Source organism: Aminiphilus circumscriptus DSM 16581 (assembly GCF_000526375.1).
GTDB classification, from domain to species: domain Bacteria; phylum Synergistota; class Synergistia; order Synergistales; family Aminiphilaceae; genus Aminiphilus; species Aminiphilus circumscriptus.
The window spans coordinates 113,281-170,951 of sequence record NZ_JAFY01000007.1 but is presented as its reverse complement, the minus strand read 5'-3'; the positions used below and the strand labels follow the sequence as shown (position 1 = coordinate 170,951).

Sequence of the window (57,671 nt, the reverse complement as noted above, 5' to 3'; positions counted from 1 at the left end):
TTTTCAGACCCGCTTGCTCCAAGAGGCCATTCCAGTCATCGCGGAAGATCCGCCGTTCTTTCCCGCAATGCCCCCCGGGAAAGAAGCTCTTCCGTCAGATCGACCAGGCGCACGGCGGCACCGTGTTCCCCCGGGACATCACAGCGCCCTTCCAGGGCGCGCAGTTCCTCTCTGATCGCCCCGAGGCGCGCCCGGTCCTCCAGGAGTGACGCCGCGACCTCTCCAAGACGTTCCGGCGTCACCGCTCCGACGAACTCCGGAAGGATCTCTCTGCCGGCGAGACGGTTCGGCCAGGAGAGACGAGGCAAGGCTGTCGCCAGTCGCGAAAGAGCGTGTCTCCGGAGCATCTTCCCCACGAGAGGCATACGTCCGAGCAATCCCGCAACCCCCGCGAGAGGAACTACGGAGAAAAACTCCTCCGGAACGACCACAAGCGCCGGCGTTCCTGTATGGAGGAGCTCCATTGTGTTGGTCCCCGGCTGTGTAAGGGCGAGATGCGCCCCAGGAAGCACAGCCCCTGCGCCTTCGGCGACGGGAGAGAGTCCTTCGTTCTCCCAAGCCGTGAATTCCTCCGCCTCCGCGAAAGGCGAGAGGAGCGTCACCACATCCAGCGGCCCGGCACGTCTTTCCAGATGTTCCACGGTTCTTCGGAGAAACGCCCTGGCGGCGTTCCGAATGGCGGGACGACTCCCCGGAAAAAGGACGATCCGGAAGGCACCCTTCCTCCTCCAGGGAGAAACGTTCCCCTGCTTCTCATCCAGCCGAAGTGCATCCTTCACAAGATCTCCCACGAGATGCGGAGAAATTCCCGCCCGATGGAACGCCGGCAGCATCTCCGCAAAGGCCGTGGAGACCAGCGCACGATCTCGCATGCCCTTCTTGGGGGCATAGGAGTACGTCACCAGAGGAACGCGAAAGCGCTTCGCCAGTGAACGCCCCATCCAGAGATCTCCTCCCATCTGGTACAGAACCTCCGGAGGAGGGACTCCCTCGGAGACGGCGGTGCGCTCTTCTCTGGCGAGCAGCGTGGCAAGGGCTCCTCCGGGGCCGACGACATGGAGACCGGAAAAGCTCCCCAGCGCGGCGCGCTCCCTTCCCGAGGAGAACTGGCAGGGAAGCAGGCGAACCGCCACGTGCACCTTCCGTCGCTGCAGCTCGACGAGGAGCGGTCTCGCCCATCCCCAGAGTTCTCCCGGGCCGTTTACGAGGAGAAGCGCGCTGCGGAACATGCGCGGCGATCCTCCAGCATCGTCCTGGCCCAGAAGCGTGCCACACCGGGAGATCCCAGGGCGGCACGGCCCCGCTCCAGCAGCGAATTCACGGTCCTCCGCACGTCCGCCCTGGAGTTCCACTGATCGAGCACCTCGAGAATTCTTTTGGAGCGTACTTCGTCCTGAAGCAATTCGGGATAGACCGCCCTTCCGCAGAGGAGATTCGGCACGGCCACAAAGGGAGTACGGACGCACGTACGGTACACCAGGTTCGAAATCCAGGACCCCCTGTAGAGGACCACCATGAAACGCCGCTGCAGTAACGCCTCCACCGCAACAGTCCCACAGGCGCCCACCGCCGCGTCCGCCTCGGCCAACAACGCCCGGGCGCTTTCCCGGGAAGGATCTCCGGGCACGGCGGACGAGTCGGACGCGAGCCGGAACACCGCGGGCTCTCCCTCCCGGGAAAGCGTGCCGGACAAGCCGATGTTCCGGCAGGCGTCGGCGAGACGACGGCGAACCACTCCCGAAAGAGCCGGTGCCACGGAGACGAGGGGTTCCGCACCCTTTATCCGAAGTCCTTCCGCCACCTGGAGCAGCACGGGGAGAAGACGTTCCACCTCGCTCTTTCTGCTCCCCGGAAGCAGCACCACCTTTCGCAGAGGCGCGGAGGCCCGCCGGGAGGTCCACTTTTCGTCGAGGAGGGGATGGCCGAGAAAGGAACTGCGCACACCCTGGGCGTTCAGAAAAGCGTTCTCGAAGGCGAAGAGGGGAAAACAGCGGTGCACGTAGCGCCGGAGCAGTCCCGTCCGACCCCGTCGCCACGCCCAGACCGTCGGGGGCGCAATGTAGTGAACGTGTCCCCTGTATCCTTTTTCCGAAAGGCGCTTCGCCAGGGGAAGATGGAAATCCGGGCTGTCCACGAGAACCACCACTGCGGGGCGCTCCCGGAGAATGGTCTTGACGAGGATGTCCCTCAACCGCAACAGCCGTGGAACGGCACGAATCGCCTCGGAAATGCCCAGAACGTGCAATGCTCCGTAGTCGGCGCAGGCAACTCCTCCGGCACGGCGACTCTCGGGACCGAGCATACCCCAAAAGGGTCCCTCACATCCCTCTTCGGCAAACCCCCGGATGCAGGCCGCGGCCAGAAGGTCTCCCGAGGCTTCGCCACAACTCAGGAAAACGGACACGCCACATTCTCCGAAGGCAAGGGATCGTGACGGATTCCAATCACAGCAACTCCTTCTTCACGAGCTATCTCGACAAAGGATTCCCGTTCGAGAATGATGGTGCGCTCCGCCTCGATGGCGAGACAGCCGAGCCCCGCCCTCGCCATGGTTCGCAACGTCCGTACGCCCACTGTGGGAAGATCGTACCGCTCGTCCTGGTCGGGGCGCATCATTTTCACCACTGTTCCTCCCCGGCAGAGGCTTCCCGCACGAAGCAGCGTCGCGTCCGTCCCTTCCATGGCCTCCACGGCGACCACCGCCCCCATGGAGGTGACCAGGGTCTGCCCGAAGGAAAGGGGAACGATCCGGGCCGCCACTTTCCTGCCGTACTCCGCATCGGTCGTCTCCCGAGAAGTGGGCGCCCTTCCCGCCACATGTCCCTCGGGAGCGAGAAGATCCCTGATGAGATGCCGATAGCTGACGACGGCGATACTCTGCCGCTCCAGGTGAGCCACCACGGCGGCGAGAAGGGTGTGGTCATCCCTGACGGAGAGCGTTTCGAGAAGGGCTTTCGTCGCCCTGTCCATCATGGCGGATTTGTACATGACGGTCTTGGGCACGGCCCCGGCGAGCATGACCTGCCGGACGCCGCGCCGAAGCATGTCCTCCAGGACATCCGCAAGAGCGATCTTGCTGACGGGAACGATGTCGAGGGCATATTTCGACAGTGCTCCCACCTGTTCCCGCAGAGAATAGACCACAGGCGGGCACTCCTCTTCCGTGAGCCGCCGGGCGATCTCCACGGGAAGAAGCCCTTCTCCGGCAATCATGGCGACAACCTGATCCATGTCACACCTCTCCGTCATCGATTCGCCCGGGCGGCGAGCAGTCCTCCCAGAAAGAGGAAGAGGACATTCGGAATCCAGGCGCCAAGCGCCACGGGGAGATGCCCCGCCTGGGCGAACGCCCTGGAAAAGGACATGACCACATAAAAGGCGAAGGCCACGAGAATGCTCATCCCCACGCCGACGCTCGTACCGCTTCGGTGAGGGCGTACCCCCAGAGCGGCACCGACGATGGCGAGCACGACGCATGCCCAGGGAAAGGCAAGACGCATGTGAAAGGAAACCCAAAAAGGACGGACATCGCCTCCCTGGGCCGTGACGATGCGGAGCTGTTCCAGGATCTCCGTGAGTCCCATGTTGTCGGGATCCCTGCTGCTCCGCTCCATCTCCTCCGGAGAGAGACGGAGCGGGACGATCTGTCGCTCGAAGGTGAGAAGCAACGCCACGGAACCGCTTGGAGCGACCTCGAAGATCTTTCCGTCCTCGAGAACCCAGACACCATCCTGCCAAAATCCCTTTTCGGCAGAGAGAATCCGCTCGAGTCGTCCCTTGCCGAACTCCTGGACGAGAACCTGTTCCATCGTCCCGGCCCGAGGTTTCAGCTTCGTGATGTACACCACACGCTTCAATTCCCCCGCTTCCTCCTCCCGGAGAAAGATCCGCTCCTTGACGAGCGAGGGACGCTGCTGCAGCACCTCGAAGCGCATGAGATGCTCTCCCGCGAGGTTGCTCAACGGCACCAGTGTCTCGTTGAAAAGCTGCGTTCCCAGCGCCACCAGAACGGCGGCGAAGGATACCGGTCGGAGGATGCGCTGGAAGGAGACCCCCGCCGCCTTCAGGGCCACGAGTTCGCTCGATGCGGAGAGCCGCCCGAAGGTAAGCAGCGTGGCCAGGAGGGACGCAAGCGGAATGACCACCACCACCACCGAGGGAAGCCTGTAGAGAAACAGCCGCACCACCACCCACAGAGAGACACCCCTCTCGATGATGAGGTCCGCGATTTCGAAGAGCACACCCCCGGCGACAAAGAGAACGGTAAAGATGAGGATGCCGAAAACGAAGGCACTCTGCATCTCCGAAACGACATAACGATCCAGAATCCGCCGTCTTCCCCAGCGCAGGATGTTCACCGTTCCTCCGTTTCCTCCAGGGTGAAGCCGCAGCGGATTCCATCCGAGGAATCCGCTGCGGCCTTCTCCCTTGCATTCAAAAAAAGGACATGCTCCGCCGCCTCTCGCACCGCCCCGAATCCACCCGCCGCACTCGTGACAAAACGGACGTTCCGCTTGACCTCGGGACGGGCATTCGCCACGGCGATACCCAAACCGGACCAGCGAAGACAGGGGATGTCGTTCACATCGTCTCCAACGAACGCCACTTCTTCAGGCACAAGGCCCAGCTCGTCCGCGATCCGGCACAGGACGGGGAGCTTCTCCAGGACTCCGTTGACGCACCGCTCCACGCCGAGATCGGCGGCGCGCTGGGCCGTCGCGGCGGAATGGCGACCGCTGAGGAAGGCGATCTCCACACCGGCGGTCCGGAGCCGCACAATACCCATGCCGTCCTGAATGTCGAAGCGCTTCCACTCGTTGCCGCACCCGTCCATCCAGACCCCGCCGTCGGTGAGCGTTCCGTCCACGTCGAGGGCAAAGAGCCTAATCATCGAGATTTCTTTCTCCCGCGCCGGAATGGCGCCCCAAAGAGGTCCAAGACGTGAGCCCTCGCTTGGAGGCGGCGACGAAGGCGGCAAGCTCCTCCACGAAGGGATCCCCCGCGGCCTTCTCCGCCAGAAGAGCACAGGCTTTGCGGAAGGGGAGACCCGATTGATACAGCTCCTTGTACAGGGAGAGAAGATGTCCTCTCGCGGCGGCATCGAAACCGTTCCGCCGCAGCCCGACCTTGTTGAGTCCGAAGAGGCGCGCCGGACGACCGTCGGCCATGGTGAAGGGAGGAACGTCCTTGACGATCTTGGAAAGACCGCCGATCATGCAGAACCGCCCGATGTGGACGAACTGGTGCACTCCCGCCATGCCGCCGAGCACGGCACGATCCCCCACGGTGACATATCCCGCAAGCCCTACCTTGTTCGCGAGCACCACGTCGTTTCCGACCCTGGCGTTGTGCCCCACGTGAGATCCTTCCATGAGGTAGGCCCGGTCTCCCACGACGGTACAGTTGCCCTCTCCCGTGGCACGATGCACCGTCACGTTCTCGCGGAACACCACACCGGATCCGATGCGGACCCAGGTTTCCTCGCCCTTGAAACCGAAGTCCTGAGGTTCGCCGCCGAGCGCCACACGCTCCTCCAGGTGACACCCTTCGCCGATTTCCACGAAGTTCCGAATCCGGACAAACGCGTTCAGAACCGTTCCCGCACCGATGCGAACCTTACCGTCCACAATGCAGTAGGGACCCACAGACACGTTTTCCCCGAGTTCGGCCTCTGCCGATACGATCGCCGTCGGATGCACGGAGACACTCATTCGTCACCCTGCCCCTTCTGCTGGAGGCTTCTGGAAAGCACGAACCCCAACACGGCCTCGGCCACGGGAGCACCGTTCACCCTTGCGACGGTGGAGACCTTGCCGAGCCGTCCTCTCACCTTGACGATCTTCGCCTCGGTGATCAATTGATCTCCGGGACAGACGGGTCTACGGAATTTCGCCTCGTCAACGCTGGTGAGATAGGCCACGAGAGCATCCGCTCCGGGAAGGTTTCTCACGAGCATGGAGGCGACCTGTCCCATGGCTTCCAGCAAAAGGACTCCCGGCACGACGGGCTCGCCGGGGAAATGCCCCTGGAAAAAAAGCTCGTTCATGGTGAAATTCTTCAGCCCGACAACATGGTTTTCGTCGCATTCCAAAATACGGTCCACCAGCAGGAAAGGATAGCGATGGGGAAGGCGTTGCATGATCTCTCCGATATCCACGGTCTTCGACCTCCCGACAACACAAGACTGGCTCTCCTCACGCTCCCGATATCACGAGCGGAGCAAACCCTCCGTTTTCTTTATCCCCCGACGTGAGCCGTTGCGGCCAGACGGCGCAGGCGGCGTACGAATTCGAGATGCAGGGCGTGACCCGCCCGAAGGGCCACGACATGCGCATGGAGAGGCATTCCAAGCAAAAGAAGATCTCCCAAAAGATCGACGACCTTGTGGCGCACGTATTCGTCGGGAAAACGCAATCCCTCGGGATTGAGGAGCCCCTCATCCCCCACCACCACAGCGTTCTCCAGGGATCCTCCTTTGGCGAGTCCCCGGGAGCGCAGTCCCTCCACCTCCGACAGGAGCGCGAAGGTCCTCGCCCCGGCCACTTCCGCAAGAAACGATTCGGCGTCGCCGAGCGTGAAGGAAAAGGTACTGGTTCCCACGAGAGGATGAGCATAGTCGAGCACATAGGTAATCCTCGCCGTTGCCGCGGGAGATGCCGCGATGAGGCGATCCCCCTTCGACTCCGTCACGACGATGGGTGCGAAAAGACGCAAGCAGGCTCTTTCGGAACTGCCGAAACCCGCCGGAGACATCTCTCGCGCCTCGTAAAGCATCTCGGCGAAAGGAAGGGCGCTTCCGTCGAGAACGGGGATCTCCCCACCATCCACGTCCATGTCGATGTCTCCGATGCCGAGACCGGCCACCGCCGCAAAAAGATGTTCCACCGTGCACACCTGAAAGGGCGGTTCACCAGGAAAAACGACGCGGCTTCCCCGACCGTCACCGCTGGGGATTCCCTGTTCCAGAGGGAAAAAACGCCCTCCGGAACCAATGCGAAGCCCCTTCCCTCCGTTCGGCACGATCCGAACCCGAACGGATTCTCCGGAATGGAGCCCCGTTCCGGAAAATTCCACGGCATGGCGCAGAGATCCTCCGAAACTCACGAGACATCGCCTCCGGACTTCTCCGTGCCCTTGGAATCCGAGAACGAGACCCCGGCCCAACCTTCCCGGGCGGACAGGGCCTGTATCTGTTCCGATGTGGCCTTGACTTCCCTCTCCAGGGCACGCAGGCGTTCCATCATTTCAGGAAGATGTCTCAGAACACTTTGCGTTCGCAGTTCACTTTTATGTTCCCAGGCGGGAAATCCCGAGACGAGCGCTCCTGCGGCAACATCCTTGGTCGCTCCTGCATTGGCTGCGAGGATGGCTTTCTCTCCCACTCGAACGTGTTCTGCCACGCCGCTTCGGGCGGCCAGAATCACTCCATCGCCAAGAACCGCGCTTCCAGCAACTCCTGTGAAGGCCACGAGAATGCAATTTTTCCCCACCGAGACATTGTGCCCCACATGGACGTGATCGTCCATTTTAGTTCCAGATCCAACGACGGTGTTTCCAAGAGTACCCCGATCCACGGTGGAACAGGCCCCGATCTCCACGTCGTCGCCAATTTCCACAGAACCCACCTGGGGAATTTTAATCTGCTCCCCCTGCTCGTTCTGGATGAAACCGAAACCGTCCGCTCCCAGAACGACCCCCGAATGGAGCCTGCAGTTCTTTCCGACGCGAACTTCGCGACAGATCGAAACAAGAGGGGCGACTCGCGTGCCATCGCCGATCACCGCACTCTCCCCCACGTAATCCTGTGCCTCGAGCACGACATGTTCCCCGATACGTGCTCCGGACTCCACCACGCAACAGGGACCGACGAAAGCCGTGGGAGCGACGCTTGCCGCAGAGTGCACCACCGCTGTGGGATGCACGCCGGGATGCCGATGTACGACTGGGAAAAAGCAGGGAACTAGGGTAATCATGGCCCGACGGGGATCCGTCACCTCGATGCCGCTCCGCGTCGTGCCCGAAGAGGAAAGCCATCCCTTGGAAACAAGAACGGGCGTGTCCTCGGGGAGCCCTTCGAGAAACTCCCGACGCCACACCACGGCAAGATGCCCCTCCCGAGGTTCCTGGGGAGTGCAGAGCCCACGAACGGAAAGCATGCCATTCCCCCATACAGTCCCATCAACGCGTTCCGCCAATTCCCCAAGCGTGTACGCGGCGCACCGCGCTGGAGGGCTACAGGTTTCCCACTGCACGAAGGCTCACCTCGTCTTTGTCGCGTTCGTCGTAATGAAGCTCAAGGGAGAGATGTTCCGTGAGCCGCCACCCCAATCCACCGTTGTTTCCATAGTCCTCGCTCCATCGCCACCAGAGGTAGGGACGACCCGGCTTCGCTCCGTCCACCCAGAGCCGCCACCACAAGGTCTCTCCGGGGTAAGCCATCTCAGCCCCAAGCCACGCCTCGCCCCAGGGAGACCAGCGGATTCCCCAACGGCTTTCCACCGCAAAATCGTTCAGCGCGGCGACCCACTCTCCATACAGCTCGACTTCCCAACCGGACCAGGGCTGCGCCTTTCTTCCGAGATGGAGACCGATCTCACCGTAACGGTCGTCTGTTCCCGCATATGCCGCCGCCCAGGCGGAAATGGTGTATTTTCGGCTCTCAACGCGAACGTCGAGAGGCGCGAGCGTTTCGGGAACAAAGGTCACCTCCACTCTCGCCCGGGAATTCCGCACGGTATTTCTTTCGGAGAGAACGCGTCCGGCCCATGCCTCCACCTCTTCGCGATGGCGCTTTACCCACGGAACGGGCAGGCCCGCAAGGGGTGAAAGATCCGCCAATAACCCCTCGTGGAGATCTTTCCGCAACATGAGCGGCAACGTCGTCGAACGAAGCCGTGGAACGAGCGCGAGCACTAACGGAGGACGAGGAACGAGCTGGATCTGAAGCTGTGCACCGCGCTCACGCAGGCGGACGAGAGGAACGGCGTCCCATCCCGGCAACGCCTCCCGGGCAAGGTCCCGGACAAATTCCCGAAAGGCCTCGTCCCCCCAGGAAAGCGCCTCAAGAGGAATCCCTTCCAAAGCGCTTTCAATGGCTGGAACAAAAGCGGCCGTGTCCTTCTCGAGCCATTCCGCGGGAGGTGGCGGAAGATTTCCGTAGGTGAGAACCACGCTCCAGGGGAAAGGGGCCCCCGCCGCCCGAAATACGAACCGAGCCTCGTCTCCACGAACACTGACGCTCTGGACGATGTACCCCTGCAACAGACGGGAGGCGACAAGGGAGAGGACTCTCTCCTTCTCCTCCCCGTCTACCTGACGAGGGGCCACTTCGTCCCACACTGCCGAAAGACTCCGGAGGGCAACCCGTTCCAGCCATTCCGGAAATCCCTCCACGATCACATCGCAGAAGGCGGGCTTTCCGGACAAGGCGAACAACAGAAGGGCCGCGAGCCCAATCGCAGCCGCAGCCCTTCTGTTGTTCGCCGCGAAGGAATCGTTCGAGGCTCCCGAGAAAGAAACGACGCTCATCGGCACCGTCGTCCCGGAACGACCTAAAAAAGTTCTCCGAATCCGAAATGTGTTTGTGTCTCCTCCGGTCCTTCGGCGATGTCGAGACGTATGTTTCCCAAGGGAGTTCGAACACGAACACCCACTCCCCATGCATCCTTCAGATCGGAAAAACTGAAACTCTTGTCGTCCTTCCAGGCATTCCCCGTATCGTAGAAAACCGCGAGGGCAAAGGCCTTTTCCATGGGAATCCGCAGTTCGAGATTCGCCAAAAACATCTCCGATCCCTCGAGTTCGTCGTCATCAAAACCTCGCAGAGTATTGGCCCCTCCGAGAAAATACTGTTCCGCCCAAGGAATCTCCCCGGAGGAAAATCCAGCCCGGACACGAGCCGCAAAGATCACCGGATTGTCCTCCGTGATGGCGCCGAAGGTGTCGATATACTTCTCGAAACCCTTCACGGGTGTGTAGTACTTGCCTTCGATCCAATATTTGGTGTAGCTGAAATCGCCGCCGAGCGCCTCCATGGAGTGCTCCACGTTGAGGGACTCGATGTCTCCCTTGGGATAGGACAGGTAGGAATCGACGTTGTTCCGCTGAAGCGTTCCCGTGATGGAGAAGTTCTTCCCCGCGAGGAGATGCCCCCGGATGTAGTCCGTGTCATCGAAATCTCCGGAGATGACGAGGATCTCGTTCTCGTGCCAATCCGCCGTGACATACCAGCTCAACTTGGAATCACGGGCGAACTTCTTGCCCGTTCCGAAGTAGATTCCCTGCTTCTCCTGGTCGTAGCGCACCTTGAAGGAACCGTCATCGTTGAACCGATCCTGATCGATCCATTTGCGCTTGTAGATGCCCGCACGCCAGGCGTAGTGGGACTCGTCCATGTAAGGCTCCTCGTAGCTGAGCCAGTACTGCTCCCGGTCTCCCGTCTCGAAACCCACCGAGGCCCGGTGCCCCAATCCCTGCCAGTTGTTGTCCTCGTAGCCGAGACCTCCGCTCCAGCCGCTCTGGGAGCCGTGGCCGATGGAGAAGGTGACCCGTCCGGTCTTCTGCTCTTCCACGGTGAGAACGAGCGTCACCTCGTCAGGCGTTTCCGAGGGCTCGAAGCCGACGTTCACATCCTCGAAGTAGCCCATCCCCTGAAGTTTGTTGAGGGAATGCCGGAGTATCGTGGAGTTGAAGAGATCACCTTTTTTCAGCTTGATCTCCCGTTCGATGACGTAGGTCTTGGTCCTCTTGTTGCCCTGGATGATGATATCCCCCACGCGCGGCTCAAGGATGCGGACCTTGATGATTCCATCCTCGATCTGGACATCCTCTACCCGTACGAGAACATAACCGTCCTTCTGGTATTTTTCCCGGATGCGTTGCAGGTCATTCTGGAAGAAAACCCGGTTGAAGATGGTTCCCGGAGCGGTGAAGACGACACTAAGAAGCTGCTCCGACGAATAGACCGTGTTCCCCGAGAAACGGATGTCCTTCACCATGGGATTTTCCCTGACCACGTACACCACCAGAACACCATCGGCCTGAGGAACGAGTCGAACGTCCACCACGGCGAAAAAGCCCAATCCATAGATGGCCTCCACGTCCTTCCGGAGCTGCTCGCGATCCAGCGGTTCGCCGATCCTGGTACTCACCGTGGCAAGAATATGCTGGGAAACCACCTGTTGATTTCCCTCGACGGAAAGGCCCGTAACGATAGGCTCCGCCGCCCACACCGCGCAAACCTTCAAAAGCAGCAGCACTGCCAACAGAAAGACGCAAGGCGTTCTTCGTCGCACCCGAAATCCACTCCCCCCAGAAAAATTCCCTTATTTATTCCGAACGACGGAGCACGCCTTCGAAAAACTCCTCACAGATCCCGATCTCAAGGCATCGACACCTCTCCGTCCTCTTCCACCACCGGCACCGCCGTCTCTCGAAGTGCCCGTTCCCCTTTCTGCACCAGAGCCATGACTTCTTCCAGAGGAACGGTCCCTCTCTTTTCCTTCTCCTCGGCGCGCTCTCGCACGGCAAGAGGCTCGGACGGCAGAAAAACCGGCGTCGTCTTCCGACGGGCCGAAGAGGGCTGCTCCACCTCTTGCGGCACCACGGAACTCACCGTCTCCGCACGAAGAGGCACATCGGTCTCGTTCGAGCTTCCGCTCCGCTCCGCCCACTCGCTCAGGGAAGAACGCATTGCCCGAAGAAGTTCTCTTTCGTCGGGCGTTACAAATTCCAGCACCGTCGCGGAATGCCCTGCAACGGAATACGCGGAAAGTCCAGAATCCTCCGTGGAAAGGGGAAGGGCCGCACACAGAAGCAACACACCCCCCACCAGGGCAACCCGAAAGGGGAACACCCACCCCCGCCGAGAAACACGCACTCTTCCCACAGACGCTTCCTCGGCGCGCTCCCATAAATCGCTTCTGACCGTCTCGAGTTCCGCCCTGGCACATTCGATCTCCAACAGCGCTTCGGGCCATTTCTTGAGTTTGCACGCGAGAGCGCACCGCTCGATCCATTTGGAAATCCGGCGCACGTTTCGTTCCATGGCCACCACTCTCTCGTTCGTTCAGGGAAGTCAGGAAGTATATCCTGCTCTGAGTTTATCCCCTGCGAGAGTCCGTTTGTGGTTCGTCAATACCCAGAAGGACGCGCAATTTCGCCATCGCTTTTCGTTGGATCCTGTAAATGTGACTCACGTCCACTCCCTGATCCCTGGCATAGGTCCGCGCCTTTTCCCCCTCCACGAGAAGCGCCTGCACCACTTCGGCTTCGCGCCCCCGAAGCTGTGCCAATCCCTCCTCCAGGGAAATCGCCCAATCCAGTCGATCCTGGTCCGCTTCCTCGACCTGGACATGTTCGTCCTCGTCTACCGGGATCGGTGCTCTGGCCTCCACCCGCTGCAGGAAGTTCACCATTTTCCCCCGAATGCGGTAGTACGCGAAGGTGGCAAAACGAAAGCCTCTTTCGGGCTCGAAACGGTCCACCGCATCAATCAACGCCAGCATGCCCTCTTGGATCATATCCGGGAAAGACGCCCTGGACACGTGAAATTTTTTCGCCAACCAGAATACCAACGAGCGATAGGTGAGAATCAAACGTTCCCGTGCCTCGTCGTTCCCCGACTTTGCAAGGGCCCACAATCGAGCTTCCTCGTCACGGGGGAGCCGAAGCACCGCCTCGTCGGGGATTGCGCCATCTCTCCGATACACTTCGTCGTCCATTCCGTCACTTCCTTCTCGAAGCGCCGAAAAACAGCGTCGTCTCCCGGAGATTGTAGCAGGAGAACGCGCGAAGCGCCATCAGTCATTCCGGAATGGGGAGGAGGATCTCATCCCCGGTCCGCACGTGCAGCGCATCGTTCAGGAAGCCGAGCATCACGTGGTCTCCCCACACATCGAGACCGACCAGACCGCAGTTGTCGAGACGCATGCGCCAGGCAAAGGACGATGGAAGCTTGAGGAGCGCGGTGACGGCAGCCCTGATGCTTCCTCCGTGACAGACAAAACAGATGCGGGAAAAGGGGCTCTCCAAAAACTCATGCATCACGTCACCGACTCGCCGCAAAACATCCTCAAAGGGTTCTCCACCGGGAGGAACCACTCCGACGGGATCGTCCCTCCACTGACGATAGAGCGAGCCATAGAGTTCCCGCACCTCAAAGACGGACAACCCCTCCCACTCGCCGAAATGAATTTCCGCAAGTCCATCCCGGACCAGAAGCGTCACGTTGTCCCCACACGCCTCCTGAAGAAGGCGCGCCGTCGTCAGCGCTCTGTCGAGAGGACTCGCGACGATTACTTCCGGCTTCCAGGCAGCGATCCGGCGCGCCAGGCGACGTGCCTGTTCCCTCCCTGTCTCGTTGAGCGGGATGTCGCTTCTTCCCTGATAACGAAACGAATTGTTCCATTCCGTCTCCCCGTGACGGGCGAAAAGCAGTCGTTTCTGGCGCGATTCGGTCATGGCGTCAAATCCTTTCCCTCACGTCGTGTTACGTCCTCCAGGCCGGGAGTGCGCCGGCGAAGCATTGCCGCGAGCGCGCACGCCCCATTGTGGCGACACACCCTTTCCCCTAGATCCGACCGTAGGCAGAGGGGCTTCAAAAAGGCCTTCCGCGCAAGAGCGAATCCAGCAATGGACACCGACTCCGTCAACACGAAAACCCCTCCGGAAAGGAGGGGTTTCTTCATGTGCTCACGATACACCGCCACACATCTGCCAGAATTCTCCGGTATCTTCCGCCGCAATGAACGACCTGAAAATGGAGCCGGCGGGCGGACTCGAACCGCCGACCTGCGCATTACGAGTGCGCTGCTCTACCTACTGAGCTACACCGGCGAATGGCGGTCCCAACGGGATTCGAACCCGTGTCGCAGCCTTGAAAGGGCTGTGTCCTAGGCCACTAGACGATGGGACCTCTCCTGGTGAGTCGTGTGGGAGTCGAACCCACGACACCCGGATTAAAAGTCCGGTGCTCTACCTGCTGAGCTAACGACTCGCGATACACGGCGGGGAGCATCATACACGGGATTCGGAAAAGTGTCAAGAGATCAGGTATTGCAAGCTTTTCCGGGGAAAAGAAGCACTTCACCGCCAACCGACATCCGCGGTTTACTCTACAAGCTGGTCCGATGCTCAAAACTCGGCGGTTTCCGTCTTCGGGAACATTGACATTTCAAGGAGGCGAGACCTTGAAAACTGCAAGCATCGCGCACATTTCACAAAGAGCCCCGGCAACGTGGCAAGAGGCAAAAGATGAAGTCCGACAGGCTGTCGGAGGGCGCACTTTTCGCCTCTCCGGGAAAAGGAGGGAATCGGGAAGACTTACGGAAGCTCTGAATAAAGGCCTTTCCTTTCCCTTGACTCGGGTCGCATCAGCCTCTGCGAGGCGCCCTGCGGGGCTGACGCAGCCTTATTCAGAGATTCCTTACGACGGTTCTTCGCCTCGAAAAAGCAGGAATTGTCTGTGCCTTGGCTTCTGGAACTGCTTCTGACGGAAAAGCGGCTCAACGGCATTTCTCCTCGGACGATCAGCGACTATACGCATGTCCTTTCGCACGTCCACCTACTCCGGGACATCGCCAAATCTAGAAAACAACCACCCGAGCGGCGTATCCGGCGGCTCTCGAGACTTCGACGAGAATGCCCCAGAGCAGATCCCCCTCGCTGTGCACGTAGGCGGGCTGCCTCCACCGTTCCAGGAGCGTCTCGAGCACAAGAAGTCCCGCAGCAAAAACCGGCGCCCGTCCGGGATCCATCCCGATCATGGCCCGTCGCTCTTCCTGGCTCATGTTCGCGTAGTGTTTCCGCAGGGCAACGACATCCCCAAAGGGAACACGATGACCGTGAAGCATTTTCGGAGCATAGGCGGCAACGGGGATCTTCCGGAGAATCATGCACAGCGTGGAGGAGGTCCCGCCGATGCCTGCCGGACAGGAAATCCTTGAGAAACCAGAGATGGAATCAAGAATATCGAGAGCACTCCACACGTGAGCCTTCATTCGAGAGTGATTCTCCCCGAATTGATTGGTGAGGCGCACCACACCGAGAGGAAGGGAAAGTGCCTTCCGGGAATCGGCGATCTCCAGACTTCCACCTCCAAGGTCGAACACGAGTGAGGCATCCGGGAAAGCGGTCTTCGCCCCGAGAAAACTGTACCGTCCTTCTTCCGCACCTGAGAGGATGCGCAGCGGTACGTCGAAGCTGTCTTCGAGCCGCTCCCGAATTTCTCCCGCATTGGTGGCGGCACGCAATCCTTCGGTGGCAAAGAAAAAACGCCGCGACCTGGAAACGTCCATTGCATCGAGACGTTTTTTCAGCGTTCGAACCTCCCGGAGCGTCCGTTCGAGCACCTCCGGAGAAACAACCGCCTTCTCGCCCCGAAGTCCTTCGGCAAGACGGGTAATGTGTGTGCTGGAGTCCACACGGACCATACGCTCGTGGCGCACATCGACGACGAGGGACCGGACGGAATTGGATCCCACATCCACTGCGGCGAAGCGTTCCATATCATCCATAATGTTTTTCACCCAGGCAGGAGAAACGAGCGGGGAAGAGGCAGCTCACGGGGGAAAAACGCTCGCGGAGCCACGCCTCTCCCGGATGCTCACCGAGACCGAGCCACGAAGCCACCTGGAGATGCAGGCATTTCACCGTTGGAGCGCTTCCCAGGCGCGTTCCGCCTACGCCCCCTTTCCGGAGAGAAGCCAAGGCAGCACGTCTATGGATCGAGGCAAAACGGCGCGCCCCTTCGGAAAGGAACGCCAATCGAATCAGGGAGGAACGGAGATGGTAGGCAACCCACCGGGGATACCGTCTGCGGAGAAAAGCCTCAAGGGCGGGGACACCCTGGCGTGATTCCTCCCGGGAACAGCGATCGCGCAAAGAGGGACAGGTAAGCCAGAAGGTTGTGGGAAAGGGAGCGGCACCCCGAAAAGGAAGACAGAGCGCCACCAGAGGCGCCCCCCAGGCGCAGCGCCGCGAGAGTGCGAACACCGTCTCGACATTGAAACGACGGTCCTGCATCTGCCTTCGCAAACACTCCACATCCCCGGGAAGAAGCCTTTCGAAAAAAAGAGGGGGGCAACCGCCCCCCACTCTCAAAAACCCGCCTCCGGTTACTGCCAGTGATGGACTCATTTTTTCCCAACCCGTTTCTTGGTACCTTTCGGGTTTTTCATCTTGCTGTTGAGATCTGCGATTTTTTCGTCGCTCTGCTTGAGGAACTGAGAAAGGCGTTTCTCGAAATCCTCCGTCTTGGGCTGTGGGCGAGCCTCTTTCGGCTGCATCGCCTTGAGGGAGAGATCGATACGCCCCCGCTCGTCGATCTTGATAACCTTGGCCCGAATGTTCTGCCCAAGTTCCAGAACATCCTCCACTTTCTTCACAAAGCCGTGGGAGAGTTCCGAAATATGAATCATCGCCTTCTGTCCCGTTCCCAGTCTGACGAAAGCGCCATAGGGAGCGATGTGCTCCACGGCGCCCGCCACTTCATCGCCTACGTTCACAGCGACGACATCGGTGCTCTTTTCCTCTGCCATGCGCGTTCCTGCCCCTCCGTATCCTCGATTGAGAATGTCACAAACTCTTCCGGCTTCCCCAGGCGCGAAGCCACCATATACGAATTCTTCGTATCGCCACCTATCTCAGGATATCGAAGAACCACCCCCAGAGTTCTCCCGGCGAGAGACAGGAAGCCACACCCAGGATACGGATGGCGGCCCTGAAAGGCGCCGTACAAGAAGAAGGTGAAATGGCTGTTCCGCGTTCGTCCTCGGGTTCATCCAGACACAGAGGCACCCCGATCCTTTGTCGAGGGCACTCCGCACTACACCTTCCTTGATTATAGGCGTAAACAGGGCAAGCACGCTAGCGCCCTCGAAGACGGGCTTCTCTCGAAAAAACGCGAGTTGGTTCGCTCTGTAGTGGGGAATCGAACCGAGTAAAGCATCGCCGTTCCGGGTTGAAACAGTCAGACCGGTCATAGGCACGATCCGAACGTCGGCATTGAGGGCCGAAAATGGAATCGCCCTGATTTCTGGCCGTCCAGAAAAAACGACTCCGTGCGGAGTCTTGACAGCCTTGTTTCTCCAGCGAAAACACTGGGAGATCACGACCCTGTCGGCGGGAATTCCACCCCGCAACGCAGGCATCCTCAAGATGTTTCGGATCTCCGGAGAGCGCCCCGAAGAGACAGGGAAGCGGCGCACGGCAATCCGTCCCATGAAAAGGCGTTTCAGCGTTTCGAGAAGATACCCTCTCTCTCCCTGGTTCACGCGTCTTCCTGTCCTTCTCCAACGATCTGAAGGGCCTTTCTCATCCGGGAGAAAGGTTCCAGAGGATCCATCGTCTCCGTGATCTGCTGGAGAGTCAACGCCATATCCTGTATCCTCGCCCCATCCTCCTTGAGCAGCTCCACCCGAAGAGGCGCGGCAAGCGGTGACGCCTGCACGAGAAAAACTGATCCCTCTCCCTGGGGAAGCACCTCACCCACATGATCCAGAGGCGCGTGGGGGCTTTCCTGGAGAACGAGAACGGGTGAGGAAACTCTGCTGCGGAAAGAGCGCAACAGCTCCCGGTCACGACAGAACCACAGGGCCGGACGAAGCTCCACTGCACCGAGGAGGCTTCCAAGGATCACTTCCTCTTTGAGATAGACGTCGAGAGCACCTCCGTACAGTACTTTCTCCACTCGAGAAGGGGAAATGGGATCCGTGTAGCGGAAATCCCTCGGAATGCCTCGGTGGTCGGTAAGCAGCACGGCACCGCGGAAACTACCGCCATCCTCTTCGACAAGCACATATCCCAGAACGACATCCACGGGCTTCGCCACAAGCACATCCCCTTTCGATTTCCCGGTGCCTCGATCCGTCGTCAAGACCTCATGCGTAGAAGTCGAGACCGTCCCGCCCTCCTCGAGGCGTCTCCTCCTCTTCTGCTCCACTCCGGGAATTTCGGGGATTTCCGCCCTTTTTTCCGGATCCCCCACCGCTCCGTCCTTCCTTGCGGGACTTCACTTTGTCATCCGTACCGCTTTCGTCGCTCTCCATCACCTGGTTATCCCTGGCCTCGGCTTCGGAGACGATCTCCGCTTTCTGCTGGTTCTGCAAGGGCGCAGACCCGGGATCTTTGGCGCTTTGCGCCTGTTGTTCCGTCTTCCAGATGGACGACACCGCATCGAGAGGTCGAATCATCCGGTCTTCACCCCCTACCTTTCGTCACGTCAGTTGTAGGGGCGCGCCTTCACCTCTCCGTCAATGAAGGAGAAGGCGATGAACTGCATGGTCTCCCGTACCAGATAGGTCAATCCCCGGATTGTCACGGAAACACCGGGATAAACGATTTTATGTACAAGGACACGCCCTTCCGCCTTGGTCTTGTCCATCTGGGATTCCAGGGCGGCCAGTTTTTCCTTGGCGATCTTGAATTGGGCCTGGAGTTGAAACTGAGCTCTCGTAAGCTTCAGAAGGATCTGTCGCTTCGCGTCATCCAGCTTGCCCAGGGATTCGACCTTCTTGAGATAGGACACGTTGGAAAGGATCTCCTGGAGTTTGGCATCCAATTCCTTCACGCTTCCCTGAAGAAGCGTTCTCTCCTCAAGCATTTCCGGGGGAAGCCCCACCACGACTTCCGTTCGGGTCCCCATCTCGCTGCCGAGGATTTCACATCGTACTTCCTGCCCCGCCTGGATCTTGCCGCCTACGATGAGCCCCTTCTTGCCTCCCATGACATCCACGACACCCCGGGCTCCCACATCGCTGTGCATGATGGCCTCATTCACGCTGATGTCCTGAGCGCTGCGAATCCAGCTCTGATCGATATATCCGGCTTCGATATTCCCCTTCGCCTGAATCTTGCCACGGTTCATGCCCCGCACACCGCCCCGGATGGTGATGTTTCCCTCGGCGGTGAGAAAGGCTCCTTCCACAACGCCGCCCACGACAATATTGCCTCCCGCGGTCACCTCGAATCCTTCCCGAACGGTGCCCTTCACGTATACATCTCCGACAAATTGAATGTTCCCCGTGCTGTAATCCACATCACCGTGAACCTCAAAAACAGGAAGCACGGTGAACTTGTTGTCCCGTATCGTCACATGTCCGTCGATTCCAGCAAAAAGATGCAGGCCGTCCTCGGAAAGATACGTGTTCGTCCCCGAAGGGATGTTCTTGTCCTTCACTTGGCGGGCCTTGATGAGTTTCCCCAGAACACTCTGCCCGTCCTTCTGGGGGACGGGAGAAATCTTCTCGAGAAGCTCCTGCCCCTTCACCACGTTGACCACCGTGCCAAGTTCCTTCATGTCCACCCGATTGTCGTCGATCTCTTTGGGCTTCGCACCGTGCAGCTCCACCTTGTAGACGAACTCCGCATCCTTTCCCTCCACCGGCGCGGTACCCGTGGCGACTTCGGTCCACTTGCCGTCGATTCTGGAGGAAACGAGGCGTTGCAAAACATCTTCCCTGATTCCGTGAACGACGCCGTACTCCTTGAGCGTCGCCTTCAGCTCCTCCACCGTAGGCCAAGGCTTGCCCAGAGGCGGAAGGATTCTGATCTCCGCCGTGAGGGCATCTTCGGAGATGCGCACTCCCACTTGTGCCGCCTTGTCCAGTTCCGGGCGCCGGTCGGCAATGCGGACCGGTTCACCGGATTTTTCATTCACGGCGCGCAAAATTGCATCGCCGTCGTACTCCTCGATCTCCCTGGAACGAATGAACGCGATCACGTCCGCAAGCGCAACTTCCGCCGACGGTTCAATCAGAAGGTACACTCCGTCGGAAGCCATTTTCAATCGATATGGACGTGTTTCCACGTTCATCCCTCCTCAGAATGTCGCGAGAATGCCGCGAAGATACGCCAGCGCCTTGCCGTGAAGCTGGGAAACCCTGGACTCCGTCACCCCCAGAACAGCCCCGATCTCCTTGAGAGTCAAACCATCCCCATAATACAACGACAGAAGCAGACGCTCCCGTTCGGGAAGTTTTTCCAGGGCACCCACCACCATTTGGAGTTCGTCCGCCTGTTCCAGCAATGTCTGTGCGGACAAGGAGTCATCGGGAAGAGAGGCTCCTCTTTCCACATCACCATCCTCCATGGGAACGACTTCGTCAAGGGAGACCACATAACTCCTGCTCGCCACATCCAGGAGTTCCCTGTACGCCGCATCATCCATGCCAAGTTCTCTCATGAGAAGACGATCCTCCGCACGACCATGCGCCTGGAGAAGTTTTTCCGTCGCCCTTTCGAGCTTCTGGAGCTTTTCGCGTCCCGTCCTGGAGATCCAGTCGTATTTCCGCAGTTCGTCCAGAATGGCGCCGCGAATTCTCGGAACGGCAAAGGTTTGGAAAGAAAATCCTCTCGACAGATCGAATCGGTCGATGGCGTCGAGAAGCCCAAGGATTCCGAAACTGTAGATATCCTCGTAGTCAAGCCCTGGCGGCGGCGTCACCGCCATGCGTCCCGCGACAAAACGCACCAAGGGAAGATATCTTGCGACGATGGCCTCCCGCAAGGAAGGTGTCGGCGTCTCCCTGTATTCTTTCCAAAGATGCGCGTCAGTCCGCTGTTGTTCCTGTGTCATGAAAAAAGCCACCTATTCCAGGAAGAAAAACCAATACACGCCGAAGAGCAGAAGAAGCACCGCGGCGATGAAGAGTCCCACTTGGATGAAGAGCTTTAACGAGAGGATGGAACGACGAAAGACATTGTACTTCGAACTGTGAAGACGTATGCGATACGTGGGGGAGAGTTTCATGGCTCCCACGATTCCCTCGGAGATGCTCAGACGAACCGAGATGTCTCCCGTGGGAAGAGGACGTACTTCCTCCACGGCGAACGCAGGAACGAGACCACTCCGGGAGATGAGGCGCCCGATGAAACGCCCCAATCCCTGGGCCTGTTCGAAAGAGACTTCCACCACATCTCCGACGCGAAGCGCCGAGACGGGCTTGCCTCGCACCGGATCGAGAACGGGAGCACAGAAGATCTTGATCTCTTCAATGCCGGATCGGCTTTCTTTGGGTGGTGAACTCTCCTTCGGTTCCTCTTTCCGTTCTTCCTGTTTTTTTCCCAGAGAAGACATGTCGAGGCGAAGCCGATTGAAACGCTCCATGTGAACGTCCACGATGAATTCCATCCGAAACTGGTCGCTCAAGGATTCTTTCAGCCTCGTGACAAAGGTCGCCATGGCATCGGAGGACTGAAAGAGAACGTTCATCGCCGTAGGAGTGAGAAGTGGCTCGAGAATGGACTGGATCTTGCGGTACATCAGGCGATCAGGAAATGCGGAAATGCCGGTGAGGGCCGCCCGGACCGACTCCCAACTCGCCCTGGCGGTAAATCCCTGAGGAAGTTCATAGGTTCCCACCCAGACGACGCTGTCCACAAGCGTTCCCGAATGCCCGTCCGCGACGATGCAAAAACCGCCGTTCACCTCGCCACGACGCCTCGCCTCGAAACGCCCCTTGACGGCGAGGTAGGCTGGCGCGAGGGACTTGAGCATCTCCCTCGCCTTGTCCGGATCTTTGTCCAATGTGGCCGCAGTCGCCTGGACGTCCTCGGGAGAACAGTGCAGCAGACGCGCCAGTTCCTCGAAAGAGATGCTTCCTCCTTCCCGGGCGTTCGAACCCGGGGCGACCATAGGGCTCTCTGCGGGGAAAGCGCCCTCTGCCTCCGTATCAACCGGTGAAAATGCGGCAGCGGCAGCTGCGTCTTCGCTGTTGTGGGCGGGCGTGATGTTTCTTTCCGCATCGACCATACCACGGGTCCTCCTGGCTATCGCCTCGAATCGTCGATTTCATTCAGATTTCTTTCGTGCCGGTGCCGAGAACCTTGACGGTCAATGTCCATTGAGGTACCGCGAACTCGATGCTGCGTCCCTTGTTTCCTCCAGTGTCCTCGGCAATGAGAGGGATCCTGTGCTGTTCAAGGCATTTTTTCGTTGCCTCAATGTTTCGCGCACCCACGGCAAGAAGTCCCGATTCCTTTCCTGGAACGGAGAACATCTGAGCCCCTCCGGCGATCTTCGCCTGAAGATTCGTCGGGAGAGCGCCGAGGGAAAGCAATTCCTGCAGCAGTTTCGGGACCGCCGTATCGGCGAACTTGCCCGGCTTCGGAACGCTTTTACTCTCCCTGCTGTCGGGAAGCATGATGTGCGCCATTCCCGCCACCTTGTTCTTCGAGTCGAAGATGACGAGACCGATGCAGGATCCAAGTCCCAACGTCACGAGCACAGAGGGATGTTTGACGGCGACAAGGTCCGCCATACCGACGTGAATGGTCTGAGCCATTCTCAATACACCCCCAGCTTCTCCAGGAGCACGGCGAGCGCTCCCGGATCCGGCACCATGATGACGTTACCTCGGATTTCCTGCTGCACATCCATCACTTGAAGCGTCGTCTTCACGATGACGGCAGTCTCTCCCATGACACCGAAGATGGAAGCCACCACATCCATGATGGCCCCGAGCATGTCGTGCGCCACCGAAGGCACCGAGGCCGGAAGGACGTAGCCGGTCATCATGGAAATGGCGTTCAGAAAAGCACCGAGAATGATATTTCCTACCTCGGAGAGGGCGCTGTCCCGCATCTGTATCTGCACGTCAGGATCCATGCCGCTGATGTCCATGGAGAGCAACAGGTCCGCAAGTCCCTGTGCTTCCGCCTCTTCCATGACGAAGATCAGATTGCAGGAGAAATCCCCCTCCGCCCGGATGAGTATCGCACAGACCTGGGATTCCGGAGACCCGTACCGGAAGGGAATATCGTAAATCGACACGAGGTCCGCCACGGGTACCTCCATGTCCACCGTTCTCCCCAGGAGCTGGGAAAGCGCGGTGGCGGCGTTCCCCGCTCCGATGTTCCCCACCTCCCGAATCGCGTCGAGCTGCAGTGTGGAGAGTTCGAGTTCTTCCCACTCCATGGGGATTCTCCCGCTCAACGACCGTGCAGGGATGCCACGTCGAGGATGAGAGCCACGTTGCCGTCGCCCAGGATCGTCGCTCCGGCCATTCCCCGTACCTTTGCCAGGAGCTTTCCGAGGGGCTTGATGACGATTTCCTGCTGCCCCACGAGTTCGTCCACGATGAAACCGATCCGGGTCCGCCCAGACCGGACCACCACCACGGGATGTTCCTCGATGGCCTCGCGGTTCACTTCCGTTCCGAGGATACCCGCGAGATCCTTCAGTGAAAGGATCTCACCCCGCACGTTGGTCACGGGAGTTCCGTGCACGTACTTGATGTCGTCCTTGTTCACCAGAAGCGTCTCCTCCACGTTTTCCAGGGAGATGGCGTAGGTTTCGTTCCCGACGCGGATCAACAGGGCGAGAACGATGGCCAGAGTAAGAGGAAGGCGGATGAGAACCCTCGTTCCCTCTCCGACCTTGCTCTCGATCTGGAACTGCCCCCCAAGGGACTCCACCTTGCTCTTCACCGCATCCATGCCGACACCGCGACCGGAAAGGTCCGTCACTTCCTCGGCGGTGCTGAAACCCGGCAGAAGCACGAGGCGGATAAGCTCCTCGTCGGTCATGCTCTGGGCTTCGTCGCGGTTGATGATTCCTTTTTCGAGGGCCTTGGCGCGGATCTTCGCCGGGTCGATACCCTTCCCGTCGTCACGGACCTCAATGATGACTCCGTTGCCTTCCTGATAAGCGGCGATGTAGATTTCGCCCTCCCGAGGCTTACCCATGCGCTTCCGGTCCTCGGGACGCTCAATGCCGTGGTCCAAACAGTTTCGGATGAGGTGCACCATGGGATCGCCGATCTCGTCAATAACCGTCCGGTCGAGTTCGGTCTCCTTGCCTTCTATGGTGAGACGCACTTCCTTGCCCATGTTTTTTGACAGATCCCGCACGAGCCGGGGAAAGCGATCGAAGACGAAGGAAACGGGGACCATGCGCAGTTTGGTCACCAGTTCCTGAATCTCCCCGGAAATGCGCCCCAATTGCGAAAGCGGTTCCTCGAAGGCCTTGAGTTTCGCCTCCATGGCCAGGCGCTCGATGCGGGCACGACCGATGACAAGCTCCCCCACCAGGTTCATGAGCTTGTCGAGACGTCCGATATCCACCCGAACAGTTCTCCCCGTCCTCTTCACCGCCTCCGTCGCCTGAGCCCTCGCCGTTTCCGCCACGGGATCGCGCTCTTCCGGCCCGCCCTCCGCATCCTCGCTCCGCACCGGCTCCAGGAGGTTTCGAGAATCCGACGCGGTTTCCAACGCCTGGTGCCCTTCCAGCCTGGTCATCTCCACCGTCCTCACCTCGCTGATGTTCGAGAGGGCCTGCTGCACTTTGTCAGGAAGTTCATGCGTGGCCATGCAGAGAATGAACGCCTCGTCGAAAGCCTCCTTCTCCAACTCCTCCACGGGAGGAACCGTTCTGATGATCTCGCCGAGTTCACCGGCCCGGGAGACAACCATGTAAGCCCTGGCCGCCTTGAGCATGCACGAGGGATCCAGTGCAACCCGGATTTCGAAAACATCCATTCCCTGCTCCTTGGCCTCGAGAATCCATTCCCGCTCCTGGTCGCTCATAACGGCACGCTTCTCCTCTTCCCTTCCCCGTGCGGCTTTCCCGCTTGCTTGTGCAGCGGAAATCCTGGCGTGAAGAGCCTTGGGAAGAGATTCGCCCTCGGGGGTGTGGTCGTCACCTCCTCCACGAATGGCCTCCACCATGGCGGTGAGGGCGTCCAGACATTTGAAGAGGATGGAAATATCCTCGTCGCGCAGCGCGAATTGCCCCTTCCGGACCAAATCGAGCATGTCCTCCATGGCATGCGTCAGATGAGCCATGACCTCGAACCCCATGGTGGAGGACATGCCCTTGAGCGTATGCGCGATCCGGAATATCTCGTTCACACACCCATCGTCGCTGCGTGATTTTTCCAGCGAAAGAAGAAGGTCGTTGAGATTCTGGAGATTCTCCGTCGATTCGTCGAGAAAGGCCCCCAGATACTGACTCATGTCCATGTTCGTCATCGCCATCGTCCTCCACCCGGAAAGAATTTGCGGATCATTCCCTCACCATTTCCTTCAGCGCACCGGCAATTTGATAGAGTGGCAATTGCCGGTGGACGATGCCCGCTTCAGCCACCGCACGAGGCATTCCGTAGACAACACACGTTTCCGGGGATTCGGCCAGAATCGTCGCTCCCTTGCCGTACATCGCCCTGGCACCATCCGATCCGTCCCGTCCCATTCCCGTGAGCACGACTCCGATAGACGCTCCGCCGAAAACATCCGCAACGCTCAGGAACAACAGATCCGCCGCAGGCTTCACGGATTTCACCGGAGGTCCGTCGGAGAGCCGACACACCGCCTGACCCGGCGCTCCCTCCAACAACAAGTGCTTTCCTCCGGGAGCGATGACGGCGCACCCTCCTTCGAGACGAAGGCCATCGTATGCTTCCATGACCCGAAGAGGACTCAGGTCGTTGAGCCTTTGCGCGAACGAGGCGGTAAATCCCTCCGGCATGTGCTGCACAATCACCAGGGGGATCGGAAATGTCGCCGGAAGTTGCGGAAGAATTTCCTGAATCGCCCTGGGGCCTCCCGTCGAGGAAGCGACGGCCACGATCTGAGGCGACCGAGACCGGGAAGAGATGGGTTCCTGAAAAATCTCCTTCTCCCTTCTGGAAACGACCGGCGTTTTTCGAACAAGCGTACCCAGATTCGCCTCGCTCGCCCCGATAACCTTTTGACAGAGTTCCGCCGCCACTTTGTGCATATCCAACGAGATCGTTCCCGAGGGTTTCGTGACGAAATCCACCGCTCCCGCGGACAACGCCCTCATGGTCACATCGGCGCCCTGTTGCGTGAGGCTGCTCACCATCACCACAGGAGTCGGACGCATGCGCATGAGTTCCTCGAGAAATTGCAGGCCATCCATGCGGGGCATCTCCACATCGAGAGTGACGACGTGTGGCGTGAGTTTCCGGACCTGCTCGAGGGCATCCCTTCCGTCCCTGGCACGCCCCACTACCTCGATGCGGGAATCCGCCGCGAGAAGGTCTCCGATCACCTTGCGCATGAAAGCCGAATCATCGACGACAAGTACGCGTATCCGCCGTTCGCTCATGTTTTTTTCACCGTTTGACCAACTCCTGCTGACGAATGAACTCCCGCAGATGCTTCTCCACCAGGCGTGGCAGGAAATCGAATTCGACACCCATTTCGTGCTGCCCAGGCTCCTTGGACGGAGGCAGCCACACGACCTTCCCGATCATGTGGAACATTCCCTCCGGAAGAGGAAGCATGAAGACACAATGTTCATCTTTTGTGATAGCATGTTCTCCGACGTACTGCAACCTCGCACCGCCGAGACTCACGTCAAGGATCTTGCCCTGCCGCCATATTTCCCGCAGAGGAGACGCTTCCTCCCTGTCGAGGTTGAAAAAGGACGTCCTCAGGAGACAGGAAACGCGCAGGAACCGCCGTCGCTGCACCCTTTCGAAATCCCCGAAACACCGTGCCCAGAGAATCGGCAACGATTGGCTCAAATCGCTCCGCAACGCAACGGCCCTGACAAGGAGAGGAGCGCGCTCGTGTTCGAAGTAGACGGAGAAGACAAGATCCCGATAAACCGGCAACAACCCTCCTTTTCGGAGAGGGTGGGCGAGGCCTATCGAGCCGTCCTCTTCCACATGTTCGAGAAGCGACGCGTAATGTCCCTTGTAGAGCCCCGCACCGATCCGGATGTCCGCTCTGCACCCAACACGGCTTTTCAGCAGTGCAAGGAGTTCCGCCAGACCGTTTCCCGCATCGCTCACGCTACTCTCTCAATCCGAGGCGACGGGTCAAACGGAAGAGAAATGCCTTGACACCGCGCCCCTGGCGTCCTTCTTCGGAATCTCGGACAGCCGTTTCGACACGTGCGAGGCGCCCCGCGATTCCCGCCAGGGACAGGGAAGCCTTGCAGGTCGGAAACGCTTCGAAGAAAGGTTGTCTCAACTGTACCGCCTCCCGCACTTTCTTGTCCCAGGGAATATAACCCACATAGGGAATGGGGATACTCAGGAACTGATTGGCCGCCATCTGGATGCGTTCCGCCACGGCGGCCGCCTCTTCCTCGGACATGGCCATGTTCACGAGGAGATTCACGTCGAGGCTGCCGGCGGCGTTCAGTGCCAGGGATTTGAGGACACCGTAGGCATCCCGGATCGCCGTCGGCTCGGGCGTGGTCAAAAGCACCGTCGTGTCCGACGCGAGGGCGAAGGAGAGAATGTTCCGGTGAATGCCCGCGCTGGTATCCACGAGAAGAACATCGACACGCCCCTCCAGGCCGTTCAGTTTGTCGATGAGCGCCAACTGCCGCGTCTGATCGAGGTCGGCGAGCTCCTGCACGCCGGCACCTCCGGGAATGATGAGCACGTCGTCCTTCACGGTGACGATGACATCCTCCAGCTCCCGCATCCCCCTGATGACATGACTGAGATTATACTTGGGCATCATGCCGAAGAGAATGTCCACATTGGCGAGACCGAGATCCGCGTCGAGAATGGCCACCCGAATCCCCATGCTGTTCATGGCAAGCGCGAGGTTCACGGAAATATTGGTTTTTCCGACGCCTCCCTTGCCGCTGAGGACGGCGATGGTGCGCATTCCCCTGCCTCGGGATGCGCCGTTCAACTGGCCGGAGACGAGAGAACGTAATTCCGTCGCCTGATCGAGAAGCTCTCCCCGGAGAGGCGGATTTCCGCTCGCCCCCTCCTGAAGGAGAAGACCTCCCGCCGTTTCCCGTCGTACCTGTTCCATGCGGGGGGAACCTCCCGAAAGAGGCGGCATCTGTTTAGCGACCAACACGATCACCTCCGACGAGGAGCCTTGCGATCCGCTCCGGTTGCGCGACCTCGATGTCGTTGGGTACATTCTGTCCCGTGGTGACGAAAGAAATGGGGCGGTCGAAGTCGAGAACGGCATTCATCAGATTTCCGTAGGTCAGCGTTTCGTCGAGTTTCGTGAAGAGGAGGCAGGAAACGGGAACCACACCCATCCGGTCGATCACGTCCAGCATATCTCCGTACTTCATGTTCGCGGACATGACGAGGTGTACCGCCTCGGGACGATAGGATTCGTAAAGGCCGCAGAGTTCATCGAGACGCTTGCCATCCCGCTGACTTCGCCCCGCCGTGTCCATGAGGATGAGATCCATCTCTTCATGTTTCTGCAACAGCGACGGAATTTCCTCCGGTTCGTAGACAACCTCTATGGGAATACCGAGAATGCGGGCGTAGGTGCGCAATTGCTCCACCGCCGCGATGCGGTAGGTATCCGCCGTCAGAAGAAGCACACGCTTTTTCTCCCAGAGGGAATGGATGGCGGCGAGCTTGGCGATGGAGGTCGTCTTTCCCACCCCCGTAGGACCGATGAACATGACCTTCTTTCCCAACATGGCCGTGAGAGGATCCGACCCTACCACGGGAATCCGTTTCTCCAGCCACGCCGCGAAGGACTTGCCGGCTCCTTCTTTTCTGAAGGTCCGGGCGAGCGTCCGGGCATGTTGGATATCCACATCCATATTCGCGAGGAGCCGGGCATTCTCGTCTCCCTCCTCTTCGCCGCCCGGGAGGGGTGCACGGCTTTCGCGCCGCTCTTCAAGTCGGGACAGCACCGTCTGCAGGGACGCGTGGATCGCCTCCACCTGTCTTCGGAGATCGGGATCCTCGGAAGGAACCGCCTCCGGGGACATGGGGGGGCGCACAAGAGGCTCCGCTCCCCTGGAGGCCGGGCCATAGGTAGCGGCGGCAAGCGTCCTTGCCTGGGCAGACAGGTCCAGGCGAACATTTTCGTTCGCAACGCCTGCAAAGTGCGTCACCTCGGAGGGCACAAAGGGATCCGCCGGAGCGGAAGCCACATTTCCCTGGGATTCCCTGGCGAGCGTTCCCTTCACGGCCTGTTTCACTTCGAGAAGTCGCTGGAAAGCCAAGATCCGCTCCTTGGCGTCCTCCGACGCGGAGGGGTCCGTCCGCTCGTCCTCGAAGAGGCCGGCGGTGACCGAGAGCATCTTCTTTCGGAAGAGCCCGAGGAAACCTCCCCGCTTCACGGTACGGGTGGAAAGGATGACCGCATCCCGTCCGAGCCGTTCGCGTGCGATGGCGAGGGCTTCCGCATCATCCTTGGCATCATAGACGATTTGCCGTATCAAGCGCACCTACTCCACCATCCCCACGGATTTCAATTGCACCCCCTGAGCCACTTCATTATAGGATACCACAGCTACCTGCGATAAGGTTCCCTCAAGAATTCTCCGAACCACAAGCCGTACTTCGGGATGCACGAGCAACACCGGAACGTGCCCGGAAAGAGCCTGCTGTTCCGCGAAACGGGAAACGGCGGTGATGAGCTGCTGCATTTCCTGAGGATTCATGGCAAGGTTCCATCCCTGCACGAGGTCCCCGTGAATGGACTCCTTCACCCGCTTTTCCCACCGGGGAGAAAGAGTCCCCACCGTGAGCGTTCCCTCCCGGTCCTGGAGCCTGAGGGTAATGACCCGGGCAAGGGACTCCCGGACCCTCTCGGTGAGGAAATCCACGCTCCGGGAGATTCTTCCGAAATCCGCAAGAGCTTCGAAAATGCTCACCAGGTCTCGAATGGGGATCTGTTCCCGGATGAGGTTCTGCAACACTTTTTGAATCTCGCCCAGCCCGAGGGCACCCAAAAGCTCCTCCACCGCGGCGGGATGGGATCCTTTGACGAGATCGACGAGCTTCTGCACTTCCTGTCGTGTGAGCAGATCCGCCCCGAAGCGCTTGATGCTCTCGGAAATGTGGGTGGCCAACACGGAAGGCGCGTCAACCACCGTGTATCCCGCCATCTCCGCCTGATCCCGCAGCTCCGGCGTGATCCACACGGCGGGAAGACCGAAGGCGGGTTCCGTGGTAGGAACACCCACGAGCGTCTCTTCGCTGCCTCCGGTATTCATGGCGAGGTAGTGATCGGGAAGCAGTTCACCCCGCCCAACCTCGCCCCCCTTGACGAGAATGAGGTATTCCGTGGGTTTAAGCTGGATGTTGTCCCGTATGCGGATGGGGGGCACCACGAGCCCCAGATCCATGGCCATCTGCCGCCGAATCGTGCCGATCCGCTCCAGCATGTCGCCGCCCTGAGCGGGATCCACCAGAGGGATCAGGGCGTAGCCTATCTCCACTTCCATGGGGTCCACCGTCAGCAGAGGCAGAACGTTCTCGGGTCCCGGAGCGGGTCCCGCCTTTTCGCTCCCCTCAGGGGCGGGTCCCCCCGGAGCCCCTCGCCCTCCTCTGCGGGGAGAGGGTTTTCCCGCTGTTTCGGCCTGCACCAGATCCTCCCGGTAAATCCGGTACCCCAGAAACGCCAAAGCGATTCCCAGAAACGCGAAGGGAATCGTGGGGAGCCCGGGGATGACGGCAAGTCCGAGCAGCATGGCGGAACCGATCCAGAGGGGGCGGTGGTAGCGGGTGAGCGTGGCTACAATATCCTGGCCGAGATTGGATTCTCCCGCGGCCCGGGTGACAATGATGCCCGTGGCGGTGGAGAGCAAAAGCGAAGGAATCTGGGCGACCAGTCCGTCTCCGACGGTAAGGAGGCTGTAGGTGCCGAGAGCCTGCGCCGTGTCCATTCCCCGTTGGAAGACGCCGATGCCCAACCCGCCGAGGATGTTGATCACGGTGATGATGAGTCCCGCGATGGCGTCTCCTTTCACGAACTTGGAGGCACCATCCATCGCCCCGTAGAAATCGGCTTCACGCTGGATCTCCGCCCGGCGCTTCCGGGCCTCTCCCTCCTCGATGAGCCCTGCGTTGAGATCTGCATCGATGGCCATCTGCTTGCCCGGCATGGCGTCCAGGGTGAAACGCGCCGCCACCTCGGCCACCCGTTCCGCGCCCTTGGTGATGACGATGAACTGGATGATGACGAGGATGAGAAAAACGACGCCGCCCACAACATAGTTGCCCCCCACCACGAAGTTTCCGAAGGCGGAGATCACTTCCCCCGCGTAGCCCTGGAGAAGGATGAGCCGCGTGGTGGACACGTTCAGCGCGAGACGGAAGAGGGTCGCCATGAGAAGAATGGTGGGAAAGGCGGCGATCTCCAGCGCCCTCTTGACGTAGAACGTGGTGAGAAGAATCACCACACCGAAGGTGATGTTCATGGAAAGAAGGATGTCCAGCAGCGCCGTCGGAAGCGGAATGATCATCATGCCCACAATGAGCACGACGAGGAGCGCCATTCCTATATCCGCGTATTTCAGCATCGTCTTGAGTCCCGCTTCCTGTTCGGAAACATTCGCCATGGCCCGCAACTCCCGTTTGTCGGATTGGTATCGCCTCTTCTGTATCCGTGCCCCGCTATTCGTTCTCCTTTCTGTTTTCGCCAGTCTCCCGTGGATTCCTTACGGCACTTTTTCGGAGAGTGCGGAAACAGGAGCACTGCTGACAGCTTCATCCAGGGGATTGTCTCTTCTTTTTCAGAGTTTCCTTTCGGAAGCTCTGAATAAAGACCTTTCGCTTTCCCTTGACTCGGGTCGCATCAGGCTCTGCGGGGCGCCCTGCGGGGCTGACACAGCCTTATTCAGAGATTCCTTTCTTTTTTCGCCTTCAGTTTATAAACAAAGGCCAGTACTTCCGCAACGCCCTTGTAGAGAGTTTCCGGAATGATCTCCCCAACGTCCGTCGCTTCGAAAAGAGCACGTGCCAAAACACGGTTTTCGACGATAGGGATGCTGTGTTCCTGGGCAATTTCCCGAATACGCCTCGCCAGAACGCCTTTGCCCTTGGCGACCACACAGGGCGCATCCATCACCTGCCGCTCGTACTGGATGGCCACGGCGAGCGTCGTTGGGTTCGTGATGACCACATCCGCCTTCGGAACCTGTGCCATCATACGTCGCCGGGCCAGCTCCCGTTGTCTCTGGCGTATACGCTGCTTGACCTTGGGATCCCCTTCCATCTGCTTGTATTCGTCCTTGATCTCCTTCTTGCTCATCCGGATGGACTTCTCGAAGTCCCACTTCTGGTACGCGTAGTCAAAAGCGGCGATGACAAACAATAAAAGGGCCATGCGCAGCGCGAGCCACCAGATCTTCTCCGTCACCACATTCAGTCCCTGAAGGTAGGGGAACTTCATCGCCAAAGCGATGCTCTCCAGTTCCTTCCTCAGGGCGAGATAGAGCACCAGCCCCAGGAGCAGCGCCTTGAGAATGCCCTTGGCAAGCTCCACGAGAGAGCGGAGCGAGACGATCTTCTTCAGGCCCGAGATGGGGTTCAGGCGACTCAGCTTCGGGATCAACGGTTTGACAAAGAGAAAAAGCCCAACCTGGTAAATCGCCGTGGCTGCCCCGGCAAGCCCGCAGAGCAACCCGAAGGGCAACCACGTGAGCAAAAAGACCTTGAGGAAATCCCTGGCGAGTGCCTGTACCCATCCTTCCCGGCCGATCTGCTCTCCCGACATGAACCGCCAGGTCTCCACGAAAAATCCTTTCAGGGAGGTGACCCACCAGAGCGAGAAAGCGAACACCGCCAGAAGCCCCACGAGGATGACCACCGCCGCACCCAGATCCTGGCTGCGGGCGACCTGCCCTTCTTCGCGGGTCTTCTGCCGCTTTCTGGGCGTCGCCGGCTCGGTTCGCTCTTCGGCAAAAAGCTGCAGGCGAAACGTCCGCATGCGCCGGGGTCCTACCGCCAGACCTGGAGTATTCCCAGAGCGGTCTCCACCACGCGCTCCACCTCTCCGTGGATGAGATCGATGGACATGGGAAGCACCACCATGAGCAGAAAGAATCCGAGTGCCACCTTCAGCGGCAGCCCGAGAACGAAAATGTTCATCTGCGGCACGGTCCTCGCCACGAAGCCCAATCCCACGTCGGCCAGAAGCAGTGCCCCGAAGAAGGGCAGAACCATGCGCATGGCGAGAACAAGCGCCTGCTGCATCCAGAGCCCTAGCCCAGGGTCCAGCGGAAACGCGAGGGACGGGACACCGAGAGGAGCAAGGCGCAGGCTTTCTCCGGCGGCGCGCACGAGCAGCAGGTGTCCGTTCCAATGAAAGAAGAACCAGAGCCCCGCGAGAAACTTGAACTGCTCCACCACGGAGACCTGGACCTCGGAAAAAGGGTCCAGCACGTTCGCCATGCCGAAGCTCATCTGCATCCCCACGATACGCCCCGCCATCTGCAGCGCATAGAGCGGAAGGCTTCCGAAAAAGCCCAGCGCCGCACCGAGAAGGTATTCCCGTGTGGAGGCCGTCACAAGGCCGCCTATGGTGAGTATCGGCTCCGGGGAGGGGAGTTCCAATGCGGCGGGAAGGGCGAAGAGCGCGAGCAGAAAGGCGAGCCACAGCCGGACCTGAACGGGAAAGGCCGACGCGGCGAAGGCAGGCGCCACGGTGAGAACCCCCAGAAAGCGGAGGCTCACGAAAAAATACAGTCCCAGCAGAAGAAGCTGCGGCTCCGCGAAGATCATTGAACGAACCGATGCAGGTTCCCCAGCAGGAACTTCGCCATGTCCCCCACCTTTCCGAAGATCAGGGGACCGAAGAAGACAATGCTGACGAGCACCGCGATGATCTTGGGAATGAAGACCAGTGTCTGCTCCTGAATGGATGTGGCGGTCTGGAGAATACCGATCACAAGTCCGATCCCCATGGCGACGAGAAGGATCGGAAGGGCCGACGTGAGCGTCACCCATACCGCCTGCTGCAGCGTATCGTACATGTTGAGAATCTCCACGGCCCTTCTCCTTTCCCGTCTCAGCGGAAACTCGTCACGAGACTCGCGATGACCAGGTTCCACCCGTCGGCGAGGACGAAAAGAAGTACTTTGAAGGGAAGTGATATGAGCATGGGGGGAAGCATGATCATCCCCATGGCCATGAGAACGCTCGCCACGATCATGTCCACCACGACGAAGGGAACGAAAACGACCACTCCCATCTGAAACGCCGTCTTGAGTTCACTCAGAATGAACGCGGGAATGAGGACGCGGAGGGGAACATCATCGGCATTGTTCGGGCGGGGCAACTCCGCCATGGAAACCATGAGGGACAGCTCCTGCTCTCTCGTCTGGCGGAGCATGAAATCCCGAAGAGGCGTCACGACGCCCTGCATGGCCTCCCTCGCCGACATGCGTCCGTCCATGTAGGGAGAGAGCGACGTGTCGAAGATGCGTTGCCACACGGGCGACATGGTGAAAAGGGTGAGAAAGAGCGCGAGCGTGACGATGACCTGGTTCGGCGGCATTTGCTGGAGGCCGAGGGCATTCCGCACGAACCCCAACACTACAAGGATGCGCGTGAAGCTCGTGAGCATGAGGACAATGGCCGGAGCCAGGCTCAGAACAGTGAGAAGGGCGAGAATCTGCAGGGAGAGCACCACGTCCTGGGGTGATTCCGCACCTCGAATGCCCAACTGGAGCGTGGGAATGGGCATGTCCGGCAAAGGCGGCTCCGCCCAGGCCGCTCCCACGGCAAGGACGAGGAGAAATGCCCCCGTCACGAACATCCTCCAGGTCAGGGTCGAAGTTGATCCTTTCCGACACACGAGTTCTCCCACTCCTCTCTGCTCCATCGGCCCACGACGACACTTCCGCTCTTCGAGCTGAGAACGGCGATCACCTCGGGACCGCAGGCAAACACCCGGACGACATCCCGCCCCAGGGGCAATATGGCCAGAATTTCCATTCCCGCAGTTTTTCGCAGAATTGTCCTGGGCGCGAAACGGACAAGAAGATATCCGCAAAGGGCCAACAGTCCCAACGCCAAACCTATGCGGAGCAGATACCCTGTCAGGTCGGCCTCGGCTCTCTCATCGGCAAAAACCGGCGTCGCCAGGAAAAAAACAACAGCGAGGCCTTTTGAAAGGGACTGACCTCGCTTCACGCACCGTGTTCGCATGCCGGAAAAAGTGGACATGTTCCTCAGGAGATGGCCTTGCTCAACGCCTCCAGAACCCGGTCCGGCTGAAAGGGTTTGACGATGAAGTCCGCCGCTCCCGCCTGAATCGCCTCGATGACCATCGCCTGTTGTCCCATGGCGCTGACCATGACGACTTTCGCTCCGGGATGGGCCTTCTTGATCTCCTTCACCGCCGTGATTCCGTCCATCTCGGGCATGGTGATATCCATGGTCACCACATCCGGCTTGACTTCGTTGAACTTCTCCACCGCGACTTTTCCATTCTCGGCCTCTCCAACGACTTCGAAGCCGTTCTTCACGAGAATATCCTTGAGCATCATCCGCATGAACGCCGCGTCGTCCACAATCAATACCTTCGCACCCATTGGCGATTCTCCCTCCCCGCAAGGTAGTCCGCAGACTAAATGCCCATGGACCGGATGCGTTCCGCACGACTGACGATCTCGGTAATGCGGATACCGAAACTCTCGTCGATGACGACCACTTCGCCTCTCGCCATCAACTTTCCGTTTACGAGAACATCCACCGGCTCTCCGGCCATCTTTTCCAATTCTACCACGGATCCGGGAGTCATGTTGAGCACTTCGCCGATCGTTTTCCTCGTTCTCCCCAATTCGACGGTAACACGAACGGGAATGTCAAGAATGAGTTCCAGATTCCCAGGAACCCCAGCCCCCAGATCCTGCTGCAGAGGCATGAATTCCGCCGGACGCACATCCACCTGGGGCGTCACGGGAATGCCGCGGGGAGGAAGAGGTGCGCCGATCGGCGACGACGAAACCGTCGCCGCAGGTCGCGAAGGCTGAGGTGCTGCAGCCTGAGGCTGAGAAACCGTACGCGACGGTTCCGGAGCGGGGGGCGCGAGCGCCTCCTGAATGCGTTTCGCCAGAAGCTGCGCCACGGAAACGGGAAGCACCAACCACAGGTCGAAGGCACCGACGTCGCTCACGTCTACAGCGGTCTTGACACCCCAGACCATTTCCTCTGTGCCCCTTCCCTCAAAGGGAAGCCAACTGCCTTCCTTCAGCACGCCGGAGGCTCCGGAAGGAACAAGGCGCTGCCCCTTCAACAGGCCGCTCACATTCGTGAAGGCCGAGCCGATCACCTGACTGAGTCCCTCCTGGGACGCGCTCAGGTAGAGATCGTTCGCCTCGGCGGGAAGTTCTTTTCCGTCGCCTCCCATCATGAGATCCGCAAGGGACATGGCCCCCCGTTCGGAGAGCACGATCGCCGCAGGAGCGTTCTCCAACCCGTCGCAGGCGAGGGTGTACAGAAACACGCGACCCGTTCCGTCGACTCTTTCCGGCATCTCCCGCTGCGGGAACGTTTCCATCCCCGCGACGGAAGCCGCGACGCCGCGACCGGCGAGCATGCCAACCACGTTACCCGCCGCATTGGCGAAGATGCCCGCCACCTCGCCGAGCACGTCCTGATCCTCTGGGCTGAGGTCGCCGCCTGCAGCATCCGCGGAAACAGCTGGGGCACCGCTCAGCAACGCATCGATTTCATCTTGACTCAGGAGTTCGTCCACCACGGTCTACTCCTCCTCTCTCTGGGCCTCGCCGGAAAGCACTTCTGTGATCTTCGCGGCGTAGGCGCCGTCGACGGTTCCCGGAGAAGCGTAGAATTTGACACGATTGCCCACCCGGACCCCGAGAGGATCGCCCCTCGTTCCATCCAGGCGGATCACGTCTCCCTCCTGAAGCTGCATGATATCCTGAAGGCTCAAAATGGTATGTCCGAGTTCCAGCGCCACGGGCACCACAACGGCGTTCAACCGGTTCTTCAGGATCTCCCGAACGCCCTGAATGTCCTTCCGTCCCGTACTGGCGAACCAGTGTTGGGAACTCAGCTTGTCCACCATGGGCTCCATGACGATGTAGGGCACGCAGAGGTTGATCATCCCCTCCGTCTCGCCTACCTGAACCTTGAGTGTCACGAGAAGCACCATGTCCGTCCCGGGGCAGATCTGCACGAAAAAGGGGTTGCTCTCCATGCTGTCGAAACGGAAACGCACGTCCACGACGGTGCTCCAGCTCTCTTCCAGCAGTTCCAACATGCGGAGAAGCACCCTCTCGACCACGGTCCGCTCGATGTCCGTCAGTTCCCGGGCCTTCCGGAGAGGTTCCCCCTTGCCGCCCAACATGCGATCGATGATACTGAAGACCAGGTGAGGATTGAGCTCCATCACCGCGTTTCCCGTAAGGGGGTACATCTCCAGGACGGCGATGGTGGTGGGCTGCACGAGAGAACGGACGAATTCATCGTAGGCGAGCTGATCCACCGAGACCACCTCGGCGGAGACCATGGCGCGCACCATGGTGGACAGAGTCGTGGTGACCTGTCGTGCGAAGGATTCGTGAATCATTTGAATGGCCCGGAGCTGGTCTTTGCTGAACTTGTCCGGACGCCGGAAATCGTAGAGTTTGATCTTGTCTTCCCGGGCACTCTCGGATATGGCCTCCAGATCGACACTGCCACTGCTCAGTGCGCTGAGCAGCGCATCGATTTCGCTCTGGGAAAGTACTTCAGGCACCACGTCTCCTCACCTCCTCGGGAAACGGCTCACTGCACGATAAAATCGTCGAAGAGCACCCTCGAAACCGCGGGCTGCCCCTTGACGAGGGGCATGAGCGCGTTGAGCCGGCGCTTCACGTCCTGAGCGAACTCGAGAACCCCTTCGGCGGTACGGAGATCGTCGTAGCGACGATCCTTCCCGACGAGGATGACCTCGTTGCGCATTCTGCTGAGCCATCCCGGATCCGCCACGAGGGCGAGGGACTCCTGGGAGGTTACCTCCAGCGTGATGGTCGTGCGCAATACATGAGGCTCCTTGTCCGCGAGATTCACGGTAAACTCCCCAAGGCGCACCGTCGGTCCCGGAGGCAGCCCCTGGCTGCCGGGAACGACATCGGGCCGGGAGAAGAACTTGAGTCCCACGAAGATGCCACCGCCGATACCTGCGAGAAGAACCACCACACCCACAACAATGAGGACGATCACCCGTTTCATGCAGAAACCTCCCCTTGGGGGAAAATTGGCGTCACTGTGAGAATTGGGAGAGGAGCACCACGTCCACGCGCCGATTCAGCGCCCGATGCTCGTCCGTATCGTTCGGAACCAACGGCCGGTGCTGCCCGAACCCGACGGCCTGAAGGCGCTTCGGGTCGATTCCCACGTTCTCCACGAAGTAGGAGACCACCGCAGCCGCCCGCGCCGCGGAAAGCCCCCAGTTGTCACCAAAGACACCTCCCCGCAACGGCACCGAATCCGTATGCCCCTCCACGGCGATGGGAGGCTGCACATCCTTCAAAATCATGCCGATCTTCGCGAGCAGCCGCTTTCCTTCGGGACGGATCTCCGCACTTCCGCTGGCGTAAAGCACCTGTTCCGTCATGGAGATGGTCACTCCCCGCTGATCGACCCGGACGGTCACTTCGCCCTCCAGCCCCTCCTCCCGAACGAGTGTCTGGACCCGCCGCGCCACATCGAGAATGTCCTGAGTTTGTTTTCGGACCTCCCCGGCGTCCACTCCAACATGGGCCTGAAAAATCTGGTCGTCCGGTTGTGTCGTCTTACCCCCGGGAAGCACGCCGATGGCTCCCTGGAAGGAAAGAATGAGCTTCTGAAATTTCTGCACATCCAGTGTAGAGAAGGCGAAGAGGAACACGAAGAACGTCAGGAGCAACGTCACCATGTCGCCATAGGTCGTAAGCCAACCTTGGCTGATGGTCTCCTCCTGTCGCTTCTTTCTCGCCATGCTCCGTCATCCCCTTTCCGAACCCGGAAGCGGAAGAACCGTTCTCACGCCGCCTCGTTCTTGTCCTTCTTTTTCGACTCCTCCAGCAGCAACCGCATCACCGGCGGCAGGAAGACCTTGAGCTTTTCCTCCACGATGCGCGGATTTTCTCCGGCCTGGATCGAAAGGACCCCTTCCACCATGAGTTCCCGGGAGAGCACCTCCTGGGAGGTGCGCACACTAAGCTTTTTGGACATGGGAAGGGCGATGACGTTGGCGATGAAGGAACCGTAAAACGTGGTGATGAGGGCCACGGCCATGCCGGGCCCCAGCGCGTTGGGATCGTCCAGGTTCTTGAGCATCAGGACGAGGCCGATGAGCGTTCCCAGCATACCGAAGGCGGGCGCGAGTTCCGCCATGGTGTCGAACATCTTCTTGTTCTGGGAGTGCCGTTCCTCCAAAAGTCCGATTTCCGTGTCCAAAATGGCCTTCACCAGCTCCGGATCCGTTCCGTCCACCACGAGCTGAATGGACTTGCGCAGAAAATCGTCCTCCAACTGGCTCGCATCCTCCTCCAGGGCGAGCAGCCCCTCCCGCCGGGCTTTCTCGGCGAAGCTCACCATGGTCTGCACAAGGCCAACCAAATCCGGGCTCGAGGAAAAGAAAGCTCTTTTGATTATTTTCCCCATATCCTTGAAGCGTTCGATGGGGTTGCTCATGATGACCGTTCCGAGCGTCCCCCCCCCCCGTAATGAGCAACGACGTCACATCCACGAAGGCTCCGGGATCACCGCCGGCGATGATGCCTCCGATGACGAGAATGAGCGCCAAGGATAACCCTATTACGGTTGCGAGGTCCACGCCTCCACCTCCCCAACTGCTGCGTTTTCATTGTACATCGAAATCCACTGGCGGTCTTCCTCCAACCCCTCTTCAAGGAGGAATCGGAAAAACTTCACGTTGCGACAACGTTTTCTGCAAACAGAACGCTATGACGACGAAAATTCCCGATGATCGATGACACGACGGCGAAACGCAAGGATCCGTTTCGTCACCTCCTCCATGGACTCCCGTACCACGTAGCGATGTCCGTTGGAGAGAAGGATCACTGTATCCGGCGTGGTCTCCACTGTCTCGACGAGATCCGCGTTGAGGACAAAAATGCTTCCGTTGAGCCGCGTGAGTTCGATCATGCGCTCCATCGCCTCCTCCAGGAAAAGAGGGGGCGAACACCCCCTCCATCGTAACGATGATTCCTCTTCAGAGCAACGTCATACCACAATGAACATCCCCCGGAGAGGCTGCGCCTGCCTTGCCCGCCGGCAACACCCAGCCCGGAGGACACGCGGCAATGGCGGAGAAACCTAGCGTTTCAGGTTGATGAGTTCTTCGAGAACCTGGTCTCCCGTGGTGACCACCCTCGCGTTGGCCTGAAAACCGCGCTGCCCCTTGATGAGGCTCACGAACTCCTCCGCCAGGTCCACATTGGACATCTCCAGGGAGCTTCCGGCGATCTTGCCGGCTCCGCCTTCCTGAGGATTGACGATCTGGGCCACGCCGGAATTGGGAGACTCCATGAACACCGTCTCCCCCATCTTGAGCAAGCCCTGGGGATTCGCGAAGAGGGCAAGGGCGAGCCGCGCGATAGGCTGATTCTTGCCGTTGCTGTAGACCCCTGTCACGGTCCCGTCGGCACCCACGGCGAAATCCTCGAGAACGCCCATGGCATAGCCGTCCTGATAGTATCCCTTCGTCGTGAAGGCCGACCCATACTGGGTGACCCCCTCAAGGTCGTCCTTTTCAAACGTTTTTCCCGAGAAATCAAGCGTCACCGTGGTGTCCTTGGCCCCGACGGCGCCGAAGCCCAGATCGATCGTGGCGGTTCCCGTTCCGGTGATGCGACCGTCCGGCCCGAAGGTGATGAGCCCCTCGTTCCCCGTGATGGGGATGCCCGGTTCGTCGGGAAGCCAGGCCCGCCAGCGCCACTCATTGTTGAAGGTCTTCTCCCAGCTCACCTCCAGCGTGTGGGCGTTTCCGAGGGAGTCGTACACGTCGATCTTCGTCTCGTGAATGCTCGAGATGCGCTGGTTCAGGGAGCTCAGGGTCTCTCCCGTCGCCGCGGGAGGCGTACCACCATCGGAGGGCTGAATCAGGAAGGATCTCCCCGAGGGATTCGCCACGAGAAAGATATCGAGCGTGTTGCCCGCACCGTCATCCAATGCGATGGGATCAATGCCGGGGTTGGCCGAATTGGAATCGTAGCTCCGGAAGGTCCCGTCATCGTTGAAAAGAATCGGTCCCGCCCCCGAAGCCAGGGTATCGAACACGGCCATGGGGACAGGGCTCACTCCACCAGCACCATTGTCGCTCTGGTACCAGATCTTCATGCGATTCGCCGCAGGATCGAACTCGGTGAGAACCTTCCAGGTCAGGTTCGGATTGGTGGGGTCCTTGAAGGTAACGTACTCCATATCAAGGTTATCCCAGAGATTCATCTCCCACCGATCAGTGCCATCCTGCACGGTGAGGAGACCCGTATTCGGATCGTATGTTGTGGCCGCCGCCAAAGTTGGTGTCGAACCGGCACCGATGGACAGAACAGGGTTTCCCTCTGCATCCACACCATCGAGCTGCATTTGGAGCGTCCCATTTAGACCGCCAGCACCATCAAAGGTGATGCGGAGAAAATCCGTCGCCGTGGCCGTTGGACTTCCGGCGCTCTCGGCAAAGGTCACGGTGTACTGCGTTCCGTTGAGCGTCACTTTCTGCTGCGTTCCCACAGGGGTGAACCCCGAGGCGAGATAGGTGGGAACGCTGCTGTTCAGGTTGCACCGGAACCCCACCAGTTCGGTCTCCTTGGCGGGGATCTTCTGACCGATGGGAATGTTGATGGCTCCGAGGGTACTCCCCTGGATATATTTGGTGGGATCCGTGGGATCCTGGGACATGCCGTATCCCTGGAGCATGTAGCCCGTTCCGGAACTCACCACGTTGCCCGCCGCATCGAGAACATAGGCTCCCGCCCGAGTATAATACGTATTTCCCCCATCCTTGACGACGAAGTACCCGTCGCCCTGGATGGCAAAGTCCGTCCGGTTTCCCGTGTAGCTCACGTTCCCCTGGGTGTGGATGGTTTCGATGGCCGCCACGTTCACACCGAGCCCCACCTGCATGGGGTTGATGCCTCCCCGTCCCGCTCCGGCGTCGGGCGCGGTGGCTCCCTTCGCCGTCTGGTACAACAGGTCCTGGAAGGTCGTGACAGATTTCTTGAAACCCGTGGTGTTCACGTTGGCGATGTTGTTGCCGATCACGTCGAGATAGGTCGTGTGAGCCTTGATACCCGTAACGCCGGCCATCAGAGATCGCAGCATGGCGGTACCCTCCTCATGAAGTCATTTTCTTTCGTTTTCGTCTGCAATCCCTTGCCGTTGCGAGCGCTGCTCCTCCCTGGCCGCGCACGGGAAAACCCTCTCCCTCTTCAATCGGTTAACACGGAACGACAGGCTTTCTTGCCTGGCAACCTCCTCCTGCATCAGGCAACGCCGATGACGTTCTCGAGAGGAACACTGCCTCCGTCGTAATGGAGCGTCACTTCCCCCTGATTGAAGGTCACGGAGGTTACCTTGTAGGAAAGTTCCTCGCCGTCGCTGTTGTAGAAGGTGACGGTTCTTCCGATGTAATTCACCGCGTTGGTCATGGCGAAGTTCGTCATGCTCTCCAGCCCCGCGTTGAGGTTCGTCAACTGCTCAAGGGAGCTGAACTGTGCCATCTGGGCGATGAACTCCTTGTCCTCCATGGGGTTCAGCGGATCCTGGTGCGTAAGCTGCGTAATGAGAAGCTTCAGGAAATCGTCCTTGTCAAGTTCGGTCTTCACCGTTCTGGTTATGTCACTCGAACTGGCGCTGCTTGTGGAGAAAGCACTTCCCGTTCCCGCAACGCTCGCCGTCTGAAACATGTCGGTTCGCTCCTTTCCGTTCAGGCTATCCAGTGCAGCAAGCCCCGCTCGAGGTCAAGCCGCACGGTTCTCCGTTCCTCGTCTTCGTCGGAACCACCGTCTTCCATACCGGAAAGCCTGTTCGTCCGTCGGCTCTTTCCGGAATCGCTCTGGTTGTGCTGCTGCTCTTCCTGCTGCCGGACATCGACGCTGAGCTGCCCAACGGTGATTCCCTGCTGTGCGAGGGCCTGCCGCAACTGGTCGAGCTGGCCCAACAGGGTCTGCCGCAACGCCTCGTTGTCCACCCGGAGCACCGCCTCCATGCCGTTTCCCGTGGTCTGGACGGTCACGTCCACGCGTCCCAGAGCGGGAGGATCCACGATAATCCGGGCACGATGCCCCTCTTCAGTGGCAATCACACGCACCACTTCCGTCATCCCCTCGGGCAGAGCCGCGAATCCGCGCCCCTGCAGCGGGAGGGACGCACCTTCTCCGGGAAGGGGGCCCGGAACACTCCGCGCCGGACCGGAAATGTCGGAGGATGCACTCCCGTCAAGGAGCGAGGCGAAAGCCGTCTCCCTTCCGAGCGATGCCGAGGACGTCGCGGTGTTCCTGGCGCCCTGCCCCTCATGTCCTCCGGCAAATGCATCACCACTCCGCTGCTCCGTTTCGGAATGCGCTTCCGGAACCTCCCGAGCCGCGGTCTGTCCCAATTCCTGAGACACGCTCTTGCCCGCCCCCTCATCGCTTTTAGGACGAGCCTCATTCGGAACGGAGCCGTCCGGCAAGAGCGGACGTCCTGTCATCGCCGCATTCCGGGGGAGCGCATCCTCCACAACTGCCTTCTCCGTCACCGTTTTCGCGATATCTTCGAGCGATAATTCCGAAACCGGCGCCGGAGATTCTTTGCTCTCGGCCCCTCCGGAGAGAGCGCCCTCGGGGAGGTTTTTCACAACCTCCTCCCGGACAGGCACCGCAGCGGAACGAAGCATTCCGGAAGCGTCGTTCTCTCTGGAAAGAGGCATTCCCTTTTTCAACAACGAAGCGGTGTTCCCTTCATTCTTTGCGTCTGCCCTCCGAGCCCCCCCCTCGGGAAAAACAACCCCGGAGGCATCCTTGTCCGCAGCGTCATCGCCTTCGTCGAGAAGTCCCGCCTGCGAGAGTACCGTTTCTTCCGAACGGGCCACGTTTTCGTCCAAAACCGCCGCCATTCCATCACGGTGCCGTTCTTCGACCGAAACCGCAGGTTGATTTTCGGGCACCGGGGGAGACGGAACGACAGCACTCCCCTCTTCAATCAAATTTTCCGCAGCGACCTCAACGCCGCCTGGCGTTGCAGGCACTGCGACGATCTCGGCGATATCCACGCCGTCCGCCAAGCAGGAAAGCGAACTCTCCGGCGCACCATCCCGAAGCGCACCCGCACCCGTTTCCTCTTCGAACGACACGTCCTCCTCTTCCGCCTTCGAGGGATCGGCAAGCACCTCTTTCGCCGGATCTTCGTCTCCGTCGCCAGTCCAGAACGTCCACGCCAGCTCGACGAGCCCCGGCGAAAGAGCCCCCGAAACAGCAGCATGGGATTCCGCAAGCGATCCTTCGAGAACTGCCCCCTTCCCGGTATCGCTTTGGGAAAGATTCTCCCCCGCAGTGGAAAGGAACGTCTCGAAAACCGCTCCGGAAGAGGCGCTTTGGGTCTTGCCGGATCTCTTTCCCGCAGGCGAAGCCGAAGCGGGATCCGGAAAAAGTGCCTGGACGGAATTGACGGACATGTTCAGGGGCTCCTTTCTGCCACGGTTCGGCCCCGTTATTTCTTCATGGCGATGCTTTCCTTCAGGAAAGCATCGCTGGTGGTGATAACCCGAGCATTCGCCTGAAAGCTCCGCTGAGAAATGATGAGATCGGAGAAGGAGTCGGCCAGATCGCCGTTGCTCCCCTCAAGCGCACCTCCCATAAGCTTTCCCGTGTTCTCCGCGCCGGGAAAGAGGAGGTTCAGATCCCCGGAATTCGCGGTTACAGAAAAGAGGACGTCCCCTTCGCTCTTGAGTCCCATGGGATTACGAAAGAACGCAAGGGGAATGCGGTAGGTGGATTTGACCATGTTGTTTGAATACACCACGTTCAGCACACCGTCGGCGGTGACGACCACTCCCTGTCGGTATCCCATGGGATAGCCATCCTGCTTGACGGAACGGGTCGTGCTGGAGCTTCCGAATTGAGTGATCCCCGCGAGTGGATCTCCGCCGCCACCGAAATCGAGGGTGATCTCCCCGGCCTCGGGCGTGACGGTCTGTCCCGGATTGTTGGGATCAGGGACAGGGCTGTAGGGCACGTTGATGGTGACGATCTCCGATCCATCCCGGATGATGTCGCCCGCCACGATTCCCGTCGCAGGATCGGAAGCGCCGGAAAATCCGATCTCGCCAGCCCCCACCTCGACAGGAGGATCCTCGTCGAGCAGTTCCGCCTTCCAGGTCCAGCGGTTCAGTTTCCATGTCTCCGTCCCGTCCGGAGCGATTTCCGTGGCCTTGGACCAGGTCACCCGGATTTGATGAACATTGCCGAGATTGTCGTAGACAGTCGTCTCCGTGGCGTGGGAATCGCCCAGAGCCATGCCCGCGTCGAGATTGCACGCGTAAAGGATGCCCCCCGTCGCTTTGGGAGGGAGGGTGTACTCCGAATCTCCCGTTTCGGACGGCACGGGAATTTTCACCGGTTCAAGTCCGCCGGGAGTTCCCGGAACACTTCCGTCGCCGATTCTCGTCCCCATCAGGTAGTTTCCCGTCCCGGACTGCACGAGATACCCTTCTCCATCGGCGACGAAATTCCCCGCCCTGGTGTAAAACTGTCCCTGTTCATTCTGGACGACAAAAAAGCCGGACCCCGAGATGGCGATATCCGTGGGACTGTCGGTGAGGGAAAGAGTTCCGGCAGCCTGGCTCACATCGATGGCGGTAACGAGAGACCCCAAGCCGACCTGCATGGGGCTCACACCGCCCACATTGCCCTGGGGGCCGGTGGCGCCACGCATCAGGTCCGAAAGGAGATCGGAGAAGACCGGGGAGGATTTGCGAAAACCAACGGTATTCACGTTGGCCACGTTATTGCCGATCACGTCGAGATAGGTCTGATGCCCAACCACGCCGTTCACGCCTGTCCACAGAGATCGTATCATGGCGGCCTCCTGAGATGATTGTCATGTCGGTCAAGCCGCATTCCCTTGCCGTTTCAAAGCCCGACCATCCGTGGCAGGCACTGCGCGTGAACAAACACATTGGACTGACTCTTCGAATGCCTCGTAGTTGGTATCGGCATTTCGAAGCGGGACTTTATCCCATGGAATGCTTCAGAAGAACGAGGCGAGGAGGGAAGAGGAGCCGGACAAGGGGAAAATCGAAGCGACGAGGCCGAAATCACCCCGCCGGCGAAAGCAACACACTGCTCCCGGAGGAAGAGCAGACTTGATTGAATATGCAGAATATGCACCAAACCGAGACGACGGAACAAAAGGAAACACCCCGGAGGAAAGCGCTTTCACAAGAAAAAAATCCACCCTCTCCGGTGTTGTCCGACAAAAGCGGGGTTCCGGTTCTTCCAGGTCGAACACGTCACGCGGCATAAAGACAAGGATGCTTCGAAACCGCAGGGTTACCGCTTGAGAGTCGCCAGCCGCTCCGTGAGGCGGGCCGCCTTCGGGCTGTCCATCTTGGCGAGGATTGCCGCCGCCTGATCCTGGGGCATGCGGGAGAGGAGCGTCACCGCCAGATCCTCCCGGAGATCCTGCATGATCTGGGCGGCGTTGCGGGGAGACATTTCCTGGTAGGTTCGGAGAAGGTCCTCGATGTTCTTTTCCTCCGCGTCCGGCCCATCCTGTGTCGGCTGCTGCGCCAACTGTTCCGCCAGAAGCGCCTCCTGCCTTCCGAGCGCTTCCGCTCTGGCGAGGAGATCCGCGGAGATGGCTTCCGACGCGGTCCGGAGAGCGTTGAGTTCCGCCTCCCGCAGGGCGAGCAGCTGCTCCCGCTCCTCGATTTCGAGGGCGCGACGTTCCGCGACGGTGAGGGCATAACGGGGAGGCACGCCGAAGGCATCCGAAAGCTGTTCTCCGACCAGAGGAATCTGGGGAAGCAACGGATAGAGGACCGTGCGCGCATCCCACACACCGGCCAGATGCAGACCGGAAAGGGTTCCTCCCAGAAGAAGAAGTGACAGAAGAAACATGGCACATCCGCGTCCGCGGGACTTTTTCTTCGCCTTGGAGCTCCCTCCGGCGCTCTTGGGAACCTTCGGCGAGGGCCTCGGTTCGTCGATTCTCTCTTCGGAGGAATCCCGCATCGGATCCGCCATGAACCTATTCCTCCTCCTTCAGTTTCCTGTAAAGAGCCAGCACATTCCGGACGTATCGCTGCGTCTCCGGGATGGCCGGAATGCCGCCACAGGCATCCACTCTTCCTGGACCAGCGTTGTACGCCGCAAGCGCCTTCTCCATGTCACCGTCATATCGCTGCAGCATTGAAGCAAGGTAGCGGACGCCTCCATCCATGTTTTCAATGGGATCGAAGGCATTTTGGACTCCCAGCATTTTTGCCGTTCCCGGCATGAGCTGCATGAGTCCCTGAGCCCCCTTGGGCGAGACCGCCCTCGAATTGCCTCCCGACTCCATGCGGATCACCGCCCGGACAAGGGCCGGATCGAGACCGTACGCTCCTGCGGTTGCAGGGAGAGCTGCTTGCCACGTCACTCCGCCACGTCTTTCCTCCGAGAGAAGCACCTCGTCCCTGTCGAAAATTCCTTCACCGTCGGCGAGTCCCGGGCTGTCCGAGGCGAGGACATGTTGCAAAGCACGGTTTCTGTCCTTCCCCTGGGTTTTCTCCTTCTTTCGCGCCTCTTCGAGGGCGCGCTCGAAATTCCCCGGCGAAACGCCTTCCCGCAAACGTTCCAGCGGCATGTCGGAGCCTCCGGAAGGAGAAAAGCGGTTCTGAATTTCCTCGATTCGGGCGAGAACACGATTCACGTTCGCGAGACTGGGTCGCATGGAAATTCCTCCCGAGTGGTGTTGAAACGCATGCAGGTGAGATCGTCCAACTCGTTCTGCGCCGTCGAGAGCCGCACCGCCGTATCCGCGGCCTGGAGCTTTTCCACGTAATTCTCCAGCATGCGCACCTCGCGGTGCCGCTCAAGGAGACGCACCTTGGTCTCTTCAATGGCACGGCGCAGGGTGGCCAATTCCCGCTCCTTGCACTCCATATCCGTGTCGATGCACTCGATATGCTGCCGCTGATGCCAGAGATCCCTGGGGGAGAACACTCGCCCGACCTGGGTCACGAACTCGTCCAGGGCGCGCTGGCGCTCCAGCTTCAATCCGTCGAGCTGGGCGAGCACGTTCTGCTCCGCCGTGAGCCGCTCGGAAAGTTCCACCTGAACGATCTGTTCCTCTTGGATTTTCGTCGAAAGGATACGTCGAAATCTCCGGATCTTCTGCATCATAGTCTATCTCCTCGCCTCCTGGAGGCTCGGCACGAGGGATTCCATAGTCCGCACGGTCTCCTCGAAGGAGAACCGCTCCTGAATACCCTGACGGAGAAAATCCTGCACCCGGTCGATGTATTCCAGCGCCCAGTCTATTTTCGGATTGCTTCCGGTCTTGTACGCACCGATGTTGACCAGATCCTGGGCATCCTCGAACACGGAGAGGACTTCCCGTATCGTCGTGGCCGCCGCCATTTGCTCCTCCGAAACCACGCCGGGCATCACACGGCTGATGCTTCGGAGGACATCCACCGCAGGGTAGTGGTTTCTCGCGGCGATCTGGCGGGAGAGAACGATGTGTCCGTCGAGAATGCCCCGCACCGTGTCCGCCACGGGCTCGTTCATGTCATCGCCCTCCACGAGAACCGAGTAGATGGCGGTGATGCTTCCCCGCTCTCCCGCGCCGGCCCGCTCGAGAAGACGGGGCAGAAAGGCAAATACCGAAGGCGTGTACCCGCGTGTGGCGGGAGGCTCTCCCACGGCCAGTCCCGAATCACGCTGCGCCATGGCGACGCGGGTGATGGAATCCATCATGAGCAGGACGTTCTCTCCCTGGTCGCGGAAGTATTCCGCGATCGTCGTGGCAGTGAGCGCCGCCTTGAGACGCACGAGGGGCGGTTGGTCCGACGTGGCCACCACCACGACGGAACGCTTGAGGCCCTCCACTCCCAAATCGTTGTCGAGGAACTCCTTGACTTCCCGTCCCCGTTCTCCCACAAGGCCGATGACATTCACATCCGCCTCGGTGTTGCGGGCCATCATTCCGAGAAGAGTGCTCTTGCCGACGCCTGAACCGGAGAAGATGCCCACACGCTGCCCCTGCCCCAGGGTCAGCAGACCATCCATGACCTTGACGCCCACGGAGAGCGGTTTCGAAATGTGCTGCCGGCGCAGCGGGTGCGGCGGCGCAGCGTGAAGGGGGTAGAAGCCGGAGACCGCCACGGGACCCTTTTCGTCGATGGGACGCCCCAGTCCATCCAAAACCCTGCCGAGGAGACCGCTCCCCACATGAACGCCGAGGCTTCGCCCCATGGCCACCACATCGCACCCCGGACCGATGTCCTGAATGTCTCCGAGCGGCATGAGCAACACCCGATCGCCCCGAAAACCCACCACTTCCGCACGGAGCACGCTGTTCCGCCTGCGAAAGCGGATCTCGCAGAGATCCCCCACCTGCACATCCGGCCCCTGAGACTCGATGACGAGCCCCACGACCTGAACGACTCTTCCGTTGACGCGGATCCAGTCGCTCCGGTCCAAACGCACCTCGAGGACGCCCAACAGATCCTTTCCCATGGCTACGCCCCGCCGTCCTCGGCGGAATCCTCCCGTCCCGCAGGAGCGGGCGCGCCTCCGGAGGAAAGTCCTTCCAGAAGAACGCCGTCAACCTCCCGGGAAATCTGTTCGAGCTGAGTCCTCCACCGTGCGTCGTACACGCCGAGATTCGTCTCCACCAGACAACTTCCCCGATCCACGTTCTCGTCCCCGACGAACTCGATATGGCGGATCCCCCGGAGAATGTCGGCGAACTCGTCCCGCCGTTCCCGCACCGAGACGGCATCCTCGGGGTGAAGATACACCACCAGGCGCTCCCGATCACTCACCCGGAGAAGCACCTGGCGCAGAAGCGTCATCACCGTGGCCTCGTTGAGTTCCACCTGGCGATGGAGCAAACGTTCGAGCACGACACTCCACAGCCGGATCAACCGGAGCTGGTTCGCTTCCGCAAGCTCTTCCAGATTCCGCCGAAGCTCGCCGTGGACACCGTCAATCTGTTCCGCCAGGGAGGCGAAGCGCTCCGCGTATTCCTCCCGGACTTCCTGGAACGCCTTGTTCCGCCCCCGGGCATACCCTTCGGAATAGCCCTCGTCATGCCCCGTGCGACGCGCATCCTCCCGTTGTTCCTCGAGCCGGGATTCCAGATCGGCCTTGAGCTTCTCCAGCCTTGCCTCCGCATCCCTGCGCTGTTTCACGACCTCCTGCTCCAGGGACGTGGCGTGTTTGCGCGCCTCCACCAGGGCTTCTTCCGCCCGGCGAAGCTTCTCCTGAAGTCCGAGCCGCTCCTTTTCGGCGCGAAGAGCCGCCGCCTGCTCTCCCCTCTCCTCGGCTCCGGAGACGGGACACGCCTCCTCCGGCGCCGTCTTCCCCTTCGGCAGGGGGCTTCCCACCTTGACCGCCTCCGGAAGAAGGCGTACCGCCCGGAAAAGACGCTGGCGACCGGTTCCGCTAGACAATCAGCTCTTCCTCTCCACCTCGGGCGATGACGATCTCTCCGGCATCTTCGAGAGCGCGGATGACGTTGACGATCTTCTGCTGGGCCTCCTCCACGTCCCGGACGCGAACGGGACCCATGAACTGCATGTCCTCCACCAACATTTCGGAGGCTCGTTTGGACATGTTCTTGAAGAACTTCTGCCGCAACTCCTCCGTGGCTCCCTTGAGGGCGAGGGAGAGGTCCTTGATGTCCACTTCCCGGAGGACGCGCTGAAGCGAGCGGTCGTCCAGTCCGATCACATCCTCGAAGACGAAGAGGCGCCGCTTGATTTCCTCCGCCAAGTCGGGGTCCTTTTCCTCGAGCATTTCCATGATGTTCCGCTCCGTACCCCGATCCACACGGTTGATAATGTCCACCACAGCTTCGATGCCTCCGGCAATGGTGAAATCCTGGCCGAGAACACTGCTGAGTTTTCGCTCCAGCACCCGCTCCACCTCCCGCAGGACTTCCGGAGTGATCCTGTCCATGGTGGCGATACGCCGCGTCACATCCCACTGAATGTTGGCGGGCAGGCCGCCCATGATCGCCGCAGCTTGTTCGGGAACGAGATAGGAGAGAATGAGGGCGATAGTCTGGGGATGCTCTCCCTGGATGAAGCTAAGAACCTGTTGCGCGTCGGTGTGGCGCATGAAGTCGAAGGGGCGGACCTGAAGGCTCGCGGTGATGCGCCGGAGGATTTCCTGGGCGCGCTCGGATCCGAGGGCCTGCTCCAGGAGCGACCGTGCGTAATCCACACCCCCCTGGGAAAGGAATTCCTTGGCCATGAGCAGCTCCTGGGCCTCTTTAAGGACCTGGAGTTTGACATCCGGAGTGATTTTCCGCAGGTTGGCGATTTCGAGTGTAAGCAACTCGATGGTCCCCTCGTCGAGCTGCTTGTAGATGAGTCCTGCCACTTCAGGGCCCAGAGAAACCAAGAGGATGGCAGCTTTGTCTCTCCCCCTCAGTTCTTTTTTGGCCATGGATTCCCTTCCTCTCCCAGGCGGCTATTCCTCAGCCAGCCAATTCTTGATGACTGCAGCGACATCCTCGGGGTTCTTCATCGCATAGATGCGAAGCTGTTCTTCCAGAACGACGACTTCACTCTGTCCGGCCATCAGATCAGGGTTTTCCATGAGCTCTCTCAGGCTCGGCACCTTTCCTTCCTCGCCTCCAGCCGCCTGTTCGAGGAGGAGCCGCCGGCGGCGGCGCATCCACCAAAGAGCCACGCCGACCGCCCCCACAAGCACGAGCGCGAGCGCGATCATGCCCATGAGGAGCTGCTGTCGCCGCTGCTCCTGGAGCTGGGCGAGAAGGTTGTCCACAAAAGAGGTGGAGAAGGGCATGGGCTGGATGACGAGCTTGTCTCCCCGAACCTCGTCGATACCGATGGCCGCCGCAACGGCCTCCTTGAGTCCACCCAGCTGTTCGTCCGAGAGCGTGCCGTCCACGAGAACCGAGGCGGAGACCCGTTTCACCGTTCCCGGCGTCCCCACCTGCTCTTCTTCCCGGGTGGTGATCTCGTAGTTCTTCGTGGATTCCGTCTTGGCGTATTCGCTGTTTCCCTGTTGCTGTCCCGTGATGGCATACCCCGGGATATTCGTGGTCGTTCCCGGGGGCGCCCCGGGGACACTGCCTGGCCCCGTGTACGTTTCTTCCATATCCTGCTGACTCCGCACGACGCCTTTGCCGGTAGGACCGGGGATGAATTCCCTGGTGGAAACTTTCCGCTTGTCGAAATCAAGTTCCACCCGGACGCGCACCACGGCCTTGCCGGGGCCGAAAACCCGCTCCAGCATGACGCGAAGCTTGCGCTCGAATTCCTGTTCCTGTTGCCGCTCGAGCTCTCGCTGTACCGAGGAGACGGAAGAGCCCAGGCCATCGCTTCCCGCAAAGATGAAATTTTCATCGGCGATCATGTCGGAGAGGACATTACCCGCCGTGTCCACCACGGTGACGTCGTCGGCACGAAGACCCTCGACGCTGTGAGCGACGAGGTGGACGATGGAACGCACCTGTTCCGGACCGACCTTTTTCCCCTGTTTCAGCCGGACGAGGACGGAGGCGGTGGAGGGCTGCTGTTGTTCAAGGAAAAGGCGCTGCTCGGGAATGACGATGTTGACCTTCGCATACTCCACGGCGTCGATCTGCAGGACCGTCCGCGCCAGTTCCCCCTCCAGTCCCCGGAGGTAGGTGATGCGCTGCTGAAAATCGCTCATGCCCATCTTGGCCCGATCGAAGATCTCGAAGCCCACGACACCCCCCTTGGGAAGCCCCGAGGAGGCGAGATTCAGCCGCACCTCATGGACCACGTCCCGGGGAACGAGAATGGCGTTGGCCACGGGATCCAGCCGGTAAGGAATCTTCTGCTCCCGAAGGATCGCCACGATAGAGGCCTGGTCGTCCACCTCAAGCCCGGAAAAGAGGGGATCGTAGGCTGTCCTTCCCGACCAAAGCACGAGGAGGACGATGGCGGCCACCACGAGCACAGACGCCCCGAGCAGAGAATACCGCTGCCACGGAACAAGGGACTCCCAAAAAACCCGTATCCTGGAGAAGAACTGCCTGATCCGTTCCATGAGCGTTCGTCAGACCGGCATTCTGGCGATCTGCTGATAGGCATCCACCAGTTTGTTCCGGATCTCCATGAACAACCGCAGGGACATCTCCGCCTCGGACGCGGCGACAACCACCTCGGAAATGTCGTTCACTTCGCCCAGTGCCAGCTTTCGCGTCTTCTCGTCCGCCACATGCTGCAGGTCGTTCACGTTCTCCATACTCTCCTTGAGGACTGCGGCGAAGGTGGTTCCACTTTTGGCTCCCTCATCCTTCTTCTGAACCGCGCCCCCCTTCCCCTCGTCCCCGAAGGGAAGTGTTCTGTCAAGCAAATTCAGGGTGACGACACTCATGTTCGCCTCTCCTCCCGGAAATACGCATGTACAGATTTACACTATGATACCACATCAGACTGACATTTACCGCAAAAGACTCTCCCCTGTCGCTCTTTCTCCAAAGGCAATACTCCGGTAATTTACCAGAAAAAGCGAAAAAAAAGCAGGGGGGACTGCCTCACCCCCCCGAATCGAAAGCCTTATTTTTAACTGATCCCAAAGTCCCAATATCTATCCTTTGAGCACTTCCAAGGCACTGTTCCACATAGCCTTTCCCGTGTCCACGATGGAAAGGCTCGCCTCGTAAGCCCTGCTGGCCACGATCATGTCCGTCATCTCCCGCACCACGTTCACGTTCGGATAGGCCACATATCCTTCCTCGTTCGCGTCGGGATGTTCCGGCTGGTACACCAGACGGGGCGGAAGGGGATCCTGCGCGATGGCGGTCACCTTCACTCCACCCGACGCGGAATTGGGAGAAAGCTCGCGGTCGAGGCGTTCCGCAAAAACAGGAACTCTCCGCACATAGGGGCCTCCGTCGCCGGAGCGCGTGGTATTCACGTTGGCAAGATTTTCCGAAATCGTGTCCATCCAGAGACGATGCGCCGTAAGAGCGCTTCCCGCCACGTTCAAGGAGTGAAAGACGCGCATCATCGGCCTCCTATGACAGCCTTGTACAGACCGAACTTTCGCCCGAGCATCCTGTTCATGGCGGTATATCCCATCCTCGTCTGGTTGAGAAGGGCGTTCTCCCGCTCGGGATCAACATTGTTTCCGTCGAGGCGGTACCACTCGTCGTAGATCCGGGACTCCTCGGGAACTACGTCGTTTACGGAAAGAGGACGCCGCGGAATGTGCTTCGTGTCGGTCACGGCAAGAGGCAGCTTCGTGGGACCGTCGATGAGTTCTTTCAACTGGTCCTCGAAGGAGACCTCCCGGCGGGCATACCGCGGGGTGTTGCCGTTGGCCATGTTCTGGGAGACCGCCTCGAACCGGCGAGACAATCCTTCGACATCCTTCGCGATGACATCCCAGGTCATGTCCCTCTGCATGAAACTCCCTCCCGAACGATTCAAAGATGAACGGATCTCATCGAACCCTTTTGTGTATCGGCAGCGTCTTTGCTTCTCTTGAAAGGCGAATCGCTCCCGGGATCTTCCTTTTCGCCGGATCCCGATACGGAGAAAGGGGAACAGGCTTGTCCTCTCCCGAAGAAAAACGCCCGGTGGGATCTGCCGAAACGTCGGAGATCCCACCGGGGAAAAGCTGGGACAAAACGTCACAAAACCTCTGTGGCGGGGGTTGTCGGATCACTCCTCGAAAATGCCCAGTTCCTCCAGAAAAAGCGCGCTCAGAACGCGGATGTACGTTCCCTTCATGCCGAGGCTCCGGCTTTCGATGATTCCGGCGCTCTCCAGCTTGCGCAGGGCATTGACGATGACGCTCCGGGTCACGCCGACGCGATCCGCCACGCGGCTCGCCACAACAACTCCTTCGGGGCCCCCGAGCTCCCGCACGATGTGCCGCACCGACTCCACCTCGGAATAGGAAAGGGCACGCATGGCCATCTGCACCACCAGACGCTCCCGGGCGCGTTCCTCGATGGAACGAGTCCGCTCGTGGAGAATCTCCAGTCCCACCACGGTGGCGAGATATTCTGCGAGGACGAGATCCCTCGTGTCAAAGGGCTGGCCGAACCGCGCAAGAATCAGGGTCCCCAGGCGCTCTGCCCCGCCCGTGATGGGAACGTAGAGCACGTGCTTGTTGGAGTAGGTACAGGGATGGTCCGCATAGGCACACAGCCCGTGGTCCGTGTGGTTGAGCACCGATTCGTGATACTGGTTGAGTTTCTCCACATAGGAATCGGGCATGCTGTTCTTTTCGAGCAGGTTCGCCATAATGGGACAGTCGTACTCACTCACCCAGGCATACCCGAGGATGCGCCCCTCCCGGCTGATGAGATACACGTTGGCCGCCGCAAGATCGCACAGAAGCTTGGAGAGCTTTTGGTAATCCGGATAGGCCCGATGGTCCCTTCTGTTCTGCAGTGCCCGGCTCACGAGACGGGTCTTCTCGAGCAGATCCTGCATGGCCGAAGGATTCAGGATCTTCGCTCTCGACTCAATGAGTTCCTTTGGAGTGTTCATCGTCACGGCATGTCCCTCCTAATTTCTTCTTCTCGTAAACGTGTCGTTCACAACGGCCCCACTCGGGACTTCCGGCATGATTTTCCTCGTCGTGCGTGCCCTTCCCGCGATTCTCGAATGCCTCGTTATTCCCTTTTCTAGAGAAGGTAGTTCCGCATGTCCTTGTCCGCCGCCACATCCCGCAGGCGCTCCTCCACAAAAGGGACATCCACGCGGACCGTGCTGCCGGCCAACTCCTGCGCATCGAAACTGATTTCCTCCAGAAGAAGTTCCATAATGGTGGCGAGCCGCCGGGCACCGATGTTCTCCATGTCGCGGTTCGCCGCCGTGGCAAACTTGGCGATGGCGCGCAGCGCTCCTTCTTCGAAGAGAAGTTCCACCCCCTCCGTGCCGAGCAGGGCCTGATACTGGCGTACAAGGCTGTGTTCGGGCTCCCGAAGAATGCGGAACAGCTCCTCCTCGCCGAGAGAATCGAGCTCAACCCTTATGGGAAGTCTTCCCTGCAGCTCCGGAACGAGATCCGACGGTTTGACCTTGTGGAAGGCCCCGGCGGCGATGAACAGGATGTGATCCGTCGTGACCGGGCCGTACTTGGTCTGCACCGTACATCCCTCCACGATGGGCAGGAGATCCCGCTGAACGCCCTCGCGGCTCACGTCCGGTCCGGCCCCACGGCCCTCTCCAGCCGCAACCTTATCCAGTTCGTCGAGAAAGACGATGCCTTCCTCCTGTGCCTTTTCGAGGGCTTCCCTGGTAACGGCCTCCATGTCCACGAGCTTTTCCGCCTCTTCCGCCTCGAGAATGCGCCGCGCCTCGGCGACGCTGACGCGGCGCCGTCGGGATTTCTTGGGCAGCAAGCCGCCGAGCATCTCGTTGAGGTTCATGCCCATCTCCTCCATGCCGGCACCCCCCAACAGGGGCATGCCGAGCTTGGGCACCTCCGTCACCTCGATTTCCACCTCCCGGTCCTCGAGCCTGCCGTTGCGCAGCATCTCCCGAAGTCGTTCCCGGGTCGCGGCGAAGCGCTGTTCCTCCTCCGGCGTCTGGGGGGAAGGTGTACTCGCCTGGGCGGCCTCTTCCTGCTGACCGCCGAAGAGACGAAAGAACTCGGGAACACGGGAGACCGCGGAACGAGGCCGGGGAAGAAGAGCATCAAGCAGTCGGTCCTCGGCGCGCACCTTCGCGACCTCACGGACCTCTTCGACCTTCCGCTCCTTCACCATCTGCACCGCCGTCTCCACGAGATCGCGGATCATGGATTCCACATCGCGCCCCACATAGCCCACTTCGGTGTACTTGGTGGCCTCCACCTTGACGAACGGGGCGTTCACCAGGTGCGAGAGGCGGCGGGCGATCTCCGTCTTACCCACCCCCGTGGGACCGACCATGAGGATGTTCCTGGGAGCGATCTCCCTGGCCGCCTCCTCGGGAAGACGCCGCCTGCGCAGGCGGTTCCTCAAGGCGATCGCCACGGCGCGTTTGGCCTTTTCCTGGCCGATGACGTATCTATCGAGATAGGCGACGATCTCCCGGGGGGAGAAGTCCCGTCCTTCCTGTCGTATCACGCGTCGATCACCTCCACGGTGATGTTCTTGTTGGTGTAGATGCACAGATCCCCCGCGATCTCCAGAGAGCGGCGGGCTATCTCCTCCGCGGGCCATTCCGCGGCTTCGCAGAGCGCCCTCGCCGCAGCAAGGGCGAAGCCGGAGCCGGAACCGATGGACGCGGCGTATCCTTCAGGTTCCAGGACATCCCCCGCGCCGGAGAGCAGAAGCGTCTGCTCCCGGTCCGCCACGAGCATCATCGCCTCTAGCCTGCGAAGAGCCCGGTCGGTACGCCATTCCCGAACCATGGTCACGGCGGCCCGCATGAGATTTCCCGAATGCTCCTCCAGAAACTTTTCAAAGCGCTCCAGCAGCGTCATGGCATCGGCGGTGCTTCCGGCGAATCCCGCGAGCACCGTGCCGCGGTAGAGACGCCGTACCTTTCGCGCCCCCGCCTTGACAACCTGGTTTCCCAACGTGACCTGTCCGTCTCCCACCATGGCGACGCGGTTCCGGATCCGCACGCAGAGAATCGTCGTCCCCTCAAACATGTTCGTCCGCTCCTCCCCCGCGGGGATGGGCCGCGCTGTAGCTCCGGCGCATCTGCTCCGCGGTGATCCTGAGATATTTCTGGGTCGTCACGAGGCTTTCGTGGCCCAAGAGTTCCTGAAGCACCCGAAGCGACGCACCCCCCTCAAGCATGTGCGTCGCAAAGGAATGGCGCAGCACGTGGGGTGTCACACCCGCGAGCCCGACGATCCGGGCGGCTCG

At 60.0% G+C, this 57,671-nt stretch carries 60 protein-coding genes and 3 tRNA genes (1 of these 63 running past the window's edge); all 63 read right to left on the bottom strand.

From position 1 onward, the window contains the following. Positions 1-35: 35 nt before the first annotated feature. On the bottom strand, positions 36-1,229 hold the full coding sequence (locus tag K349_RS0111495; RefSeq protein ID WP_029165926.1) for a glycosyltransferase family protein: 1,194 nt from the start codon (positions 1,227-1,229) through the stop codon (positions 36-38). Next, positions 1,202-2,404 carry a lipid-A-disaccharide synthase gene (locus tag K349_RS0111490; RefSeq protein ID WP_029165925.1) on the bottom strand — a complete coding sequence of 401 codons (1,203 nt, stop codon included), beginning with the start codon at positions 2,402-2,404 and terminating at the stop codon, positions 1,202-1,204. The genes K349_RS0111495 and K349_RS0111490 overlap by 28 nt, the downstream gene beginning before the upstream one ends. Further along, on the bottom strand, positions 2,389-3,231 hold the full coding sequence (locus tag K349_RS0111485; RefSeq protein ID WP_029165924.1) for an LpxI family protein: 843 nt from the start codon (positions 3,229-3,231) through the stop codon (positions 2,389-2,391). Before K349_RS0111485 ends, K349_RS0111490 begins: the two co-directional genes overlap by 16 nt. A gap of 14 nt (positions 3,232-3,245) precedes the next feature. Beyond that, positions 3,246-4,358 (bottom strand): LptF/LptG family permease, encoded by a 1,113-nt coding sequence (locus tag K349_RS0111480; protein WP_029165923.1) that lies wholly within the window; start codon positions 4,356-4,358, stop codon positions 3,246-3,248. Continuing rightward, positions 4,355-4,891: a KdsC family phosphatase gene (locus tag K349_RS0111475; protein WP_029165922.1), complete on the bottom strand. Its 537-nt coding sequence runs from the start codon at positions 4,889-4,891 to the stop codon at positions 4,355-4,357. The genes K349_RS0111480 and K349_RS0111475 overlap by 4 nt, the downstream gene beginning before the upstream one ends. After that, the gene (gene lpxA, locus K349_RS0111470; protein ID WP_029165921.1) at positions 4,884-5,711 is read right to left on the bottom strand and encodes an acyl-ACP--UDP-N-acetylglucosamine O-acyltransferase; all 828 of its coding nucleotides are present in this window, start codon (positions 5,709-5,711) and stop codon (positions 4,884-4,886) included. Before lpxA ends, K349_RS0111475 begins: the two co-directional genes overlap by 8 nt. Next, positions 5,708-6,157, bottom strand: a complete 450-nt coding sequence (gene fabZ, locus K349_RS0111465; protein WP_029165920.1) for a 3-hydroxyacyl-ACP dehydratase FabZ — start codon at positions 6,155-6,157, stop codon at positions 5,708-5,710. Before fabZ ends, lpxA begins: the two co-directional genes overlap by 4 nt. Positions 6,158-6,237: 80 nt before the next feature. Further along, positions 6,238-7,104 carry a UDP-3-O-acyl-N-acetylglucosamine deacetylase gene (gene lpxC / locus K349_RS0111460; protein ID WP_029165919.1) on the bottom strand — a complete coding sequence of 289 codons (867 nt, stop codon included), beginning with the start codon at positions 7,102-7,104 and terminating at the stop codon, positions 6,238-6,240. Beyond that, on the bottom strand, positions 7,101-8,252 hold the full coding sequence (lpxD, locus tag K349_RS0111455) for a UDP-3-O-(3-hydroxymyristoyl)glucosamine N-acyltransferase (protein WP_084460368.1): 1,152 nt from the start codon (positions 8,250-8,252) through the stop codon (positions 7,101-7,103). Before lpxD ends, lpxC begins: the two co-directional genes overlap by 4 nt. Beyond that, entirely contained in the window at positions 8,233-9,528 is a 1,296-nt protein-coding gene (locus tag K349_RS0111450) for a hypothetical protein (protein ID WP_029165917.1), read from the bottom strand. The genes lpxD and K349_RS0111450 overlap by 20 nt, the downstream gene beginning before the upstream one ends. A gap of 23 nt (positions 9,529-9,551) precedes the next feature. Then, positions 9,552-11,294 carry a BamA/OMP85 family outer membrane protein gene (locus tag K349_RS0111445; protein WP_084460367.1) on the bottom strand — a complete coding sequence of 581 codons (1,743 nt, stop codon included), beginning with the start codon at positions 11,292-11,294 and terminating at the stop codon, positions 9,552-9,554. Between the two features lie 86 nt (positions 11,295-11,380). Then, positions 11,381-12,046: a hypothetical protein gene (locus K349_RS18145; protein ID WP_051464356.1), complete on the bottom strand. Its 666-nt coding sequence runs from the start codon at positions 12,044-12,046 to the stop codon at positions 11,381-11,383. 55 nt (positions 12,047-12,101) lie between these two features. Next, on the bottom strand, positions 12,102-12,722 hold the full coding sequence (locus K349_RS0111430) for a sigma-70 family RNA polymerase sigma factor (protein WP_029165914.1): 621 nt from the start codon (positions 12,720-12,722) through the stop codon (positions 12,102-12,104). A gap of 82 nt (positions 12,723-12,804) precedes the next feature. Next, a complete protein-coding gene (locus tag K349_RS0111425) occupies positions 12,805-13,461 on the bottom strand; it encodes a histidine phosphatase family protein (protein WP_029165913.1) in 657 nt (218 codons plus the stop codon). 299 nt (positions 13,462-13,760) lie between these two features. Next, positions 13,761-13,836 (bottom strand) — tRNA-Thr (locus tag K349_RS0111415). 3 nt (positions 13,837-13,839) lie between these two features. Continuing rightward, a tRNA-Glu gene (locus tag K349_RS0111410) sits at positions 13,840-13,915 on the bottom strand. Positions 13,916-13,920: 5 nt separating this feature from the next. Beyond that, positions 13,921-13,996 (bottom strand) — tRNA-Lys (locus tag K349_RS0111405). Between the two features lie 589 nt (positions 13,997-14,585). Then, entirely contained in the window at positions 14,586-15,515 is a 930-nt protein-coding gene (locus tag K349_RS0111395) for a Ppx/GppA phosphatase family protein (protein ID WP_029165911.1), read from the bottom strand. Beyond that, entirely contained in the window at positions 15,508-16,035 is a 528-nt protein-coding gene (locus K349_RS0111390; protein WP_169731349.1) for a DUF501 domain-containing protein, read from the bottom strand. Before K349_RS0111390 ends, K349_RS0111395 begins: the two co-directional genes overlap by 8 nt. A gap of 98 nt (positions 16,036-16,133) precedes the next feature. Continuing rightward, complete coding sequence (locus K349_RS0111385; RefSeq protein WP_029165909.1) at positions 16,134-16,538, bottom strand: S1 RNA-binding domain-containing protein; 405 nt, start codon at positions 16,536-16,538, stop codon at positions 16,134-16,136. 731 nt (positions 16,539-17,269) lie between these two features. Further along, complete coding sequence (locus K349_RS0111375) at positions 17,270-17,830, bottom strand: hypothetical protein (protein WP_034265911.1); 561 nt, start codon at positions 17,828-17,830, stop codon at positions 17,270-17,272. 49 nt (positions 17,831-17,879) lie between these two features. Next, positions 17,880-18,191, bottom strand: a complete 312-nt coding sequence (locus K349_RS0111370) for a hypothetical protein (protein WP_029165906.1) — start codon at positions 18,189-18,191, stop codon at positions 17,880-17,882. A gap of 29 nt (positions 18,192-18,220) precedes the next feature. Beyond that, a complete protein-coding gene (locus K349_RS0111365; protein WP_051464355.1) occupies positions 18,221-19,813 on the bottom strand; it encodes a DUF342 domain-containing protein in 1,593 nt (530 codons plus the stop codon). A gap of 6 nt (positions 19,814-19,819) precedes the next feature. Continuing rightward, positions 19,820-20,575, bottom strand: coding sequence for a sigma-70 family RNA polymerase sigma factor (locus K349_RS0111360; protein ID WP_029165904.1), 756 nt, complete (start codon positions 20,573-20,575; stop codon positions 19,820-19,822). Positions 20,576-20,587: 12 nt separating this feature from the next. Beyond that, the gene (locus K349_RS0111355; protein ID WP_029165903.1) at positions 20,588-21,751 is read right to left on the bottom strand and encodes a hypothetical protein; all 1,164 of its coding nucleotides are present in this window, start codon (positions 21,749-21,751) and stop codon (positions 20,588-20,590) included. Positions 21,752-21,794: 43 nt separating this feature from the next. Then, the gene (locus K349_RS0111350; RefSeq protein ID WP_029165902.1) at positions 21,795-22,283 is read right to left on the bottom strand and encodes a chemotaxis protein CheD; all 489 of its coding nucleotides are present in this window, start codon (positions 22,281-22,283) and stop codon (positions 21,795-21,797) included. A 2-nt stretch (positions 22,284-22,285) separates the two neighbouring features. Continuing rightward, entirely contained in the window at positions 22,286-22,915 is a 630-nt protein-coding gene (locus K349_RS0111345) for a chemotaxis protein CheC (RefSeq protein ID WP_029165901.1), read from the bottom strand. Between the two features lie 14 nt (positions 22,916-22,929). Beyond that, positions 22,930-24,969: a chemotaxis protein CheA gene (locus tag K349_RS0111340; protein ID WP_051464353.1), complete on the bottom strand. Its 2,040-nt coding sequence runs from the start codon at positions 24,967-24,969 to the stop codon at positions 22,930-22,932. Positions 24,970-25,003: 34 nt separating this feature from the next. Beyond that, positions 25,004-26,068 (bottom strand): protein-glutamate methylesterase/protein-glutamine glutaminase, encoded by a 1,065-nt coding sequence (locus K349_RS0111335; RefSeq protein ID WP_029165899.1) that lies wholly within the window; start codon positions 26,066-26,068, stop codon positions 25,004-25,006. Positions 26,069-26,075: 7 nt separating this feature from the next. Next, complete coding sequence (locus K349_RS0111330) at positions 26,076-26,759, bottom strand: flagellar brake protein (protein ID WP_029165898.1); 684 nt, start codon at positions 26,757-26,759, stop codon at positions 26,076-26,078. 1 nt (position 26,760) lies between these two features. Next, positions 26,761-27,744, bottom strand: a complete 984-nt coding sequence (locus K349_RS0111325; RefSeq protein WP_084460443.1) for a MinD/ParA family protein — start codon at positions 27,742-27,744, stop codon at positions 26,761-26,763. 34 nt (positions 27,745-27,778) lie between these two features. Then, positions 27,779-29,140: a flagellar biosynthesis GTPase FlhF gene (flhF, locus tag K349_RS0111320; protein ID WP_029165896.1), complete on the bottom strand. Its 1,362-nt coding sequence runs from the start codon at positions 29,138-29,140 to the stop codon at positions 27,779-27,781. Continuing rightward, positions 29,141-31,258, bottom strand: coding sequence for a flagellar biosynthesis protein FlhA (gene flhA / locus K349_RS0111315; RefSeq protein WP_029165895.1), 2,118 nt, complete (start codon positions 31,256-31,258; stop codon positions 29,141-29,143). Positions 31,259-31,536: 278 nt separating this feature from the next. Then, a complete protein-coding gene (gene flhB, locus K349_RS0111310) occupies positions 31,537-32,628 on the bottom strand; it encodes a flagellar biosynthesis protein FlhB (protein ID WP_034265702.1) in 1,092 nt (363 codons plus the stop codon). Between the two features lie 11 nt (positions 32,629-32,639). Beyond that, positions 32,640-33,374 (bottom strand): flagellar biosynthetic protein FliR, encoded by a 735-nt coding sequence (locus tag K349_RS0111305; RefSeq protein ID WP_245588046.1) that lies wholly within the window; start codon positions 33,372-33,374, stop codon positions 32,640-32,642. 44 nt (positions 33,375-33,418) lie between these two features. Then, a complete protein-coding gene (locus K349_RS0111300) occupies positions 33,419-33,688 on the bottom strand; it encodes a flagellar biosynthetic protein FliQ (RefSeq protein ID WP_029165892.1) in 270 nt (89 codons plus the stop codon). A 20-nt stretch (positions 33,689-33,708) separates the two neighbouring features. After that, entirely contained in the window at positions 33,709-34,458 is a 750-nt protein-coding gene (gene fliP, locus K349_RS0111295; RefSeq protein WP_029165891.1) for a flagellar type III secretion system pore protein FliP, read from the bottom strand. An 8-nt stretch (positions 34,459-34,466) separates the two neighbouring features. Next, complete coding sequence (locus K349_RS0111290; RefSeq protein WP_157367383.1) at positions 34,467-34,835, bottom strand: hypothetical protein; 369 nt, start codon at positions 34,833-34,835, stop codon at positions 34,467-34,469. Between the two features lie 38 nt (positions 34,836-34,873). Beyond that, on the bottom strand, positions 34,874-35,236 hold the full coding sequence (locus K349_RS0111285; protein WP_029165889.1) for a response regulator: 363 nt from the start codon (positions 35,234-35,236) through the stop codon (positions 34,874-34,876). A 35-nt stretch (positions 35,237-35,271) separates the two neighbouring features. After that, positions 35,272-36,405, bottom strand: coding sequence for a flagellar motor switch phosphatase FliY (gene fliY, locus K349_RS0111280; protein WP_029165888.1), 1,134 nt, complete (start codon positions 36,403-36,405; stop codon positions 35,272-35,274). 3 nt (positions 36,406-36,408) lie between these two features. Further along, positions 36,409-37,410, bottom strand: coding sequence for a flagellar motor switch protein FliM (gene fliM / locus K349_RS0111275; RefSeq protein WP_029165887.1), 1,002 nt, complete (start codon positions 37,408-37,410; stop codon positions 36,409-36,411). Positions 37,411-37,436: 26 nt separating this feature from the next. Beyond that, a complete protein-coding gene (locus K349_RS0111270) occupies positions 37,437-37,883 on the bottom strand; it encodes a flagellar basal body-associated FliL family protein (protein ID WP_029165886.1) in 447 nt (148 codons plus the stop codon). A 31-nt stretch (positions 37,884-37,914) separates the two neighbouring features. Continuing rightward, complete coding sequence (locus K349_RS0111265) at positions 37,915-38,631, bottom strand: OmpA/MotB family protein (RefSeq protein ID WP_029165885.1); 717 nt, start codon at positions 38,629-38,631, stop codon at positions 37,915-37,917. A gap of 44 nt (positions 38,632-38,675) precedes the next feature. Next, the gene (locus K349_RS17140) at positions 38,676-39,329 is read right to left on the bottom strand and encodes a motility protein A (RefSeq protein WP_274703392.1); all 654 of its coding nucleotides are present in this window, start codon (positions 39,327-39,329) and stop codon (positions 38,676-38,678) included. Positions 39,330-39,599: 270 nt separating this feature from the next. Next, positions 39,600-39,803 (bottom strand): flagellar FlbD family protein, encoded by a 204-nt coding sequence (locus K349_RS0111255; RefSeq protein ID WP_029165884.1) that lies wholly within the window; start codon positions 39,801-39,803, stop codon positions 39,600-39,602. A 171-nt stretch (positions 39,804-39,974) separates the two neighbouring features. Beyond that, positions 39,975-41,981, bottom strand: a complete 2,007-nt coding sequence (locus tag K349_RS0111250) for a flagellar hook protein FlgE (RefSeq protein WP_029165883.1) — start codon at positions 41,979-41,981, stop codon at positions 39,975-39,977. A 161-nt stretch (positions 41,982-42,142) separates the two neighbouring features. Next, a complete protein-coding gene (gene flgD, locus K349_RS0111245; RefSeq protein WP_029165882.1) occupies positions 42,143-42,565 on the bottom strand; it encodes a flagellar hook assembly protein FlgD in 423 nt (140 codons plus the stop codon). 20 nt (positions 42,566-42,585) lie between these two features. Beyond that, a complete protein-coding gene (locus K349_RS17135) occupies positions 42,586-44,313 on the bottom strand; it encodes a flagellar hook-length control protein FliK (RefSeq protein ID WP_029165881.1) in 1,728 nt (575 codons plus the stop codon). Positions 44,314-44,348: 35 nt separating this feature from the next. Further along, positions 44,349-45,716 (bottom strand): flagellar hook protein FlgE, encoded by a 1,368-nt coding sequence (locus K349_RS0111235; RefSeq protein WP_034265696.1) that lies wholly within the window; start codon positions 45,714-45,716, stop codon positions 44,349-44,351. A gap of 473 nt (positions 45,717-46,189) precedes the next feature. Further along, complete coding sequence (locus K349_RS17120; protein ID WP_034265691.1) at positions 46,190-46,885, bottom strand: MotE family protein; 696 nt, start codon at positions 46,883-46,885, stop codon at positions 46,190-46,192. Positions 46,886-46,889: 4 nt separating this feature from the next. After that, positions 46,890-47,573 (bottom strand): lytic transglycosylase domain-containing protein, encoded by a 684-nt coding sequence (locus K349_RS0111225; protein ID WP_029165879.1) that lies wholly within the window; start codon positions 47,571-47,573, stop codon positions 46,890-46,892. Beyond that, positions 47,549-48,025 (bottom strand): flagellar export protein FliJ, encoded by a 477-nt coding sequence (gene fliJ, locus K349_RS0111220; RefSeq protein WP_029165878.1) that lies wholly within the window; start codon positions 48,023-48,025, stop codon positions 47,549-47,551. The genes K349_RS0111225 and fliJ overlap by 25 nt, the downstream gene beginning before the upstream one ends. Positions 48,026-48,028: 3 nt before the next feature. Continuing rightward, positions 48,029-49,363, bottom strand: coding sequence for a flagellar protein export ATPase FliI (gene fliI, locus K349_RS0111215; protein ID WP_029165877.1), 1,335 nt, complete (start codon positions 49,361-49,363; stop codon positions 48,029-48,031). 2 nt (positions 49,364-49,365) lie between these two features. After that, positions 49,366-50,301 (bottom strand): FliH/SctL family protein, encoded by a 936-nt coding sequence (locus tag K349_RS0111210; protein WP_029165876.1) that lies wholly within the window; start codon positions 50,299-50,301, stop codon positions 49,366-49,368. Continuing rightward, positions 50,294-51,301: a flagellar motor switch protein FliG gene (gene fliG, locus K349_RS0111205; RefSeq protein ID WP_029165875.1), complete on the bottom strand. Its 1,008-nt coding sequence runs from the start codon at positions 51,299-51,301 to the stop codon at positions 50,294-50,296. The genes K349_RS0111210 and fliG overlap by 8 nt, the downstream gene beginning before the upstream one ends. A gap of 24 nt (positions 51,302-51,325) precedes the next feature. After that, the gene (gene fliF, locus K349_RS0111200; RefSeq protein WP_029165874.1) at positions 51,326-52,897 is read right to left on the bottom strand and encodes a flagellar basal-body MS-ring/collar protein FliF; all 1,572 of its coding nucleotides are present in this window, start codon (positions 52,895-52,897) and stop codon (positions 51,326-51,328) included. Positions 52,898-52,906: 9 nt separating this feature from the next. Continuing rightward, positions 52,907-53,227, bottom strand: coding sequence for a flagellar hook-basal body complex protein FliE (gene fliE / locus K349_RS17115; RefSeq protein ID WP_029165873.1), 321 nt, complete (start codon positions 53,225-53,227; stop codon positions 52,907-52,909). A 213-nt stretch (positions 53,228-53,440) separates the two neighbouring features. Further along, positions 53,441-53,860, bottom strand: coding sequence for a flagellar basal body rod protein FlgC (gene flgC / locus K349_RS0111190; RefSeq protein ID WP_029165872.1), 420 nt, complete (start codon positions 53,858-53,860; stop codon positions 53,441-53,443). After that, on the bottom strand, positions 53,860-54,261 hold the full coding sequence (flgB, locus tag K349_RS0111185; protein WP_029165871.1) for a flagellar basal body rod protein FlgB: 402 nt from the start codon (positions 54,259-54,261) through the stop codon (positions 53,860-53,862). The genes flgC and flgB overlap by 1 nt, the downstream gene beginning before the upstream one ends. 258 nt (positions 54,262-54,519) lie before the next feature. Beyond that, on the bottom strand, positions 54,520-55,356 hold the full coding sequence (codY, locus tag K349_RS0111180; RefSeq protein WP_029165870.1) for a GTP-sensing pleiotropic transcriptional regulator CodY: 837 nt from the start codon (positions 55,354-55,356) through the stop codon (positions 54,520-54,522). A gap of 137 nt (positions 55,357-55,493) precedes the next feature. Continuing rightward, positions 55,494-56,918, bottom strand: coding sequence for an ATP-dependent protease ATPase subunit HslU (gene hslU, locus K349_RS0111175; RefSeq protein ID WP_476726753.1), 1,425 nt, complete (start codon positions 56,916-56,918; stop codon positions 55,494-55,496). Further along, entirely contained in the window at positions 56,918-57,451 is a 534-nt protein-coding gene (gene hslV / locus K349_RS0111170; protein ID WP_029165868.1) for an ATP-dependent protease subunit HslV, read from the bottom strand. Before hslV ends, hslU begins: the two co-directional genes overlap by 1 nt. Continuing rightward, positions 57,444-57,671, bottom strand: the final stretch of a protein-coding gene (locus tag K349_RS0111165; protein ID WP_029165867.1) for a tyrosine recombinase XerC. It continues 672 nt past the right edge of the window; 228 of the gene's 900 nt are visible here — the last part of the coding sequence; its start codon lies off the right edge, out of view — the gene reads right to left on this strand; it ends in the stop codon at positions 57,444-57,446. The genes hslV and K349_RS0111165 overlap by 8 nt, the downstream gene beginning before the upstream one ends.

Coding starts and splice junctions, on each gene's coding strand:
- K349_RS0111265 (WP_029165885.1), bottom strand. CDS start 38,631: ATGGCGAGAAAGAAGCGACAGGAGGAGACCATCAGCCAAGGTTGGCTT.
- fliG (WP_029165875.1), bottom strand. CDS start 51,301: ATGGCCAAAAAAGAACTGAGGGGGAGAGACAAAGCTGCCATCCTCTTG.
- fliP (WP_029165891.1), bottom strand. CDS start 34,458: ATGTTCGTGACGGGGGCATTTCTCCTCGTCCTTGCCGTGGGAGCGGCC.
- K349_RS0111325 (WP_084460443.1), bottom strand. CDS start 27,744: ATGGAACAGGTACGACGGGAAACGGCGGGAGGTCTTCTCCTTCAGGAG.
- K349_RS0111340 (WP_051464353.1), bottom strand. CDS start 24,969: ATGACGAACATGGACATGAGTCAGTATCTGGGGGCCTTTCTCGACGAA.
- K349_RS0111475 (WP_029165922.1), bottom strand. CDS start 4,891: ATGATTAGGCTCTTTGCCCTCGACGTGGACGGAACGCTCACCGACGGC.
- flhB (WP_034265702.1), bottom strand. CDS start 32,628: ATGCGGACGTTTCGCCTGCAGCTTTTTGCCGAAGAGCGAACCGAGCCG.
- K349_RS0111225 (WP_029165879.1), bottom strand. CDS start 47,573: ATGCGACCCAGTCTCGCGAACGTGAATCGTGTTCTCGCCCGAATCGAG.
- flgD (WP_029165882.1), bottom strand. CDS start 42,565: ATGTTTCAGACGGCGAGCGTTGCGGGAACGGGAAGTGCTTTCTCCACA.
- K349_RS0111430 (WP_029165914.1), bottom strand. CDS start 12,722: ATGGACGACGAAGTGTATCGGAGAGATGGCGCAATCCCCGACGAGGCG.
- fliE (WP_029165873.1), bottom strand. CDS start 53,227: ATGAGTGTCGTCACCCTGAATTTGCTTGACAGAACACTTCCCTTCGGG.
- K349_RS0111370 (WP_029165906.1), bottom strand. CDS start 18,191: ATGATTCGACCTCTCGATGCGGTGTCGTCCATCTGGAAGACGGAACAA.
- K349_RS0111450 (WP_029165917.1), bottom strand. CDS start 9,528: ATGAGCGTCGTTTCTTTCTCGGGAGCCTCGAACGATTCCTTCGCGGCG.
- codY (WP_029165870.1), bottom strand. CDS start 55,356: ATGAACACTCCAAAGGAACTCATTGAGTCGAGAGCGAAGATCCTGAAT.
- flhA (WP_029165895.1), bottom strand. CDS start 31,258: ATGGCGAATGTTTCCGAACAGGAAGCGGGACTCAAGACGATGCTGAAA.
- K349_RS0111385 (WP_029165909.1), bottom strand. CDS start 16,538: ATGGCAGAGGAAAAGAGCACCGATGTCGTCGCTGTGAACGTAGGCGAT.
- K349_RS17120 (WP_034265691.1), bottom strand. CDS start 46,885: ATGGCGGATCCGATGCGGGATTCCTCCGAAGAGAGAATCGACGAACCG.
- K349_RS17135 (WP_029165881.1), bottom strand. CDS start 44,313: ATGTCCGTCAATTCCGTCCAGGCACTTTTTCCGGATCCCGCTTCGGCT.
- K349_RS18145 (WP_051464356.1), bottom strand. CDS start 12,046: ATGGAACGAAACGTGCGCCGGATTTCCAAATGGATCGAGCGGTGCGCT.
- K349_RS0111250 (WP_029165883.1), bottom strand. CDS start 41,981: ATGCTGCGATCTCTGATGGCCGGCGTTACGGGTATCAAGGCTCACACG.
- K349_RS17140 (WP_274703392.1), bottom strand. CDS start 39,329: ATGAGCAACCCCATCGAACGCTTCAAGGATATGGGGAAAATAATCAAA.
- K349_RS0111255 (WP_029165884.1), bottom strand. CDS start 39,803: ATGATCGAACTCACGCGGCTCAACGGAAGCATTTTTGTCCTCAACGCG.
- K349_RS0111395 (WP_029165911.1), bottom strand. CDS start 15,515: ATGGATGATATGGAACGCTTCGCCGCAGTGGATGTGGGATCCAATTCC.
- K349_RS0111365 (WP_051464355.1), bottom strand. CDS start 19,813: ATGAACGTGGAAACACGTCCATATCGATTGAAAATGGCTTCCGACGGA.
- K349_RS0111350 (WP_029165902.1), bottom strand. CDS start 22,283: ATGGCTCAGACCATTCACGTCGGTATGGCGGACCTTGTCGCCGTCAAA.
- K349_RS0111360 (WP_029165904.1), bottom strand. CDS start 20,575: ATGACACAGGAACAACAGCGGACTGACGCGCATCTTTGGAAAGAATAC.
- lpxA (WP_029165921.1), bottom strand. CDS start 5,711: ATGAGTGTCTCCGTGCATCCGACGGCGATCGTATCGGCAGAGGCCGAA.
- fliJ (WP_029165878.1), bottom strand. CDS start 48,025: ATGATGCAGAAGATCCGGAGATTTCGACGTATCCTTTCGACGAAAATC.
- hslV (WP_029165868.1), bottom strand. CDS start 57,451: ATGTTTGAGGGGACGACGATTCTCTGCGTGCGGATCCGGAACCGCGTC.
- K349_RS0111495 (WP_029165926.1), bottom strand. CDS start 1,229: ATGTTCCGCAGCGCGCTTCTCCTCGTAAACGGCCCGGGAGAACTCTGG.
- flgB (WP_029165871.1), bottom strand. CDS start 54,261: ATGCAGAGGGACATGACCTGGGATGTCATCGCGAAGGATGTCGAAGGA.
- K349_RS0111485 (WP_029165924.1), bottom strand. CDS start 3,231: ATGGATCAGGTTGTCGCCATGATTGCCGGAGAAGGGCTTCTTCCCGTG.
- fliI (WP_029165877.1), bottom strand. CDS start 49,363: ATGGGAAAGGATCTGTTGGGCGTCCTCGAGGTGCGTTTGGACCGGAGC.
- flgC (WP_029165872.1), bottom strand. CDS start 53,860: ATGCGCGTCTTTCACTCCTTGAACGTGGCGGGAAGCGCTCTTACGGCG.
- K349_RS0111345 (WP_029165901.1), bottom strand. CDS start 22,915: ATGGAGTGGGAAGAACTCGAACTCTCCACACTGCAGCTCGACGCGATT.
- K349_RS0111425 (WP_029165913.1), bottom strand. CDS start 13,461: ATGACCGAATCGCGCCAGAAACGACTGCTTTTCGCCCGTCACGGGGAG.
- fliF (WP_029165874.1), bottom strand. CDS start 52,897: ATGGAACGGATCAGGCAGTTCTTCTCCAGGATACGGGTTTTTTGGGAG.
- K349_RS0111355 (WP_029165903.1), bottom strand. CDS start 21,751: ATGGTCGATGCGGAAAGAAACATCACGCCCGCCCACAACAGCGAAGAC.
- K349_RS0111285 (WP_029165889.1), bottom strand. CDS start 35,236: ATGGGTGCGAAGGTATTGATTGTGGACGACGCGGCGTTCATGCGGATG.
- K349_RS0111235 (WP_034265696.1), bottom strand. CDS start 45,716: ATGATACGATCTCTGTGGACAGGCGTGAACGGCGTGGTTGGGCATCAG.
- K349_RS0111335 (WP_029165899.1), bottom strand. CDS start 26,068: ATGAGCGAACGGCGGATACGCGTACTTGTCGTCGATGATTCGGCTTTC.
- K349_RS0111270 (WP_029165886.1), bottom strand. CDS start 37,883: ATGAAACGGGTGATCGTCCTCATTGTTGTGGGTGTGGTGGTTCTTCTC.